Below are 41,442 nucleotides of genomic sequence, written 5' to 3'. Positions count from 1 at the left end.
CACGGGTTCGAATCCCGTACGGGGTACAAAAGAGAATGGTCATCATCTTCCATGTGAAGATGATGACCATTTTTCGTTCCCCATCTTCAAGGCTTTCCACGGCCCGCCTTTGCGGATACCCCGTGTGTTAGTCGGGGTTGGCTCGATTCCGGGGGTCGGTCCCAACGGGCGCAATGTATGCGTACCCAAGATTTTCCATGATCGGCACGACCTTGTCGGCATCCGGATAGTCCACGGTTAAGAGTGTGTGGATTTCGTGGGCCACGTCCGCCCGGGTGCGCTGGGGCCGGGCATGGGCCTGACGCTTTCCAGTCAGGGGTTCGTCCCGCACGGAGATCGAGTGGACTCCCTTCCAGAAGTATTCGTCGTCTTCCCTGCAGGTGTGGCCGGGCTTCGCGCCGATCGAGATGCGGGTGTGATCCAACAACTGTTAAGGTTTTTCGTCCATACAGGCCAATGCTTGGATTCTGGGAGTCGTGAAAACACAGCGATTGAGACGGTGTCCGGGCTGTGAATTGACGCTAGTCATAGCTATTTATAGTGAAAACTTGTGGGGGTCCATCCCGCCCTCTGCGAAGTGCCCGAGCTTGAAAGGCGAGAGCGCAAACTGACTTATCCAGGGCAGGGGAAACTCCCATACCTCATCCCAATTATTCTCCCCTTGTTCCGCTTCTTCCCGCGTCAAATAAGCCCTATAGGGGATGAAATCACTGAACTCCTCCGCCATGGGATCATCCTGTGCCATGGCCATTTCGCCAGGAACGAACACGGAATCCGGTGGCGACTGAGGATCTAGGGCGAACGCGAGAGGAACCTCAGCTGAGGAAATTAGATACCCTTCTGCGCGCGCTTTGTCCGCTAAGTTGCGCACCTCGTCTTCCGTCCACACGGAGCCGCAGACAACATCCCAGCCTCTCGGCAGCTCTGGACTGTTGTTCCACACCACAAACCTGGTCCGGTAGATAATAAACATGACGTTCATTGGCATCCATTAGGGGAGAGGGGGCGACAAGAGTGAATAGTTAGACGAGCAGCCTTCGGCGATGATTGCCGAGTACGCCCGAGCGTAACAATTGTTCCCGTCGATAGCGGCCCCTCAAGTTGCGTGCTCACTACTTGAAAGTGTGCGGGGGAATGGTGATGACCAATTCTTCAGCTCAGCCAAAGCATGAGTTCTTAACAGCAGCATTCCCGCGTTGACAGCGTGCGGGGTGCAAAAGGGAATGGTCCTCATCTTCCATGGGAAGGTGAGGGACATTTTTCATTCCCCGTCTTCAAGGCTTCCTGGAGGGGTATCTGTCCGTGTGGTGCTGGCGGACAATTAGTGGGTGCCGCGTGCGTCTAGGGCGGAGCTTGATGGGAAAGCGGCGCAGAATGATGGTCAGCTGAACCTGCTCGTCGATGGCTGGGGGAGTGAAGCGGGTGGCGATTTGGCCGAATCACAGCGTTGTGGTTATAGTATTCCTCGTTGAACAGCGCGGGGAACAAACTCTGATGCTCGTTTTTAATGGCCTATGGTGTAATTGGCAACACAGCGGTTTCTGGTACCGTCGTTCTAGGTTCGAGTCCTGGTAGGCCAGCTGCGAAGAAATTCGCTGCGCCCCGTTCGTCTAGCGGCCTAGGACACCGCCCTCTCACGGCGGCGGCACGGGTTCGAATCCCGTACGGGGTACAATTAAGAAAAGGTCACTTTCTTCTAACGGAAGAGGGTGGCCATTTTCTCGTTCCACTAAATATCACCCCCGACCTCGAAATAGTCAAGGCTGGTTTTCCTTGGCTTTCAGGGTTTTGGGGGTGTTTTGCGGTGACATGTTAGTGACCAATTCCGTTCACCCTCTTTAAATCTAGATGGCGTGCTCATATGCTTCAGGTAACGGAGAAATCCACAGCAAGAACTCCACCGGTACCGTGGAGTTTGGTCGAATAGCTAACGGCCACTTGGACGCCTCCGGAGACATTGGAATCGACGGATTGGAGAGCGAATGACGGTAAGTGCAATCAACACAACTTCCGGACACCTCGAGGGCGTCCACCCGGCAGCGGGCAACGCCATAATCCAGACTTCCAAGCGCTAGAGATGCGTGAAGCAGGAGCTAACCGAGTATATGACGTATCGAGAGTGTCACCCGAACCCCACTATCCCGACCTTCGATAACCCACACCCGGCACATTATTCCCTTTAAGGGTTGCAGCGGACGAGATGACGAGAAGACTTCAATACCTCGCATCCCATGAGACTTCCGCACACGACGTCGGAAAGTTGTGGTAGCAGGTCGTAGGACCCGAGATAGTCTAAGGTTCGGTCACCGAGGAACCCATCCCCATCCTTCCCAGGGGGTGGGTTTCCTCCATGGCTGCCGCCGGTGAGAAATGCTGCTGAGCCCTGGCCATTCTCCCGATTGACCTGCTGATTTGTTGAACCGTGGCGTTATCGCTTAATCTTTCTCCAGACCATAAGCGAGCAATCGCTGAAGTCTGGCTGCGCCCCGTTCGTCTAGCGGCCTAGGACACCGCCCTCTCACGGCGGCGGCACGGGTTCGAATCCCGTACGGGGTACAAAAATAAAGAGCTTCACCGGGATTTTCTTTCCGGTGAAGCTCTTTTTTCTGCCTTGGCGGCCAACTCTAGGGGACGCCGCCAGCTCAATCCTTCCGCTGGAGGTAGCCGGCGAGATTATCCAGGGAAGATGCCAGGCCGGCCTGATGTTCTGCGGCGGAGATCCCGGCGGGGACATTGCGGGCGCTGATGGTGAGGAGACTGCCGCCAGCCACCGGCGAGATTTCCCAGATCATTGTCATGGTTCCGGCGAAGGCTGGATCCTCGGAGCGAAAATTGATGTCCTGCACCACTTTCTGGCCCGGGATGAGTTGGATGAAACGAGCGTCCACGACATCCGAGTCTGCGGTGGTTTTCGCCGGTGCGGCTTTAAACATCCTCATAGATAAGTACCATCCGGTAGCCACCGCCTTCACTGAGCTCGAAGTGCTCGAATTCTCCACGCATCCCTTCCGGCGGGAGCCAGGAGGCCAGCGCCACCGGATCGACCAGGGCGGCGTAGACCCGTTCAGGTGAGGCGTTGAGGTGTCGGGCGGCGATGTCGGTTCGGGGCATACCTCGATGCTAGGCGCTGGACCGAGAGGCGATCAACAGCTCAGCTATAGGGCGGCGCTGAGCTTCTGTGCGGCGTGCATCAGATCCTTGGACCAGGCTGCGCCTGGTTCCGGGCCGAGTCGCTCGGCTGGTCCAGAAATGGAGATCACGGCGAGGAAGAGCCCAGCGGAGTTGAAGACCGGCGCGGAGAGGCTGGCCAGTCCTGGTTCGCGCTCGCTGACGGATTCCGCCCAGCCCTGTTCCCTCACCAGGGTGAGTTCCCGGGCGGTGAAGGCGGCATCGGGTAGGAGGGCATCCCGCAGGTGGGGGGAGGAGTGTGCCAGGAAGATCTTGGCGGCGGAGCCGGCGGTCAGCCGCATCTGGGAGCCGACGGGCACGGTGTTCTGTAGCCCGACGGGCGGTTCCTGGGCGGCGACGCAGGTGCGGGTGGTGTCGGTGAGCTGGTAGAGCTGCACGGATTCCCCGGTGCGGTCCATCAGCGCGGCCATGACCGGGGTCGCGGCATCGATAAGCTGTGTTTTTGCGCCGGCCCCGAGGGTCGCCAGCGCCGAGCCGATGGACCAGCGGCCATCGGAGGTCCGGGCCAGGATGCGGTGGCACTCGAGTGCGGTGGCCAACCGGTGGACCGTGGCCCGGGGGAGTTCGGTGTCCTCGCAGAGTTCGGCGAGCGAGCGAGGATGGTCTGCTGCGGACATCATGATGGCGACCACACGGTCGAGAACCTTGATTCCGGAGGGGGTTGATGCGCTATACTGTCCCATACAACGATATTAACATCTCATACTGTGAGACTTCAGCCCGATTCTCCGGTGTGTAAGGAAATAGAGGTGACTCCCCATGACAGCGCCTGAGAAGAACCAGAAGCTGACCCTGGCCGAGAAGGTGTGGAATGACCACGTCGTCTCCAAGGGTGAGAACGGCGACCCCGATCTCATTTACATCGATCTGCAGCTGCTGCACGAGGTGACCTCGCCGCAGGCCTTCGACGGTCTGCGTGCCGCTGGCCGCCAGCTGCGCCGTCCGGACCTGCACCTGGCCACCGAGGACCACAACGTGCCCACCGAGGGCATCAAGACCGGCAGTTTGCTGGAGATCAACGACCAGATCTCACGCCTGCAGGTGTCCACCCTGCGTGACAACTGCAAGGAATTCGGCGTGCGCCTGCACCCGATGGGGGATGTCCGCCAGGGCATCGTCCACACCGTCGGCCCGCAGCTGGGTGCCAGCCAGCCGGGCATGACCATCGTCTGCGGTGACTCCCACACCTCCACCCACGGTGCCTTCGGTTCCATCGCCATGGGTATCGGCACCTCCGAGGTTGAGCACGTGATGGCCACCCAGACGCTCTCGCTCAAGCCCTTCAGGACCATGGCCATCGAGGTCGCTGGCGAGCTGGCTCCCGGCGTGACCTCCAAGGACCTGATCCTGGCGATCATCGCCCAGATCGGTACCGGCGGCGGCCAGGGCCACATCATCGAGTACCGCGGTGAAGCCATCCGCAAGCTGTCGATGGAAGCCCGCATGACCATCTGCAACATGTCCATTGAAGCTGGCGCCCGCGCCGGCATGATCGCCCCGGACGAGACCACCTTCGAGTATGTCAACGGTCGCGAGATGGCCCCGAAGGGTGCGGACTGGGATGCTGCGGTCGAGTACTGGAAGACCCTGGCCACCGATGAGGGGGCGGAATTCGATACCGTCGTTGAGATTGACGGCTCCGCACTGACCCCCTTCATCACCTGGGGCACCAACCCGGGGCAGGGCCTGCCGCTCTCGGCGAATGTCCCGGACCCGGAGTCCTTCACCAACGATAATGATAAGGCCGCCGCCGAAAAGGCGCTGACCTACATGGATCTGACGCCGGGCACCCCGCTGCGCGAGATCAAGATCGACACCGTCTTCCTGGGCTCCTGCACCAACGCCCGGATCGAAGACCTGGAGATCGCCGCCGAGATCCTCAAGGGCAACAAGGTTGCCGAGGGCGTGCGCATGATGGTGGTGCCCTCCTCCACCTGGGTGAAGCAGGAAGCGGAGAAGGCTGGTCTGGACCAGATCTTCCTCGATGCCGGCGCCGAGTGGCGTACCGCAGGCTGCTCCATGTGCCTGGGTATGAACCCGGATCAGCTCAAGCCCGGTGAGCGTTCCGCCTCGACCTCCAACCGTAACTTCGAGGGTCGTCAGGGCCCGGGCGGGCGTACCCACCTGGTCTCCCCGGCCGTGGCTGCCGCCACCGCCATCCGCGGCACGCTGTCTTCCCCGGCAGACCTGTCCGACACCGATTCCGCAGCCAAGTAAGGAGCCTCACCGTGGAAAAATTCACCACCCACACCGGCGTCGGCGTGCCGCTGACTCGCTCGAACGTTGACACCGACCAGATCATCCCGGCGGTCTACCTCAAGCGGGTTACCCGCACCGGCTTCGAGGACGCCCTGTTTGCCCAGTGGCGCAAGAACGATCCGGACTTCATCCTCAACCAGGACACCTACGCCAACGGCTCAGTGCTGGTCGCCGGCCCCGACTTCGGCACCGGCTCCTCCCGTGAGCATGCCGTCTGGGCCCTGATGGACTACGGCTTCAGGGTGGTCTTCGCCTCCCGCTTCGCCGATATCTTCCGCGGCAACTCCGGCAAATCCGGGCTGCTGGCCGCCCAGATGGAACAGGCTGACATCGATCTGCTGTGGAAGCAGATGGAGCAGGAACCCGGCCTCGAGCTGACCGTGGACCTGGAGTCCCGCACCGTCACCGCCGGTACCAACACCTATACCTTCGACGTGGATGACTACACCCGCTGGCGTCTGATGGAGGGCCTCGATGACATCGGGCTGACCCTCCGGCACGAGGAAGAGATCACCGCCTTCGAGGCCTCACGTCCGGCATTCAAGCCTGAAGTGCACGCCCTGGAGGGCTAACACCTCCAGCTGCCGAGAGGCAGTCAGGAACATGTTTTGAGGGGTCCCACCTGCAGGTGGGACCCCTCAAGCAATTACCGGTAGCTCACACTCAGACTAACTTCGGCGCCTGTCCCGCGCGCCTGTCCGGTGTTTGCCCGGGGTGATCAGAAGTGGGCGGGCGGGTCGCTGGCGGGGAAGGATTCTTCGCCCCACTCATCGACGAGTTCATCATCATGCTGGCGGGAGATCTCATCCGTGCCCGGACGCTCCGACTCACTGCTGCTCGAGTCCTGGGGCCGGGGTTTCGGGTCGGATTCGGTGGGGTTCGCCTCTACCGGGTGTTCTTCCTCGGGGAGGTCAGGTCTGGTGTCATTAATGTTGTTGGAGGTCATTATTTCTCCTTCGCTGATTCTTCCGGTTTATCCGTAGCGGTGGTGGGGGCACTGGTGTCCCGATCGCTGCGGAAGGCCTGATTCCGAGCGTACGCGTGTACTTCCGCCAGCATAACCAGCTGTTCCTCGGCATTGGCCGCCAGTTCGGCGAAGGTACTCGGGTCCACACCCAAGGTCACGGCGTGTTCCCCGAGGGTCTGCCAGCCACCGATCTTCTCAGTGATGGCACCAGACATCACCTCGATCTCCCGGAGCCGCATCATCGGGGAGTCGCCGGTGAGCGGCTCTGGTCGGGTGAATCGGTGGCGCTGCTCCTCAATCCAGGAGGCCGCCCGCTGGTAGGAGGGGAGAGGGGATCCTGGGTCATCGACCAGCTGGTTCAGCAACTGGTGTTCGGAACTGAGTGCCTCCGATATCTCTGAAAGCTGGACGTATACCGGAGTGCCGAGGAAAGCTTCGGAGATCCGGTGGATCCTGACCTCCCCGGTGGCGAGGGCACGGCGGTGATCGGTCAGATAGCGGCTCAGTGATTCGGGAAGCTCCCCGGCGCGGTGTGGCGGGAGGGTCCCGCCGCTGATCTTCGGCTCGCTGGGAGTTGGCTTTCGAGGCCGCAGGGGTGCCGAAGCGCCACCGGATCCCTCGGCCAGGCCCGCCAAGAGTTCAGCCAATGCCTGGGCGGCGGTGAAGCGGGGCTGCCAGCCCAGTTCCGACTTGGCCCGGGAGTTGTCCATCAGCGGTGCCTGCAAGGCCATGTCGAGCCACCCGGGGTCGGCTGCGATGGTTCCGCTCTTGTATGCCGCGGCCACGGCAGCGCGTACCAGCGGGGGCGGAAGTTCCAGGAAGTGGCCGTGGTCGAGCAGATCCGCCAGTTCCTGGGGGCCGAGGATATCGTCAGCGCAGATATTGAAGGCACCGGGGACCTTCTTCACCACGGCGGTGGCATAGGCGCGCCCGATATCGGTGGCATGGGCCGCCTGTACATTCACCCCCTTAGGTAGTGGCAGCAGGGGTAGCCTGCCGGCTTTCAGGACCTGGACCGGAATGAGCTTGCCCAGGAAATAGCGGTGAATCTCAGAGGCGGCCGCCGCCTGGAAGGTGAGTCCGGGCCGCAGCCGGGTCACCATGACCTCGGGGTGCTCCTGGCTGAACTCGTCGAGCACCTTTTCCTGCGCGGATTTATCCACGCTGTAGTGGGAGGAGGGGATACCGCCGGTGGGCCAGGACTCGTCCCGGGGCTGTCCGCTCTGGTCAGGGGAGTAAGCCCCGACCGAGGAAGCGACCACGAGGTGGCTCACCCCGGCGGCGGCTGCCGCCTGGGCCACTCGGCGGGTGCCCTCGACATTGACCTGGCGCAGCAGCTCCCGCTGGGAGTTGGGCTGGACGAGCCAGGCCAGGTGGATGACGGCATCCGCCCCGGCGAAGGCCCCGCGCAATTTTTCCACGGTCGGTTCCGGGGAACTACCGGCGCCGATATCGATGGAGGTCCACTCGCACCCGGCATAGGGTGCGGTGTTCTGATCGGGCATTCTCCGGGCGATTCCGAGAATGCCGGTTATCTCCGGGGTGTCATGGAGGGCGGTGAGGACTGCGGTCCCCACATTTCCGGTGGCTCCGACAACGGCAACTCGCACGCGCTTTCCCCTCAGGTTGATGTGGGTGTTCGTCGAACCGTAACTGCCAACCTAGCAGGGAAAGCACTCCGGTGCCGCCAAAAATGTGATGGGGGACACGTGGTCCGGGTGTGGCTCCCGAAAAGGTTCCCAGAAGGAGGCGAGTAATCCTGCTGGGATGCTACTGCTCGGACCAGGCCGCGAAATAGGCGATGGCGACGCCCACTGTCCTGGGGGCCGGGAACTCATCATCCGGAGATCCCATCGCCCCCATCTTCAGGGTCCACTTCGGGCCGGACATGTCGACCCCGTTGGGGGAGTGGTCACCGGGCATGACCAGACCGAGCTCATTGGTGTCGCCCCCGGTGCAGCTGTAGGTGCCGATGCCGCCGTCGGCGCGGGAACCCCAGGCCCCGCCCTGCCTGGCGGTGCAGAGACGACCGTCGTCAAGCTCAAGGCCCCAGGGGTAGGGCTGGCTCTCAACCGTGGCTTCCTTCAGGTCGCCCATGACCTGAATCGGCCGGTATTCCCTGGAGAAGGGGCCGTTGGGGCAGTAGCCGAGGAGGTTGGAGGCCGGGGAGATATAGCAGGCGTTCATCGAGGCGGCGCTGGGGCCACAGGTGTAGATGTCGGGATCAAGGGCAACCGGGGAGGGGTAGCAGTCTCCCTCGACTCCGGTGGTGTTGGCGGAGGGTGACCAACCGTCCTGGATATCAAAGTTTCGGTTCACCGGGGAGACGGTGCGGATCTCCGTCTGGCCGGCGGCAACGGAATCTTCCGCTGGATTCACCGCCGGGGTATCGGACAGGATGCTCCCCGGTACGGTGCTCAGCTCCGGCGAGGGGGAGGTGGGCTCCACCCCAGTCTCCACCGGCTGGGTTTCGGTGATCGTGACCACCGGGGGTTGGCTCTGGATTCCGGCGTCACCGCTGCGGACCTGCACCACCACTATGGCACCGACCAGGAGGATGAGTATCGCCGCCAGGGACACGATTATTCCGATCAGGACTCCGTGTCGGCCAGTCGAGCTTCCACTCATTTCCTACCCCGCTGCTCCTGAATAAGTATGAACAGCATATTCTAGGGCAAATCTCAGGGTGGTGGCGGGTGGATCGCCGTATCAGCTGGCTTCCCGGTCCGCCGCGGCGTCGAAAAGCGCCTTCTGCCAGCTACTTCACCGGCAGGGGGCTGGCGAGGTAGTCCGCGCCGGTCAGCTCACCATCGGTGAAGCTGAGCACCCAGACGCTGGCCTTCTTGGCCTTGATTTCATTGACCGGCAGTCGGCCCTGGCTGGAGAGCCAGGCGATCAGGTCGGGGATGACGATGCCCTGGCTGACAATCACCGAGATGCCACCTTCCTCGACGATCTCGGTGAAGCGGCGCTGCACCTGGGTCATCTGGCTCAGCCAGGAGTCGTCATCGAAGAGCGGCTCAACCTTGACCTCGAGGGAGAGCTCATCCGCCAACGGGGCGGCGGTGAGCTGGCACCGGTCCGGCAACGCAGAGTAGATCGCGGTGGGTTTATAGGGCAGCAGCATCGGTACCAGCATCTCCGCCTGGCGGCGGCCCTTCTTGTCCAACGGGCGACGGTTATCATTGCCCTCCCAGTTGCGGCGCTCATAGGCACGGCCGTGGCGGACGAAGAGGATGCGGGTGGTGGCGGGTAAGGAGAAACGCTTGTTCGCCTTATCCAGGACCTGGCGGTCAACGTCATAACTGAGCAGCTCACGGGCCTGATCAACGGGAAGCCAGCGAATCTCATCGACTTCCTCATTGGCGGTGAACTCACCGCCCAGCACCTCGCCGGTCCAGTAGTAGACCACTTTGGTCCGGCCCATCACGGGGTAGTGGACCTTCCCCAGCAGCTTGCCCAGCCGGATCTCATAGCCGGTTTCCTCGAAGATTTCCCGGGCGGCGGTGGTGGGGAGGGACTCGCCTGGATCAACCTTGCCCTTGGCCAGGGACCAGTCGTCATAGTGCGGGCGGTGGATGACGGCTACTTCGACGGTGGAGAGGTTCTTGAGGTCACCGCGCCAGAGCACCGCCCCGGCTGCCAGCGTGGACTTCTTGAACTCGGCGGCTGGATCTACGGGGATGACCTGATGGCGTCCGGTCACCGCGCATTCCCCATCCTGGTCCTTATCCGTTTCATGGGTTGCCTTGGTCATGTCCCACCTCAATGTCAGATGCCCTGACTAAGCTCTCGCCGCCGGGCACAACTCGGAAATGTCTTCACATCAGTTGGGTACCATCATCGCTCAGAATCGGGCCCTGCGCATCGCACGACACCTGACGGCAGCAGATGGGACATTTCGCGGGTGTGGCACCTGGGGGAAATCCCGCTCGCGGTGCCCCCATCCAGTGAGCCGGAGCACTGCGTTCCGTAGAATCCCTAAGGCACGTCAAGATGGAGCATCGGTGGAGGGCAGGGTTAGTGGTCAACGTTTCGGTGATGGGTTCGGGCTCCTGGGGAACGACGCTGGCTAAGGTGTTCGCGGACGCCGGCAACCAGGTCACGCTCTGGGCACGACGCGAGGAATTGGCCAACGCCATCCGGCAGACCCGGGAAAACCCCGACTACCTGCCCGGCATCACCCTTCCGGAGGGGCTGAAGACCATTACGGATGCCACCGCCGCCCTGGCGGAGGCGGACATCGTGGTTTTCGCGGTGCCCTCACAGACCATGCGGGAAAACCTCAGCGCCTGGCGGGAGGACCTGCCCTCCGACGCCACCCTGGTGAGCATCTCCAAGGGGGTGGAGCGTGAGACACATCTGCGCATGAGTGAAGTTATCGCGGAGCTGACGGGGGTGGACCCGCAGCGCATCGTGGTGCTCTCCGGACCGAACCTGGCCAGGGAGATCGCCGAGGAGCAGCCCGCCGCCACCGTCATCGCCGGGCTGGATGAAAACCGCGCGAAACTGGTCCAGGCGGCCGTGTCCACCCACTACCTGCGGCCCTACACCAACACCGATGTCATCGGCGCGGAGATCGGTGGGGCCTGCAAGAACGTCATCGCCCTGGCCTGTGGCATGGCCGCCGGCCGGGGGCTGGGCGATAACACCCTGGCCACCGTGATCACGCGCGGCCTAGCCGAGATCACCCGCCTGGGCGTGGCCCTCGGTGCCGAGGAACGCACCTTCGCCGGCCTGGCCGGGCTGGGCGATCTGGTGGCCACCTGCACCTCCCCGCTGTCCCGTAACCGCAGCTTCGGCGTCCGCCTGGGCGAGGGCGGCACCCTGGAAGAGGCCCGGAAGGCCACCCACGGCCAGGTCGCCGAGGGGGTCATCTCCTCCAGCTCGATCTGGCAGCTGGCCAAGGAACATCAAGTGGACATGCCGATCACCCAGGCGGTTTATGCCGTCTGCCACGAGGGTATGACGGTCGGTGACATGATCGTGGCCCTGATGGGCCGATCCAAGAAAGCCGAATAATCCCTGCGAATCGCGGGGTTGCTGCCCACCGGTGTCCGGGGTCACCGCTAAGCTGCCACCTTGTGAGCAACACCGATCAGCAGCGAATCCGCGTGGCCGTCATCTACGGCGGCCGCAGTCCCGAGCACTCCGTCTCCTGCGTCTCCGCAGGCGCCGTGATGAGCCATCTCGACCCGGAAAAATACGAGATCATCCCCGTCGGCATCACCCAGGAAGGAAGGTGGACGGTCGGGGAGTCCGATTACTCCCGGTTGGAGACCAAAGACCGCGTCTTGCCCACCGTCGAGCCGCGGGCGGAACTCAAGCTCTCCCTCAACCCCGCCAGCCGCGGCCAGTTCCACACCACCGATGGCGCGCTTTACGCCACCGCGGACGTCATCTTCCCGGTGCTGCACGGCCCCTTCGGCGAGGACGGCACCATCCAGGGCCTCTTCGATCTCTCCGGAGTGCCTTATGTGGGCAATGGCGTACTCTCCTCGGCCGCGGGCATGGACAAGGAATTCACCAAGAAACTGATGTCCGCGGTCGGCCTGCCGATCACCCCGGAGTGCGTGCTGCGCGCCGGGGAGTCCCTGCGCCCCGAGGAGCAGGAGCGCCTGGGTCTGCCGGTCTTCGTCAAGCCGGCCCGCGGCGGTTCCTCCATCGGCATCTCCAAGGTCAGCCAGTGGTCGGAGCTGGAGGCCGCGGTCGCCCTGGCCCGCGAGCATGATGAGAAGGTGATCATCGAGGCCGAGATTGTCGGTGATGAGGTGGAGGTCGGCGTGCTGCAGTACGCCGATGGCCGCATCCTCGCCTCGGTGCCGGCGAAGTTGGAGCACACCTCGGAGTCCGCGGAAGGTTTCTACGGCTTCGACACCAAGTACCTCGATAACGTGGTCACCGCCGCCATCCCGGCGCCCTACGGCGCAGCGGACACCACCGCGCTGCAGGAACTGGCGGTGCGTGCCTTCACCGCGCTGAACTGTGAGGGACTGGCCCGCGTGGACTTCTTCCTCACCACAGCCGGCCCCGTTCTCAACGAGATCAACACCATGCCGGGGTTCACCCCGATCTCGATGTACCCGCAGATCTTCGCCGCCACCGGCGTCAGCTACCGGGAACTTCTCGACGCCCTGATCCAGCGCGCCCTGCGCTAGTTTCGCCGCTGCCCAAAAACCAAAGAGCTTCTCGACGCCGCGTGCAGCGCGGCGTCGAGAAGCTCTTTTCAGGTGTGGGGAGGCTACTGCTGCCCGGTGTGGGCGGCGATCGCCTCGCCGAGGGTGACCACCGCTGAGTTGCCGGTGGCCTGGGGAACATTGAGCGCGATATCGATATCGCGGCCCAGGGCGAACCAGGTCGAGGAGGTGGTGCCATTGGCCAGGGTGGTGTCCTCGAACCAGGGGATCTCATTGATCTGGTTGAGGGTTTCCCCGGCCTGGTAGTTCACCGGCGGAGTCACCCCACAGTGCAGCACCACCGGTTCCTGGCCCGGCGCGGTCCACGCGGCGGCGGTGTCCGTATTCAGGCCGGTGTCCGCGATATCGGCGAGGGTGTAGGTGAGTTCGTTGCCGAAGCTCGCCGGCAGGTTGTTCAGCAGATCTTCACAGCGCTGCGCGGCCTCGGGGATCTCCGGCATCTCGGCCAGCGGCACCGGGAAGGGATCCTGTGCCTGCTCCGGGATGGTGGATACTGCGGCAGCGAGATCAGCGGCCAAGAGGGAGGTGTCCAGGTCGGCGGTGGCCTCGGACACCCGGTAGAGGGTCAGTGCGACACTGGGTTCCCGGTCCACTGAGTACCAGGTTTCCAGGGCGTCACCGGCGGTCGGGTCAATCACCTGCAGCCACCTGGTGCCCTCGAATTCCTGGATCTCGGAGAGTGCGGAGTACTGGAAGGGCAGGTTCACCCCGCAGCGCAGGGTCAACTCATCCTCCTGGCCACTGATCCAGGCGGCGGAACCTGCCGGGATCGGCTCGGCCAGCTCAGCACGTTGCAGGCCCGCGACCTCATCGGGAAGTTCCTCGAGCAGGGCAGCGCATTCCGGGTGGTCAGAGTTGGTGCCCGGCAGTTCAGAGATCAGCACCGGCTGGCGTCCGGCCTGCTCAGAGACAAATCGGGCACCGAAGAGAACCCCGAGGACCAGGAGTATCGCCAGCCCAAGGGCGATGAGAACTGGGGTGCGGCTAAATTGGTGGGAGTTGTCGGCGCTCATGACCTCCAAGCCTAACTGTGGAGGGTAGGAAGGTAGGAATCTGTGTCCAGTTCTGCGGGACCGACCATCGGGGAGGTCGGGGAGCATGCGGCGATCGCGGCGATCATCGCGGCTGCCCCATCCACCCGAAACGGCGATGATGCGGCGGTGCTCAACCATGCCAGCCCGAACTCCCGGACGGTGGCCACCGTGGACATGCTGATTGAGGGCCGCCACTTCAACTTGGAGTGGTCCTCGCCGGAGGAGATCGGCCATAAGGCTATCGTGCAGAACTTCGCCGATATCCAGGCCATGGGGGCCCGCCCGGTGGCGGCGCTGTTGGCGATCTCCGCGCCGCCGAGCACCCCACTGTCCTTCCTCCAGGGCCTGGCCACCGGGGTAGCTGCGCGGGTCAGCCAGTTCTCCGCTGAGCTGGTCGGTGGTGATCTCACCGCCGGGGACAACTTGGTGGTCTCGGTGACCGCCATCGGCTCGCTGGGTGGTTCCCTGCCGGAACTCACCCTTGATCGGGCGCGGGCCGGCCAACGGATCGTGGCCTCCGGGCGGATCGGGGATTCGGCAGCCGGGCTGGCACTCTTGCAGCGTTATGGGCGGGATTACCCGCCGCACTTCACCGAGTTGGTGGCCGCCCACTGCTCCCCGCATCTGGCACCGGGGCGCGGGATGATCGCCCGGGCCACCGGGGCGACCGCCATGACCGATAACTCCGATGGCCTGATCGTCGATCTGTGGACCATGGCCAAACGTTCCGGGGTCAACCTTGACCTGAACCGCCAGTCCATCGCCCCGCATAAGCTGATGGTCGAGGCCGGGGAGTTGTTGGGTATCGATCCTTGGGAGTGGGTGCTCACCGGGGGAGAAGACCACACCATGCTGGCTACCACTGCCAGGGACGCCCCCTCCGGGTTCCGGTTGATCGGACAGGTCAACCGAGGGGAAGACGTGACCATCAACGGGGCGGAACCGGAGTACGGCACCGGCTGGGTCAGCTTCTAGGGTCGCTATGGCGAAAGTCGCAGGGGGAGCTCGGGAGAGTCAGGAGGTACCCCGTTAATCCAACTCGCGTTTTAATGATTCCGGACTCTCTCATCAGCGGTCGGTGATCTTAAAAACCTCGGCTTGACCTTCTGTTTTTAGGCAGAAAATCAAGCCAATGAGGGTTCAAATAATCTAAAGGAACAGGGTTTCTCTCAGTGAGAGAGAAGTCAGAGACCAGCTATGCTCTTCACCTATTTCCGGCCCGAAATGCGTTGACAATGGCAGCGAGAAACCACAGTGCACCAAGTAGTCTTGGAACAAGTGCTGGATGAAAGAAAACTGGCCCGTCTCCCATAGCCCTCAACCAGAGCACAGAGATACCAATGAGAACGATTCCGATAAGTGCAAAGATCCCGACATTCACCCAAGAGGCGTCTTGGAGAGCGACTGCAACGTTGTAGAGAACCAGCGAGCTGACCAGGGCTAAACTCCCCAGTCCGAAAGATGACCAGGTGAGAGGCGATCCGGCGTCCGCTTTGGGCCCCATCTGAAACGCGGCAAAAACAACCAACACTACGCCAAGGCCGAGAAACCCAATGGCGAGCCGGGATAGCTTATCGAAGTGATCTTTAATGATCATTCCCTCTTGCTCTATTTAGTCTTGAGGCACATTTTCCTGTGAAAGAGTGGTCCGCGTGAGCTGCAGCTACCACCCAATAATATGGCCACGCCACCGAATTGCCTTCTTGCCGAAGGCTAGTCTCCGATCACGGGAAAAATGCGTTTCTGCATAGGGACAAGGTGTTTTGGCGAAACCGGTTGTCACATCACATCCTGTTGCCGCTACCGCTTCTGGGAACCAGATTTGTAGCAGATGTCAGGAATCGAGCATGGCCCTCGAAAGTTGATGGCAACCGCCTTGTCATATCCGCTCGCGATTGGAATAAATTCTGGGATTCCGGCGCTCAGTGGTCCTTCTGGGTGGTCTGCGGGGTGTCGGTGCGGTCCATAATTCCGTGTGAAGCGTCGCCGAGGGTGTCCCGCAGGGTAGTGGCGGTACCGACGAGCTTGGCGATCAGACTGTTGAAGTCCTCGCCGTCACCCAGGAAGGTGAGCTTGCCGTTGGACAGTGCGCCGGACAGTGAGTCCATGATGGCCGGCAGGTTGTCGAGCATTTCCTTCTCCAGGAGGATTCCACGCTCGGAAGCAATGGAGGCAGCCAGCTTTCGCTGGGCTTCGGCATCTGCTTCGGCGGTGATGATACGTTCGCGGGCGGCGGCTTCAGCAGGCTTAATTACTTCGGTCTCCAATTCGGCTTCGCGGCGGTTGGCTTGGGCCGCGGCCAGCAGGCTCAGCTTCTCCTCAACCTCGATGCGTGCCTCAGCTTCAGCTTTAGGCCCGGACTGTTCAGCTTCAGCACGCGCCTTGGCGGTCTCCTTGGTGTTCTCGGAAACCTGCAGGTCGGTGTCGCGACGATACTGTGAGGTCAGACGCTCAGCTTCCTGCTCCTTTTCAATGACGCGGGCGTTGGCTTCGGCCTGGGCGATCGCGGCGGCCTGCTCGACACGGGCCAGCTCCGGCTTGGAGAGGTTGGCGATGTGGTTGTTGTCGTCGGTGATGGAGGAGATCTGGAAGCTGTCGACCTTCCAGCCCATGCTCAGCAGCTTGGGGGTGATGTTGGTGATGACTTCACTGGCCAGGGCCATGCGGTCGGTGATGATGTGCTCGACGGACATCTGACCGATCAGGCTTCGGGTCTCACCGTCGAACTCCTTGCGGATGATGTCTTCGATCTCATCCTCGGACTTTTCGATGTAGCGTGCCGCGGAGACGATGCCCTCCTCGGAGGGGTCAACGCGGAAGATGGCATTGGCCGCGACATTGATGTCGATTTTCTGGGCGGTCTGCGCGGTGATGCGGACATCCACGCTGTAGGTCCCCAGGTTGAGTTTTTTGACCTGCTGGAAGACGGGAATCCAGAAGACGCCGCGACCTGCGACGATTTTAAAAGGTTTCTCTGGAGTGCGCTTGGTCAACCCACCAGTGACAATGAGGGCTTCGGTTGCGGAGGGGGAAGTGTAGAGCATTGTGGGTGTGGGTTCCTTCAGGGTTTGGGGTGGTTGGTCCAGAGGTTCGGCCTCGGGTGATCCATCGGCCGACCATCACCAGTGTCCGTCACCACAGTAGGAGGTTGGTCAATATTATTCCCAGCGTGCCCAACCGTTGGGGAGGATGGACGGTGCTGTTGAAAGCTGGGGTGCCGATGTCGTAGGGGTGGAAGGATCACGGTCATGCTGCGACAAGAGGCCTGCCGCACAACTTTGTCACCGCACCAAAGATCGTGTCGGCACGGTGGGGGATCTGCTTTCCGATACCCCAGCGAGGCTGGCGAATCTCCGACTTCGGGCGCAGCTGATGCCCCGGGATCAACGACCAGCTAGCTAAGGTCGGTTGGCCTCAAAAAATTACTGCGGAGAAGCTTGATCTCACTCAACCCAGGGTTTCTGATCTGTGTACTGAGACGATCAGCAAGTTCTCGTTGGATGCCCTGGTCAATATCAGGATCAAACTGGGGATTCACTTGAGGGTGGAAAACACTGAAAACAGGGAAGCCCTGAGAACAGACCGCAGCGTTGAGCCGCTCTCCTTTGATCCTCGGGTATACCGAATAGTCTGGGGTGCCTTCTCGAACACCCGGATGTAGGAGGACTGTCTCGGCGGCCGAGTCCTCGAACGTGCGGGCCGGGGAGACTGCGGAGCGGAGTGACAGCGGCGCAGGGCGTTGTCGTCCACCATCTTCGGTAATGCTTGCTGATCTGATGGAAGGCCTGGAGGGGTGGGTCGAAGTGGACGATCTCCGGGAGAACACCTAGTTTTTGTGCCCGCAATTATACTTGCCTCATGCGTATCCGAGGAGGGCCTGCAGCCCGGCGGCGTAATAGAAGATTCAGAAGGTTGGCGCTGTCTGCCGCACTCGTCCTCGTGGCCCTGGTGGTGGGGATGTCGACCTGGGTGCTCCTTCCTTCCCAGGGCACTCCGGTTCCCAGCGATGCGGTCATGGTGATCGCTGGTTCCACGGATGGCCGACACCAGGCGGGTGCGCAATTGATAGAGGAAGGAATAGCGCAGAATTTTGTGGTGTCCAACCCATCGGGCACGAGGGACAAGGTGGGATCAGCACATTGCCGTGGGGAAGATCGGCCGGAGGCAGCTCTCCGGAATTGGTGTCTTCGACCTGAGCCAGTCACCACGACCGGTGAGGCGTTGACGATGGGAGAACTGGCAGCGGAAGAGGAATGGTCATCGGCCACGGTGCTGACCAGCAGAATCCACGCTCGCCGGGTGCAAGCCATGTTCAGGGAGTGCACCAATTTGGAGGTGACGGTGGTTTTCATGGACTATATCTGGATACAGAGCGTGCTCGACGAAGTACTCCATGAGGTGGGCGGCCACATCAAGTTATGGCTGACCGACCCCTGCCAAACCCGCTCCTGATCCGGCGCCGGCACCCGCGCACCCTCTTCGCGCCCTAAGTTGCTTGACCTCCCTCCTCTGCTCTTTCCACCGCGATAGCGGCCGGCTCTCACGCTGGGGATCGAAGCGCGGCAGGCACCATCCCGACCGCAATGCGGGGACTTTCCGCGATCCCGTGCGCCTGAACCTCTAGAATCAGGGTTCATGACTGAGCACTACCCTGAAGTTGACCAAGACCTACCGGTGCATCCGAGCTGGGTACCGGCCCTGGCGCCGGTGGCCGGGCAGATCCATGCGATGGGGGACTTCCTCCGCGCTGAGACCGCCGCCGGACGGGGTTACCTGCCCGGAGGACCAGATGTGCTGCGTGCCTTCAGCTATCCCTTTGATGAAGTCAAGGTGCTCATCATCGGCCAGGATCCCTACCCCACCCCGGGGCATGCGATGGGTCTGAGCTTCTCCACGCAGCCGGGGGTGCGTCCGCTACCCCGGAGCCTGGGAAATATCTTCAAGGAGCTCAGCTCAGACCTGGATATCCCCGCCCCGGTCGATGGGGACCTGACCCCCTGGTCACGGCAGGGCGTGGCACTGTTTAACCGGGTGCTCTCGGTACAGCCCGCTAACGCCGGCTCACACCGTCGCAAAGGCTGGGAAGAGATCACCGAGGCCGCTATCCGCGCCCTCGCGCGCCGGGAACAACCCTTGGTGGCTATTCTCTGGGGTCGGGACGCCCAGCGCACCCAGCAATTCCTCGGCGACACCCCCTGCGTGATGTCCCCTCATCCCTCACCGCTTTCCGCCTCCCGGGGCTTCTTCGGCTCCCGCCCCTTCTCCCGGGCAAATGAGCTCTTGAGTGCCCAAGGCGCTGTAGCGGTCGACTGGCGGCTGTAGACTCCACTGACATGTCCTATCCCACCGAGCTCGACGGATCCCGGATGCGCAATTGGGCGGTCCGGGCCGTCTCGGAACTCTCGGCACGGCGCGCTGAGATCAACGCCCTCAATGTCTTCCCGGTGCCGGATGCTGATACCGGCTCCAATATGACGCACACCATGGAGGCGGCACTGGTAGCAGTGGAGAAGCTCGGTGCCCAGGCGGATGCGATCCGCGTCGCGGAGGCCCTGGCGGTCGGTTCCGTCCGCGGTGCCCGCGGCAACTCCGGGGTGGTGCTCAGCCAGGTGCTGCGCGCCGTGGCGCAGGCCGCGGTCGACGGCCGGGTCGACGGGGCGTCGATAAGCGATTCCCTGGCCATCGCGGTACAGCTTGTCGACGCCGCGATCTCCGAACCCGTGGAGGGCACCGTGATCACGGTGCTGCGCGCGGCGGCCATCGCCGCCGGAGAGACCGAGGGGGACCTGCACGCCGTGGTCCGCGCCGCTGTGCAGGCCGCGCGGATCGCCCTGGCCAAGACCCCCTCCCAACTTGATGTGCTGCGCGAGGCCGGGGTGGTGGACGCCGGCGGCCAGGGATTCGTGGTGATCATGGAGGCCCTGCTGGCCGAGATCGAGGGGGAAAACGCCCCGGAACTGCGTATCGGAGTCGAAAGCCACGGCCGGATCATCCCCCTGGAGGTGATGTTCTACTACTGCGGCGACCTGGAGGCACTCACCGGGGTGCTGGCCCCGATGGGGGACAGCCTGCTCATCGCCCGCGAATCCACCACCGCCGGCACCGTGCACATCCATTCCGCCGAACCCGGCGCGGTCATCGAGGCCGCCTATGCCAGTGGGGTGGTCAGCGACCTACGCTTGGAGGTGCTGCCCGAGGCCCCGCAGGTTTCCCCACCCGCCCGCGTCGTGATCGCCATGACCCCGCGCGGTTCCATCGCCGAGCTCTACCGCGCGGCCGGTGCACTGGTGGTCAGCCCCGGTGGTGACGTGGTCTCCGAGATCATCGCCCAGATCCGCCGCAGTGGGGCGCAGGAGGCCATTCTCCTGCCCAATGGCCTGCTGAACCGCCGTGAACTGGTGTCCGTGGAAAAAGCCAGCCACGCCTTCGAACAAACGATCACGCTCCTGCCCACCGGCCGCCTGGTCAGCGGGATCGCCGCGCTCTCCGTCCATGACCCGGAAGAACCCCTCGGGGTGGCGGCCTATGCCATGGCCGAGGCCGCTGGCGCCATGCGCACCGCGATCCTGCACCTCGCCCGCAAAGCCGCCCTGACCCAGGTCGGCGCCTGCTCCAAGGGCGATATCATCGCCACCACCTACCTGGGCGAAATCATCCTGGTCGCCGAAGACCTTATCGACGCCCTCGTGGGCACCTGTCGTCGCCTGCTCGAGGCAGGCGGCGAACAGATCACCCTGCTCGTCGCCCCCACCGTGGCCAAGCAACTGAGCGGGGAAGACCTGAGCCAGAAACTGGGACGCGCCGGAGCCGGTGTCGAGATCATGATCTATCCTGCAGAGGGAATGGAACATCTGATCGAAATCGGCGTGGAATAACCTTAAGGAGCAGCACATGCTGGGCTGGAGCGATGCGCGGAAGCTGGCCGAAATCCTCCCGGCCAAGGAAGCCACGGCCATAAAAAAGGCCTTCGGCTACACCACCGCCGCGGAACTGCTGGACCACTACGCCCGCGGCTACTCCCGCCACGGCTCCGGGGTCAACGTCGAAGACGCCGCCGAAGGCGATATCGTCACCTGCGTCGGTGAGGTCACCTGGGCACACACCTCCTACACCTCCACCGGCAAACTGATGCACCGGATCGTGATCTCCGACGGGCGCAACACCCTCACCGCCAGCTTCTTCCAGGCCAAATTCCCCGCCAAACAGCTGGTGGTGGGCGTCCGGGCAATGTTCTCCGGAAAACTCGGCTACTACCGCGGAACCCCACAGATCTCCCACCCGGACTACCTGCTGCTCCCCACCGCCGGCTCCACCCGCAAGCAGATCAGCACCGGGGGGCTGCGCAACCTCTCCGCCTATGGCGACGCCGCAGACGTTGATGCCCTCCTCGCCGAGCGGGACTACATCGCCGTCTACCCGGCGAAGAAGGGCATGACCTCCTGGCGACTGATGGGAGCGGTCCACCAGGTGCTGGCCACCTTGCCACCCGTCGAAGAACCCCTCGGATTCACCCCGGCAGGACTGGTCAGCTTCGATGATGCCATCCGGGGCATCCACGAACCCGGCCCCGAAGGCCCGGAGATTCACCGCCGGCGCATGAAGTACAACGAGGCGCTGAGCCTCGCCATCGTCATGGCACTACGCCGCGCCGATACCGAACACCGCAAAGCCCCGGCCTGTACCCCGGTTTCCGGGGGACAACAGGAGCAACTGCGCGCCGGGTTACCCTTCCCGCTGACCAAGGGCCAGCAGGTGGTGATCGGGGAGATCACCACAGATCTGCAGGCAAACACGCCGATGAGCCGGCTGCTCCAGGGAGAGGTCGGCTCCGGTAAAACCGTGGTGGCACTGCTCGGTATGCTCCAGGTCGTCGACGCCGAGCGACAGTGCGCCATGTTGGCCCCCACCGAGGTGTTGGCCATCCAGCACGGTCGCTCGCTGACGGCCCTGCTCAGCGCTGCCGGGGTGGCGGCTTCGGTGGTCGTGCTCACCGGATCCATGCCGGTGGCCCAGAAACGAAAAGCACTACTCGACATCGTCTCCGGGCAGGCCGATATCGTGGTGGGAACCCACGCCCTGATCCAGGACACCGTGGAGTTCTTCGACCTGGGCATGGTGGTGGTCGATGAGCAGCACCGCTTCGGGGTGGAACAACGCGACCGGCTGCGTGGCAAAGGCCGCGATGAGATGACCCCGCACCTGCTGGTGATGACCGCCACCCCCATCCCGCGCACCATCGCGATGACGGTCTTCGGCGACCTCACGGTCTCCACGCTGCGGGAGTTACCCGGTGGGCGTAAACCTATCCAGTCCACCGTGGTGCCGGAGCTGCTCCGGCCGAAGTGGATGGCCCGGGCGTTGGACCGCATCCGGGAGGAGGTGGCCAACGGACACCAGGCCTATGTGGTCTGCCCCCGCATCGAGAACGAGGGGGGAGTGCTCGCGGTCTATGAGTCGCTCTCCAAATATTCCTTCCAAGACTTGACCGTCGGGGTGCTCCACGGTCGGATGAGCGGTGAGGACAAGGACCGCGTGATGGCTGATTTCGCCGCCGGCGGGATCGACGTGCTGGTCGCCACCACCGTCATCGAGGTCGGCGTGGACGTTCCCAACGCCACCGTCATGCTGATCCGTGAAGCGGAGAACTTCGGGGTCTCCCAGCTGCACCAGCTCCGGGGCCGGGTCGGCCGGGGCGGGCACGCCTCACTCTGTCTCTTCCACACCCTGATTGAGGATGAACTGCACCCCACCCTGGGCCGGCTGCAGGCTATCGCCCAGACCTCCGATGGCTTCCGCCTGGCCGAGATCGACCTGCTCTCGCGCCAGGAGGGTGATGTCCTGGGGACCAGTCAGTCCGGGCGGGAACGAAAAGTCAAGCTCCTATCCTTTATCGAGGACCTGGAATTGATCGAACAGGCCAACCGCGATGCCGCCGGGCTGGTGGCTCAGGATCGGGAACTGGCGCAGCGGCTGGTCACCGATATCGCCGTAGATAACCAGGAGTACCTGGAGAAGAGCTAACAAAGCACTACGAGGTGGTGCCGGCAGGCCATCTCCTGTCGGGTGGACGAGACCTACATCCGGGTCGGCGGAGGTGATTGCCGTGAAGCGTTTTCTGGCGAAGAGGCTGCGGGTGAACACGTGGGCTGGGTAGCTCCGGGTGATCATCACAGATAGCGTCCCCGCCCTGGCGAAAGCGATTTCCGGCTTCAAGGAGGAAGGTTGTGCCCACAGACGTGGAGGCGATGCACGCCTGAGCGAAAGGGCAGGGAACGATGTTCGCCCACCCGCCACCCAAATCCGGCTGCGGTGATCGTTATCCGGGTCCTTGAAAACGCTTAAGCGGCTCGAGCTGGGGGTCGAGGCTCTAGTCCGGGTTCCCCGGTTTTTCACCCAACTTTGCAAGAGCACTCCACAAGCCATGCAAAGAGCCCGACCTCTAGCCGTTTATTTCGACCAAAACTGCTGAGGAGATCCGTGCATCTATCGCCCGATACTTAGAATAAATTAACGGTGCAGGACACATTAAATTCAGCGGTGGAGGTCGACGGACCGGCCTGGTGGTACGCGAGGTGCCCTGAGTGGCTTGGGAATGGCGATTTTTGACCATCAGACGATGCTGGTGGTCGGATAGCGGGCCGGGGTCCGGAATCCTGCCAGGGGCCGCCAAGAAAGGAAACGTCTTATTGGAGCTTAAAGGAAATTAACAATCAAGTAAGCGATTCGCTGCGATAGGCCGAGGGAAGATGTATCTTCATATGAAGCCCCGTTTCTGCTGCGCTAGACGGTTTACTCCATGGACTAAGAACATTATGGGATGGGGAGAAGATCCTAATCTCATGCGCTAAGGAATGGTGACATTGCCCCTACGCTGTGACGAAGATGAGTGCCTACGGTGACATATAATATCCTAACTATTTTCGGCTTTTTTGCAGCGGTTGCTCTGTGTGCATTGTTAATCAAAAAGCTAGGTGGCCGAGCTAAAGCGATCATCGCGCATATCCTGGCGGTGGCCGTGGCAGGATTCTACGGGTTCCGTGACCCCAGCGTCGGTGCGGACACCAGGGAATATATAGCGAGATTCCTCGATGGGACTCTCACGGACGACTATCTCTTCTCCTACGCAACCATCCTGCTTGGGGGAGTCGGGATAAATAGTTCGCAGTACTTGTTTATTCTCGCACTGGCGACCAGTCTCTTTCTCCTGCATGCCATAAAGAACTTCACCAATGATTACACCACGGCAGTGCTTTTTCTGGTGCTGGCCGCAATCCTGCCCTACGGGATAATGCAGTACATAAATATCTCTCGCCAGGGGATTGCCGTAGCCATGATCCTCTACGGTCTTTCTCTCATGCAACAGCGGACCAATGTACGGGGTCTCCTGTTTACGTTGCCGACGATACTGATACACAAGACTGCAGCAATCGTCTATGTAATTGCACACCTACTGAAGAATCTGCTGGCCAGCAGATACGGACCCATCATAATTTTCGCCGGCATGACCGTTGTGTTCACCGTGTCATCCAATATGTATCAGCTGATTTCGGTTTTCGATCAGGACCTGGCTCAGAAGTATCTGGAATATTCCTTCATGGATACGTCTGAATCCCCTTACCTGGTTTATGTGAAACTTGCTTGGGCGACGTTCCATTTGATCATCGTGTACAACCTGAACAAGATTAAAGAGATCCCTCCGGCGCTCTACTACTATTATGTGGTCGTTGTCCTATTATCAGTTGCGCTCTTTCCGAATGCGCTGGTAGCCACCAGGCTCCTCGCCTGCATTGATTTTATTCTGCCGGTAATTTATGCGATATCGACAAAGCCGGAGGGCAAGGCGCTGCGGATAATCGGTATCTGGAGCTTGGTTCTCTATGCTCTGGTGTCTCCTTTTGTCTTCAGCATGTATCCCCTCAACTTCAACTGGTAAGACAGGCCCCGGCCTTCCCGAGGTGCTGCACCAAGTGGCGTAGGGAACTTCCAGGCTCAGCAACCATCCCCGCAGGGGCCGCAGACCACCCGGCGGCGGGTCACCACATTTGCCGCAGATAACCGGGTAGGACCTGGAGAAGAGTTAACGGCCGGTGCTGCGTTAAGCTGGACAACATGAAAATCTGTGCACCTTTCGCGGGCATCGTCCACTACCGGGTTGCCCAAGGCACCCGAGTGAACACCGGTGATGAACTGGCCACCGTTGAGGCCGTGAAGCTTGAAGCCCCGGTGCTCGCACCCGGGCCCGGGATCGTCGGTACGCTCAAGCTGGCGGACTTCGCCGATGTCATCGGTGGCGAAGAACTGCTTGAACTGAAGGAGGCCTAGACCATGGGAAAGACCCGTATCATCGCCGGTCAGGCTCGTGGCCGTAAGCTCGACATCCCCCCGGCGGGGACTCGTCCCACCAGTGACCGCGCCCGGGAAGGACTATTCTCTTCCCTCCAGGTCCGCTTCGGCTTCGAGGGCGCCAGCGTCCTTGATCTCTTCGCCGGTTCCGGCGCGCTGGGTCTGGAGGCCGCCTCCCGGGGAGCCGATGAAGTGGTCCTCGTGGAAAGCGACCCGAAGGCCGCGGCGATCATCCGGGCGAATATGACGGTGGTGGGGCATCCGAACATCAGCGTCGCCGAGATGAAGTGCTCGACCTACCTCGCCTCCGCTCCGCAGGAGCATTTCGACATGGTCCTGGCCGACCCACCCTATGAGTTGGCTGATGATGCTGTCCGGGCGATGCTCGAGGCGCTGCGCCCGGCGCTGATCGATGGTGCCGCGATCATCGTGGAGCGCCACGTAGACTCGCCGGAGACGGCGTGGCCGGCAGATTTCGTGCCGACCACCCAGAAACTAAAGAAGCGTACCTACGGTATCGCCCGCATGGACATGGCGGTCTTCCACCGGGATGGCGCCGAGGATGACCGTGACCATGAAGACCATGACAATGAAGACCTGGAAGGTTAATCGATGAAGGCAGTGTGCCCGGGTAGTTTTGACCCGGTGACCGTTGGACACCTGGACATCTTCACCCGGGCCGCCGCCCATTTCGAGGAGATCGTGGTGCTGGTGACCGGAAATCCGGCAAAGAAGTCGGGACTGTTCACCATTGAAGAGCGGATGGACCTGATCCGTGAGGTCACCGCCGACCTGCCCAATATTCGGGTGGACAACTGGGCCGGCCTGCTGGTCGACTACACCACCGCGAATGGAATCGGTGCCCTGGTCAAGGGGCTGCGAAGTTCCCTGGACTACGAGTATGAGCTACCGATGGCACAGATGAACCGCCGACTCAGCGGGGTGGACACCTTCTTCCTGCTCACCGATGAGAAATACGGTTATGTCTCCTCAAGTCTGCTCAAAGAGGTGGCGAAGTACGGCGGCGATGTCTCCGGGCTGTTGCCGGAAGCGGTGGCTGAAGCTGCGAAGAAGAGGTACCGGCAGCTCGAGGATTGAACACCGGTGATCCTCGACCGCTGAAGACAGACGACAGGTAGGGGAGACGGAAGAATAGATGTCTACCCTGCTCCTGGTCTTCGGGATCATCCTCATCGGCTCTTGTCTGCAACGGGTCGCCGGGATGGGGATGGGGATGGTCGCTGGTCCTGTGCTCAGCCTCGCCATGGGGCCGGTGGCTGGCATCATGGTGGTCAACGTGCTGGCGGTGATCAACGCACTGCTGATCATGAGCACCGTCTGGCGCGACATCAACTGGCGCAGGGGTGCGATGATGTGCTCGGTGCTGATCCTGGGCACCATCCCCGGGGCGATCCTGGTACAGCAGGCTCCCGTGGACGTGCTCCAGGTTATCGTCGGCTCGCTCCTGCTGCTCGGCCTGGGCATGACGATCTTCGGGGCGCGGCTGATTCCTGAGGTCAGCGGCCGGGCACCGGTCTACGCCGCCGGTATCGCCGGCGGATTCATGAACACGGTGGCGGGGCTGGCAGGCTCGGCGATCACCGTCTATGCCCAGGCCGCCCGCTGGGAGCAGCGGGAATATGCCGCTACCCTGCAGCCGATCTTTGCCCTGGCGGCACTGCTCTCGGTGGTGATCAAGACCGCCATCGGGGCAGGTAACCCCGCTGATTCCGACCCCTGGATCTGGGTGGTCGGAATGGGCGCGATCCTCCTGGGAATCGCGGCCGGCAGCCTGTTGAGCGAGCGGGTATCCAGGACCACCGCCCGCCGGATTGCTCTGATGGCGGCAACCGCTGGCGGGGTCTCAGTGCTGCTGCGTGGGACCGTGGGAATGTTGGGGGCTTGAAGCTACCTCGCCCCCGGTCTGAGCCGGCTTCGGGATGCCGACCGGATATCGACTTTCCGGGCAGCTCATTTAACCAAGGAGAATGATCATGGAGTCAGATTTAGCGGGCATGGTGATGCTCTTGTTCTCGGTGGTGCTCGTTGCCGTGGTCTGTATCGCTGTCACCCGGATGGCTGCGGACGGGCGGATGAAAAGACATGGTTCTGCCGGGATTAGAACCCGTCACACCCAGCGATCTGATGCTGCCTGGCAGGCGGGTCACGCTGCTGCGCTACCGATGGTGTACCGCATCGGGTGGCTAGCTGCGGTCACCATCGTTGGTGCAGTGTCAACCCACTTTTTCCTCGGTGGGAATTGGGGCGTGTTCGTGGGGCTGGGCGGGATGCTGGCTGAGATCATCGTGTTGCTTGCTGCTTCTGGTGCGGCCAATAAGGCCGCGCAAGCCGCCCCATGATGAGGGGATTCAACCACGCAGGTTTGAGAGAGGAACACCGCGGTCCGCAGCGATGCTGCGTGCGGTAGTGCCACCCGCTCAGGGACCCTGCAAGAGAGGGAGCCGCCGATTCCCGGAGCCTCGATTCTGGTGCCCGGCCCTGATCTCGGGCCGGGCACTTAAACCTAATGCAGGTTCGAGAGGAAGGCCCGGGTGCGCTCCTGCTGCGGGTCACCCAGCACCTGTTCCGGGGTGCCGGCCTCCACGACGACACCATCGGCCATGAAGATGACCTGGTCGGCGACTTCGCGGGCGAAGTTCATCTCATGGGTGACCACGAGCATGGTCATGCCCTGCCTGGCCAGGTCCTTCATCACGCGCAGCACCTCACCGACCAGTTCGGGGTCCAGGGCGGAGGTCGGCTCGTCGAAAAGCATCAGTTTCGGTTCCATCGCGACCGCGCGGGCGATGGCCACCCGCTGCTGCTGACCGCCGGAGAGCTGGGCGGGGTAGGCAGTGGCCTTGTGCGCCAGACCGACCTGCTCGAGCAGCTCCATGGCCCGTTCCCGGGCTTCCTTGGCGGGGATCCCCTTGACGTGGATGGGGGCCTCGATGATGTTCTCCAGGGCGGTGCGGTGGGGGAAGAGGTTGAAACTCTGGAAGACCATACCGATATCGGCGCGCTGGCGGGAGGCGTCCTTCTCCGAGATCTCGTAGAGAGTGCCGTCCTTCTCCCGGTAACCGATCAGCTCACCGTCGACGTAGAGCCGGCCGGCGGTGACCTTCTCCAGGTGGTTCACGCAGCGCAGCAGCGTCGACTTGCCGGAGCCGGAGGGGCCGATCAGGCAGGTAACCTCTCCGGGTTTCACGGTCAGGTCGATGCCCTTGAGCACCGTCAGCTGGCCGAAACTCTTGTGGACCTGCTGGGCCTGGATCATGGGGGTGCTCATGATTTACTGCCCCTTCCGGTTGGTGGGCTCGTTGATGATGGTGATATTGCCGGGCAGCGCGCCCTCGGCATCGGCCAGGGCGGCGAGCTGCCGGCCGGTCAGCTCGCGGGTGGCGCCGCGCTCGAAGTACTTCTCCAGGTAGAACTGGCCCACCATGAGGACCGAGGTGATCACCAGGTACCAGGTGGCGGCGACCAGCAGCATCGGCACCGGATCGAAGAGCGCATTGGCGATGTCCATGGAACGGCCGTAGAGCTCCAGGGAGTAGGGGATGGCCACCACCAGCGAGGTGGTCTTGAGCATGGAGATCAGCTCATTGCCGGTCGGCGGGATGATGATCCGCATCGCCTGCGGCATGACGGTGCGGCGCATGGTCATCCACCAGCCCATGCCCAGTGCCTTGGAAGCCTCGAGCTGTCCCTCGGGGACGGACTGGATTCCGGAGCGCACGATCTCGGCCATGTAGGCGGCCTCATTCAGCCCCAGACCGATGACGGCCAGCAGGAACATATTCGAGAGCAGCCCCTGCAGGTCCAGCTCGGCGAAGCCGACATTGATGGTCTGGTACAGCGAACCAAGCAGACCCCAGAACACCAGCTGGACGTAGACCGGGGTGCCGCGGAAGACCCAGAGGAATACCCAGGACACACCCTGAAGAACCGGGTTGGGGGACATCCGCATAATCGCCATGAAGGCACCGAGGACCACACCGATGATCATCGAGAGCACCGTCAGCGCGATGGTGTGCAACGCGGCGGTGGCGATGCGGGTGTCAAAGAGATAGGAACGGTAGGTGTCCCAGCCGTAGGCCTCATTAGTCACGGCACCGATGAGGAACCAGGCGAAGAGGGCGACGATGATCGCGGCGGCGATCCACCGCCCAGGGTGACGCAGGGGGACGGCCTTGATGGGGGCAGCCGTGCCCGCAGTGGAAGTATGTGTCATGGCAGGAGTCTTTCTAGGAAGTTTCAGAGGCTGCGGTCGCTCAGCGCTCAGAGTGGAGATGCTCTCAGGGGTTCAGATAGTCCTCGACGGGCGGAATCGGCTGCTCATTGATCAGGGCTTCCTCGAGCAGTCCCTCCTCGATATTCCACTGGGCCAGCACCTCGGCATAGTCACCGGATTCGATCAGGTACTGCAGCGCCCGGGAAAAAGCGAAGGCGAGTTCGGAGTTCTTGTTGAAGGCATAACCGTAGGGGGCTGCCTGGAACATTTCACCGGTCAGTTCCATCCGCTCCTCGGAGCGTTCGACGGCCCAGGCGGTGATGGGGGAGTCCGCGGAGAAGGCGTCGGCTCGTCCCAGGACCAGTGCGGTGGCGGCGTTGTCCGAGGAGTCATAGGCCAGCACCTCGATCGGGTCCTTGCCCTGGGCCACGCACTCCTCGGACTTGGGGCGGACATCCTCAGTCTCGGAGACGGTGGTGCGCTGCACCGCCACAGTCAACCCGCAGGCATTGTCCGGGTCGATGTTATCGCCCGGCTGCTGAGCCCACTGGACCCCGGCGTAGAGGAAATTAACGAAGTCGTAGTTCTCACGGCGTTCCGGGTTATCGGTGAAGCCGGAGCCACCGAAATCCAAGGTACCGGCGGACACCGCAGGCAGGATCATGGCGAAGTCCTGCTCGGTCGGGCGAAGCTGCAGGCCCAGGACGGATGCTGCGGCACGTGCCAGGTCGACTTCCATACCGATGATCCCGCCCTCTGGGTCCTTGAATTCGAAAGGCGCAAAGGGTGGGTTGGTACCCATTGACAGCTCACCCCGGGCGGAAATCTCCTCAGGTACCAGCGCGGCGATCTCGGGAACCTCAGCCGGGAGGATGGGTTCCCAGCCCTCCGGATTGCCCTGCTCGACGTTGGTCACGCAGGCACTCAGCACCAGGGCGGAGGTGAGGATGGCCCCCGCCGGAAAAATCCGGCGCCGTAGTAGTGAAAGTGGTTGATCCATGGGCAAAATTGTAGCCGCACCCTGTACTCCGGCTGGAACCGGACTAACAGGTTGCGGCTGATACCACTGGAGAAGCTTAAGCCGGGTCCTGCGCCTCGAGGACGACGGCCTCCTTCGGGCCGAACTTCTCGATGGCCATGACCGCCAGCACCACCACCCCACCGAGGACGACCATGCCGACCACAGTCCAGATCTCGGAGCTGGTGCCATAGGGGGACAGCAGGGTGGCATCGGCGTCCTGCCAGGGCCAGAGCGCGCGCAGGGAGCCGAGCATCAGACCCGACATGATCACCAGGGTCATGGTGCGGTAATTATCCAGAATCCAGGTCAGTCCCTTGATAAAGCTGATAATCCCGATGAGTGCGCCCAGGATGAACACCCCGATGACATCCCATTCACGATTGGACAGCGAAGACATCACCGGGCCGTAGAGGCCGACCGCCAGCAGGAAGAAGGAGCCGGAGATCCCCGGCAACACCAGTGCGCAGACCGCGACTGCGGCAGCGAAGAAGATGATGATCAGGTGCGGGTTCTCCTGCGGGGCCGAGGTGAAACCGGTACCGATGAAGGTGACGACTGCGGCAATGATGAAGGCGGGGATGGCCAGCGGCAATTTCTTGCGCAGGTCCGCGGGGTCGACCATGCCGAGGGGGACGATGATGGACATGGCGACCATGCCCAGGAACAGTGCCCGGGAGATCTCGGGGTGGCCGTCCACGAATCCGGAGAGGATGGAAGACATGGTGAAGACCATAACCACCATGCCGACGCCGACCGCGCCGAGAAAGAGCCAGTCCACCCGGGCCATGGCAGCGCCCAGCTTGGTGCGGTCCTTGAGCGCAACCTTCACGAGGTCGATCAGCGCGTTGCCGGTGCCCAGGGCCCGCTCGTAGATTCCGACCACCAGGGCCACGGTGCCACCGGAGATGCCCGGGACGAGTTCGGCCATACCGATGAGGGCACCGCGGAGCAGGTTGAAGATGATGCTGAGGGGGGTGTTTCGTGCACGTCTCGGATATACGTGTTGGGGTATCGGCGTCATAGCGTCGTCAAGGTCCCGTTCTGTTCATACGTGGGTGGAGGATCGAACGGATAGTGTAGGCCACCACGCTCCGCCGCGGGCAATATCTGGGCGGCACCGGGGAGGGGAGGGGCTTATCGACGCCGCGGAGCAGCCCACCTCGGCGGCAGTTGCGGCTTAGCTCAGCACGCCGGCGAGCAGGTTCATCAGTCCACCCAGGATAGTGATCAGAGCGGCGCCGATCAGCCAGTCCTTGCCCAGGTCGAGGCTGCCGTTGACGGTCTCATCCTGGGTATTATCGCCTTCGCTCAGATCCTCGGCGGCGCTGGACCCGATCTTGAGCTCGGCGGGGAGTTCCTCGAGCTGCTGCTCCAGCTGCTGGGAGCTGCCCAGACCCTCGGCGGCGGTGGCGGCCGGGAGGGCTCCGAAGGTCAGGGTGAGTGCGGTGGCCAAGGCGATGAGGGAACGGCGCATGGGAGAAACTCCTTAGATGATCAGGGACTACTAACCGGATAAGGGTATCCTGTTGGCGCACTGAGTGCGCTTTTATGTCCGACCTCACCCTGACCTGCCCCGGAAACAGGAAACCCCGGGATCACCAGTACTGATGATCCCGGGGAAACGCCAGCGTTTCCGCTGTCTATGGTGCCCCAGGTGGGACTCGAACCCACACTGGACGGATTTTGAATCCGTTGCCTCTGCCGATTGGGCTACTAGGGCTGATTTCCAGGTTGTGTAAGGAGAGTTTAGACCAATTCAAAGTTCCGGCGCCAATCACCCTCCCCTGAAGCCTCAATCCGGCGTGGAAACCGACGCTACACTGGGCGGCAGCGCCGCCCAACGGCACTTAATTCAGAGGTATTTGAGGAAGTCGAGGGAGAACTAGCATGCGCACGATCCTCATCACCGGAGCCAGCGATGGAATTGGTGCGGCAGCAGCCACCCAACTGGCACATCAAGGTGACAAGCTGGTGTTGGTGGGAAGGTCCCCGGAGCGCACCCGGGCCATCGCTGTGCGACTCGGCGCTGAGTACCACCTCGTCGACTACACCGAACTGGATCAGGTCCGGGAATTGGCGGCGACCCTCAACCAGCGATATGAGCGCATTGATGTGTTGGCGAATAACGCCGGTGGGCTATTTTCCGGGCCAGTCCGCACCGTGGACGGCTTCGAGCGGACCTTCCAGGTCAATCACCTCGCGCCATTCCTGTTGACGCAGCTACTCTTCGACACACTGATCGCGAGTAATGCGTGTGTGATCAACACCGCTAGCGTCGCGGCCAGGTTCTTCGGTCACCTGGACCTCAATGATCTGAACACCTGGCGGAACTTTCGCTCGAACCTGGCTTATGGCAATGCGAAACTGGCCAACATTATTTTTGCCCAGCAGTTGCACGAGCGATTCCATGATCGGGGGCTGTCTGCGGTCTCTTTCCATCCGGGGCTCATCGCCACCAGCTTCGGTGCCGAATCCGAGGGTGTGATGCAACGGATCTACCACGGGATCGGCTCCCGGTTCCTGGCCTCGCCGGAGAAGGGCGGGGAGACCTTGGCACACTTCATCAACGGCTCACCCGGAGTGGACTGGCAGTCCGGGAAGTTCTACGGCGCCAACCGGAAGCCGGCCCGAACTAACACTCAGGCCGGCAACCCGCGACTCGCTGAACGGACCTGGGAGCTGAGCTCCCAGATGCTCGCCATCCGCTGGTGATCCCCGGCTAGACCTGAGGCTTCGCCCGTCGTGTCCACCGGGTCACCTAGACTCGGCAGGGTGAGTGAGAATACCGATCAGAACACGACCGACAGCGCGCAAGAGCGGCCGCGACTCCTGCTCATCGATGGCCATTCGATGGCCTTCCGGGCATTCTTCGCCCTGCCGGCCGAGAATTTTTCGACGACCGGTGGCCAGCACACCAATGCTGTCTACGGCTTCCTCTCGATGCTGGCCAATATCCTCAAGGAGGAGGAGCCGAGCCATGTGGGCATCGCCTTTGACGTCGGCCGCAAAACTTTCCGTACCGATATGTTCCCGGCCTATAAGGCGCAACGGGAGGCCACCCCGGAGGAATTCAAGGGGCAGGTCGGGCTGATCAAGGAGGTGCTGCACTCCCTGGGCATCACGACCCTGGAGCAGGAGAACTACGAGGCCGATGACATCCTCGGGACCCTGGCCACTGAGGCCCGTCCGCTGAACTATGAAACCGTCATCGTCACCGGTGACCGCGACTATCTTCAGCTCGTTGATGAGCACACCACCGTGCTCTACCCGATGCGTGGTGTGTCTGTCCTGCACCGCTTCACCCCGGCAGCGGTAGCGGAGAAGTACGGCCTGACTCCGCAGCAGTACCCGGACTTCGCCGCCCTGCGCGGAGACCCCTCCGATAACCTTCCCAATATTCCCGGCGTCGGCGAGAAAACCGCGACCAAGTGGATCGTCCAATACGGTTCCCTGGATAATCTCCTGGCCAATGCCGATCAGATCAAGGGCAAGGTGGGCGAGAACTTCCGGGAGCGACTCGACCAGGTCAAACTCAACCGCAAGCTCACTGCCATGGTCATCGACATGGACCTGCCGGTCGGGCCCGATGATCTGGTCCCACAGGCGGCTAATGTCGCCGATATCGCCGAGCGTTTTGATGAGCTGCAGTTCGGCACCAATCTCCGTGAGCGCATCCTTTCGGCCGTCAAAGCTGATGCGGGGACCACTTCCGAGGAGTCTGAGGCCGCAGTGGATGCAGTCGTCGACACCGGCTCGCTCAGCGACTGGCTCTCAGCCCGAGCGGGACAGCCGTTGGCCATGGCGGTGTCCGGTATCGGCACACCCGCTACCGGCGATGCGGACTCCCTGGCGCTTATCGACGCCGATCACCGCGCCTTCGCCGTCGATCTCGCGGAAATCTCGGTGGCAGAGGAAAAGGCGCTGGCCCAGTGGCTGGCCTCGGACTCCCCGAAAATTCTGCACGAGTCCAAGTCGGTCTTCCATATGCTCGCTGGCCGAGGCTTTGATCTCAATGGCATCAGCCATGACACCGCCATTGCCGGATACTTGCTGCGTCCCGGCCAGCGCACCTATGAACTCAAGGATGTCTACCAGCGTCACCTGCAACGACAGCTCGCCGCCCCGGAGGAGGCCGCCACCGGCCAGCTCAGTCTGCTCGACAGTGGGGAAGACTCTCGTGCGCTGGTGGATCAGGCCGCGGCGATCATCGAGCTCGCGGCAGAACTGACCACCCTGTTGCAGGAGATCGACAGCTTCGAGCTCTATGCCGATCTGGAACTTCCCCTCGTGCCCATCCTTGCCCGCATGGAAGCTGCTGGCATCAAGGTGGATGTGGCAACCCTGGAGGAGCAGCTGGATTCCTTCATTGAATCCGTCACCGAGGAGGAGGGCGCGGCCCGTGAGCTGGCCGAGGATCCCACCCTCAACCTCTCCAGCCCGAAACAGCTGCAGGTGGTGCTTTTCGAGACTCTCGGCCTACCCAAGACCAAGAAGACCAAGACCGGTTACTCCACCGCAGCCAAGGAGATCGAGGCGCTTGCGGTCAAACACCCGCACCCCTTCCTCGATCATCTGCTCGCACACCGCGAGTACCAGAAGATGAAGACCACCCTGGAGGGGTTGATCAAGGCCGTCAACGGTGACGGTCGGATTCACACCACCTTCAATCAGACGGTGGCCTCCACGGGACGGCTTTCCTCGACTGATCCGAACCTGCAGAATATCCCGGTCCGTACCCCAGCCGGCCGCAAGATCCGCTCCGCCTTTATCGTCGGCGAGGGCTATGAAACCCTGTTGACCGCTGACTACTCCCAGATTGAGATGCGTGTGATGGCGCATCTGTCCGGCGACCCCGGACTGATCGAGGCGTATCAGGCTGGCGAGGATCTGCACAACTACGTCGGCTCCAAGGTCTTCGACGTGCCCATCGACGGGGTGACCCCGGATCTACGTCGCCGCGTCAAGGCCATGTCCTATGGCCTGGTCTACGGACTTTCCGCCTTCGGTCTTTCCCAACAGCTCAATATCTCTCCGGCAGAAGCTAAAGAAACCATGGAGAGCTACTTCGAGCGCTTCGGCGGAGTCAAGCGCTACCTCTCTGAAATTGTCGACCAGGCTCGCCAGGCCGGTTATACCTCGACGCTGTTCGGGCGTCGACGCTATCTACCGGAGCTGACCTCCGATAACCGGGTCGCCCGCGAGAATGCGGAGCGTGCCGCGCTCAATGCACCCATCCAGGGCACCGCGGCCGACATCATCAAGGTCGCCATGATCCGGGTTGACCGTCAGCTTCGCCAGGCCGGGGTCAAGTCCCGGGTCCTGCTGCAGGTTCACGATGAACTTGTCGTCGAGATCGCAGCCGGAGAACTCGAACAGGTCCGCAGCATAGTGGAGCAGGAAATGGATGGCGCGATTACCTTGGCCGTGCCGCTCGAGGTCTCGGCCGGGGACGGCGGCGACTGGGATACTGCGGCACACTGATGCCTAACCGTCCACTCGCCCGCGCCAGGCTGCTCGCCCAGGGGTTGGTCACTCGTCCTTACGTCAGCCCGCTGGCGGCGGTCCGTGCCTTCGGCTTGATGCAGGGGCAGGAACCCACCGTGTTTTCTTCGGTCGCCCTGCGTACCGCAGACGTCTCGATGGAAGCTCTCCACGCCAGCCTCGACGCGGGGGAGCTGGTACGAGCCTATCCGATGCGCGGTACGGTCTTCCTCGCAACGGCTGAGGACATGGCCTGGCTCAGTGAGCTCTGCGCCGGCCCCTCCTACAACCGGACCAAGGAACGGTGCCGGAAGGTGGGGGCGGATGAGGCCTCGATCGAGCGGGTCACCACAGCGTTTATCGATGCCCCGACCGGGCTGACCCAGGAACAGTTCCGGGAACTGGTGGCCCGGGAGATCCCGGGCGCCACCTCTGGGACCTTCTACATGCTGAGATATCTGCTCATGATCAGCGGGGTGGCGGTCTACGCCGGATCCGGACAGCTGATCACACCGGCGGCCGGGTTACTCGGTCCGGGACTGGAACAGCGGTTCAACGGTGACCGCGATGCGGGCGTCCTGGAGTTGGCCACCCGCTACCTGCGCACTCACGGACCAGCCGACATGGAGGACTTCGCCTGGTGGTCCAAGCTTCCCAAAGCTGAGATCCGGCGGGCCTTCGCCGCGTTGCCCCCGGATCTGGAGGTAGATGAACACGGTCGCTGGGCCCGGATCGGTCTCCAGGATGAGGTTTGCGGGCAGGGGAGCACCCTCAGGCAGCCTCATCTGCTGCCGCCCTTCGACGAATATATCCTCGGCTACCGGGACCGCATGTTCGCCATGTCTGAGGACTCCCACGCCCGGTTGGTTCCCCGGAACATGGGCATCTTCCGCAAGGCGGTGGTGGTCGACGGGGTGGTCCGCGGATCCTGGCAGCAGATCAACGGAAAACTCCAGCTCGAGGATTACGCCGGAATCCCCGCCTACGCCGAGCCCGGGATCAGACGGAGATTCCGAGAGTTCCCCGGACACCGGATCTGAACACCTCGAACGCAGGGTCGCTGGGCTCGGCGTCGATAAGTTCAGCGTCCGGAGGACACAGGGTGCTCCGCCAGCGTCTTGCCCCACACGGTCTCAGGTTAGTCAGGGAGCCGGGAACTGAAGATCGCGGTGCCGGGGAAGATCCGGCCGCGTTCCGGTGACCACTGCCCCCAATTCTGGGTTAGTTGTTCGGGCCATTCCGGTTCCATCATGTCCTGGAGAATGAATCCCGCACCGGCCAGTGCCCGGATGTGGTCGCCGACCTTGTGTTGAAATTCGGCATAGGTGGGGGTGCCATCTTCATCGAATTCGGTGTAACCCTCCTCGAAGTAGCTGGCGTAGACCTGTAGAGAATCCGGGTCATCGACGAAGATCCACCGCATCGGGTGATTGACCGAGTAGACGAATCGGCCGCCTGGTTTGAGAACCCGGGCGACCTCTTTGAAAAGAACCCCGAGATCGGCGATAAAGGGAATTGCCCCGAAGGCCGAAAATACCACGTCAAAGGAGTCATCCCGGTAGGGCAGGGAGGTGGCATCGGCCTGAACCAGTGCGACCCCGTGATCCGTGCCGGCCTTGGCGAGCATGCCAGCCGAGAGGTCGAAAGCCGAGATGAAACCGACCCCGTCCGCAGCCAGCCAGCGCGCGCAGGGGGCGGAACCGCAGCCGATCTCCAGAACATGGGCGTGACTGACATCGCCGAGTAGTCGGGCTTCGCCTTCGGAAAGCATCTCAGGACACCAGTTGAAGCCCGCGAGGTACTCCGGATGTGACTCATGATAGTGGTCTGCGTCTGCATCCCAATGGGTCCGATTCGCCTCGGAGATCTGTGGTGCGGAAGGTGATGGTGGGAAAGAGTTAGGCATGGTGTGAATTCTATTTGCTCATGCTGGGGAAACCCACTAGTCTGGGGGGGCCGTATCTACGCGCTGGTGTGCGTCCGGTCTCTATAGGAGGGCCTGAAACGCAGCGGAGTGAGATCTGAATCCCTGATCGGTCAGGGAGTAGGAGAGATGCGTTCCTGTCCATATTCTATTTCCTATCCATTTCGGAGCAAATTACATATGCCCACCAACAACGCCCCTCAGGTTGCCATCAACGATATTGGCACCGCTGAGGACTTCCTCGCCGCGATCGACGCGACCATCAAGTACTTCAACGATGGTGACATCGTCGAAGGCACCGTCGTCAAGGTGGACCGCGACGAGGTCCTGCTCGACATCGGATACAAGACCGAGGGTGTCATCCCCTCTCGCGAGCTCTCCATCAAGCACGATGTCGATCCCGATGAGGTCGTCAAGGTTGGCGACGAGATCGACGCACTTGTTCTCACCAAGGAGGACAAGGAAGGTCGTCTGATCCTCTCCAAGAAGCGCGCTCAGTACGAGCGTGCATGGGGTGCCATCGAGGAACTGCAGAAGAACGACGAGCCGGTCACCGGTACCGTCATCGAGGTCGTCAAGGGCGGCCTGATCCTCGACATCGGCCTGCGTGGCTTCCTGCCTGCTTCCCTCGTTGAGATGCGCCGCGTCCGCGACCTGGAGCCCTACATCGGCCAGGAGCTCGAAGCCAAGATCATCGAGCTGGACAAGCAGCGCAACAACGTTGTCCTGTCCCGCCGTGCACACCTCGAGCAGACCCAGTCCGCGGTCCGCTCCGAGTTCCTGCACCAGCTGCAGAAGGGCCAGGTCCGCAAGGGCGTCGTGTCCTCCATCGTCAACTTCGGCGCCTTCGTCGATCTCGGCGGCGTCGACGGCCTGGTTCACGTTTCCGAGCTGTCCTGGAAGCACATCGACCACCCATCTGAGGTTGTCACCGTCGGCGATGAGGTCACCGTGGAGGTGCTCGACGTCGATCTCGACCGCGAGCGCGTCTCCCTGTCGCTGAAGGCTACCCAGGAAGATCCGTGGCGTGTCTTCGCCCGCACCCACGCTGTGGGTCAGATCGTCCCGGGCAAGGTCACCAAGCTGGTTCCCTTCGGTGCGTTCGTTCGCGTCGAAGAGGGGATCGAGGGCCTGGTCCACATCTCCGAGCTGGCTCAGCGCCACGTCGAGGTTCCGGACCAGGTTGTCACCGTCGGCGAAGAGGCCATGGTCAAGGTCATCGACATCGATCTCGATCGTCGTCGTATCTCCCTGTCCCTCAAGCAGGCTGACGAGGACTACACCGAGGAGTTCGACCCGTCCAAGTACGGCATGGCCGACTCCTACGACGATCAGGGTAACTACATCTTCCCTGAGGGCTTCGACGCCGAGACCAACGAATGGCTCCCGGAGTTCGACGAGCAGCGTCAGGTATGGGAGGGGCGCTACGCAGAATCCGAGCGTCGCTTCCAGCTGCACACCGCTCAGATCGAGCGTCACCGTGTCGCAGCGGCTGAGGCTGCCGAGCAGTCCGCCACCAACTACTCCTCCGAGTCTGAGGAAGCTGCTCCGGCTTCCCAGGACGCAGAGGTTGAGACCACCGGTGGTTCCCTGGCTTCCGACGAGCAGCTCGCTGCTCTGCGCGAGAAGCTGGCCGGCAACTAAGATTAAGTAATTGGGGCCCGGGTTATCCCGGGCCCTTTTTGCATGCCTAAAATCCGCCGGGTGAGTTCCCCTCAGGTCGTGGGGTCAGGTTTCCCACGTAGACTCTGAACTTACACAGAGTTTCCGGGGTGAAATCTCAGGTTTATGGTGATTGCCCCTTGTTGAAGAGAGGCAGCCTTGACTCCGCACACCCCAACTCACCATCGCACCCCCGGGATCGCCGGCACGTTGATCCGGATCACCGGGCTTTTCGGGGTGCTCATCATCTGGAGCACCGTCGTGGCCATCGCCTACGCCTATGGTGGGAGTGCCGGGTGGATTGGCTGGCTCCGGCTACCCGAAGGCATTGAACCTTTCACCAGGCTCAATCTTGAGATGGCAGATGTGGTGGCTTATGCGGCCTTGTTTACGGCGATCCTGATTTCTTCGACGGTTCAGTTGAATTCGACGGTCAGCTCAGCGGATTCGCTAGCCTCTAAAGTCCCGCAGGATGAGCACGAAGCCCATGAGCTGGCGCGAAGTCTGCGGACCTACACCAACCAGGCTGAGATGGCGTTGCTGGCCAGTTTTGGTTCCGCGCTGGCCGTGATGGGGCTCTCCGTGTTGTTCACCCTCTCCGAGCTCGCCCTGAAGGCCGCCGATCCAGGAGCCGTTGATGAACGCGGGATCGGCTGGAGCATCTTCTTCGAGAATGCCCAGGGCATCCTCCATCCGCGAAACCTCTTCATGTTTGTGGTGTCCTATCTACTCCTCCTAGCCACCTTCGCCTCCATGCCGGAATGGAAGAAGACCGGGTTTTTCCGGCGGCAGGCAGAGGAGAATGCCCAAGAGTCGGCAGAGCGTCTTGAGCTTCTGCAGAGCCGCATGAAGCTGCAGACATTTCCGGTGCTCCACCTGACCCGTCGATCCACGGTATTCGGTCTCCTGGGGTATGTGATCTATGCCCTGCTGTTCTCTGTGGGACTGCAAACTTCGGTGGGGGCCTTCGCCACCGAAGCCGGTTATGGCGATGTGTTCCACAGTGGAAACCAGGTGTTCTGGTTCGTCCTCTTCGCCATCACCGCGACGCTGATCTCAGCGGGAGTCGGCTCAGTGGCCATGCGCCTGCTGCATCTGCAGATACATGGCGGCATCCTGATGCTGGGATCAGTCATATTGATGGCCATCGGTGCCTTCTACGTCTTCACCGGCGAGGGCTGGTGGCTGGCGATCTCCGTGGGGATCGTGGTCGCGATATTCCTGACGTGGTGGATCATCCTCTATGAGCGGGGGAGAGGAGTGCTGGTGGATGCCGACGTGCGCCCCTGGCGCTTCCTGATCAATCCTCCCCGCTATCTCATCGCCCGGCGCTACGAAAATATGCGGCACAGCGCGAACCTCGGTGGCGACCGCCCCATCTCGCGTTACTGAGGTGGTAGATCCGGAAGGTTAGCAGGCAGTCGGAATGAATTCTGCTGTCCCACTTGTAGCGCTGGTTGATCCACTAGAGTCAGGGGTATGTTGAGAATCGGACTCACGGGTGGCATCGGTAGCGGAAAATCCACCATCGCTGAACTATTCATCGAACGGGGTTTTCCCGTCATTGACGCTGATCAGGTTGCCCGCGATGTCGTCGAACCGGGAGAACCCGCACTTGAGCGGCTGGCGGAGGCCTTCGGCGAGGATATTCTCAATGAGAATGGCACCCTGAACCGGGGTGAGCTGGCTCGTCGGGCCTTTGTGGACCGGACCCGCACCGAGACCCTCAATGCGATCACCCACCCGGCGATCGAGGACATGGTCGGGGAGCGTTTCATCGCTTATGAGAAGGCTGGGGAACCTGCTGTCATCTATGACATGCCGCTCCTGGTGGACAAAAGCCTCCACCTGGAAATGGGCATGGTCATTGTCGTTGATGTGGACCTGGAAACCCGTGTGCAACGGCTCACCAGCACCCGGGGTCTGGACGCCGATGATGCCCGCCGCAGGATCGCCTCGCAAGTTGATGATGCCACCCGGTTGGCTGCAGCTGACATGGTCATTGACAACAATGGTGCCCGGGAAGAACTGATTCCTCAGGTGGATGCGGTGGTGGCAGAGATTAACCGGCGGGTGGCGGCTGAATCCTAGTCGTACTTCCTCGGGAGTTTCTCACTCGGGTGGTCCCCAG

Annotated in this window: 40 protein-coding genes and 4 tRNA genes; 25 read left to right on the top strand and 19 right to left on the bottom strand. The window is 62.1% G+C overall.

Annotated elements, in window-relative coordinates; translation table 11 throughout:
- Positions 1-127: 127 nt before the first annotated feature.
- Both ACTU46_RS12445 and ACTU46_RS12440 read right to left on the bottom strand, forming a co-directional pair.
- Positions 128-427 (bottom strand): hypothetical protein, encoded by a 300-nt coding sequence (locus ACTU46_RS12445; RefSeq protein WP_443382141.1) that lies wholly within the window; start codon positions 425-427, stop codon positions 128-130.
- A gap of 108 nt (positions 428-535) precedes the next feature.
- Positions 536-982 carry a hypothetical protein gene (locus ACTU46_RS12440; protein WP_443382139.1) on the bottom strand — a complete coding sequence of 149 codons (447 nt, stop codon included), beginning with the start codon at positions 980-982 and terminating at the stop codon, positions 536-538.
- A 526-nt stretch (positions 983-1,508) separates the two neighbouring features.
- Here ACTU46_RS12440 and ACTU46_RS12435 point away from each other — a divergent pair.
- The 3 genes from ACTU46_RS12435 (at position 1,509) to ACTU46_RS12425 (ending at position 2,556) form a co-directional block, all read left to right on the top strand.
- Positions 1,509-1,580 (top strand) — tRNA-Gln (locus ACTU46_RS12435).
- A gap of 19 nt (positions 1,581-1,599) precedes the next feature.
- Positions 1,600-1,672: transfer RNA gene (locus tag ACTU46_RS12430), tRNA-Glu, on the top strand.
- Positions 1,673-2,483: 811 nt separating this feature from the next.
- A tRNA-Glu gene (locus ACTU46_RS12425) sits at positions 2,484-2,556 on the top strand.
- 86 nt (positions 2,557-2,642) lie between these two features.
- On the opposite strand, the gene ACTU46_RS12420 is transcribed toward ACTU46_RS12425, so the two are convergent.
- The 3 genes from ACTU46_RS12420 to ACTU46_RS12410 are packed head-to-tail and all read right to left on the bottom strand — an operon-like array spanning position 2,643 to position 3,872.
- The gene (locus ACTU46_RS12420) at positions 2,643-2,939 is read right to left on the bottom strand and encodes an SRPBCC domain-containing protein (protein ID WP_443382137.1); all 297 of its coding nucleotides are present in this window, start codon (positions 2,937-2,939) and stop codon (positions 2,643-2,645) included.
- A complete protein-coding gene (locus ACTU46_RS12415; RefSeq protein WP_443382135.1) occupies positions 2,926-3,111 on the bottom strand; it encodes an SRPBCC domain-containing protein in 186 nt (61 codons plus the stop codon). Before ACTU46_RS12415 ends, ACTU46_RS12420 begins: the two co-directional genes overlap by 14 nt.
- A 44-nt stretch (positions 3,112-3,155) precedes the next feature.
- On the bottom strand, positions 3,156-3,872 hold the full coding sequence (locus ACTU46_RS12410) for an IclR family transcriptional regulator (RefSeq protein ID WP_443382133.1): 717 nt from the start codon (positions 3,870-3,872) through the stop codon (positions 3,156-3,158).
- A gap of 76 nt (positions 3,873-3,948) precedes the next feature.
- On the opposite strand from ACTU46_RS12410, the gene leuC reads away from it, so the two are divergent.
- On the top strand, positions 3,949-5,406 hold the full coding sequence (gene leuC, locus ACTU46_RS12405) for a 3-isopropylmalate dehydratase large subunit (RefSeq protein ID WP_443382131.1): 1,458 nt from the start codon (positions 3,949-3,951) through the stop codon (positions 5,404-5,406).
- Between the two features lie 11 nt (positions 5,407-5,417).
- Positions 5,418-6,020: a 3-isopropylmalate dehydratase small subunit gene (leuD, locus tag ACTU46_RS12400; protein WP_443382130.1), complete on the top strand. Its 603-nt coding sequence runs from the start codon at positions 5,418-5,420 to the stop codon at positions 6,018-6,020.
- A 146-nt stretch (positions 6,021-6,166) separates the two neighbouring features.
- Here the strand turns inward: leuD and ACTU46_RS12395 are convergent, their stop codons facing one another.
- From ACTU46_RS12395 to ACTU46_RS12380, 4 genes are all read right to left on the bottom strand, one after another.
- Positions 6,167-6,394 carry a hypothetical protein gene (locus ACTU46_RS12395; RefSeq protein ID WP_443382128.1) on the bottom strand — a complete coding sequence of 76 codons (228 nt, stop codon included), beginning with the start codon at positions 6,392-6,394 and terminating at the stop codon, positions 6,167-6,169.
- A complete protein-coding gene (locus ACTU46_RS12390; protein WP_443382126.1) occupies positions 6,394-8,025 on the bottom strand; it encodes an NAD-dependent epimerase/dehydratase family protein in 1,632 nt (543 codons plus the stop codon). Before ACTU46_RS12390 ends, ACTU46_RS12395 begins: the two co-directional genes overlap by 1 nt.
- Positions 8,026-8,185: 160 nt before the next feature.
- On the bottom strand, positions 8,186-9,043 hold the full coding sequence (locus ACTU46_RS12385) for a hypothetical protein (RefSeq protein ID WP_443382124.1): 858 nt from the start codon (positions 9,041-9,043) through the stop codon (positions 8,186-8,188).
- Positions 9,044-9,173: 130 nt separating this feature from the next.
- Entirely contained in the window at positions 9,174-10,172 is a 999-nt protein-coding gene (locus ACTU46_RS12380) for an NUDIX hydrolase (RefSeq protein WP_443382122.1), read from the bottom strand.
- Between the two features lie 266 nt (positions 10,173-10,438).
- Between ACTU46_RS12380 and ACTU46_RS12375 the strand changes: the two genes are divergently transcribed.
- Positions 10,439-11,437: an NAD(P)H-dependent glycerol-3-phosphate dehydrogenase gene (locus ACTU46_RS12375; protein ID WP_443382121.1), complete on the top strand. Its 999-nt coding sequence runs from the start codon at positions 10,439-10,441 to the stop codon at positions 11,435-11,437.
- A gap of 62 nt (positions 11,438-11,499) precedes the next feature.
- Positions 11,500-12,573, top strand: coding sequence for a D-alanine--D-alanine ligase family protein (locus ACTU46_RS12370; protein ID WP_443382119.1), 1,074 nt, complete (start codon positions 11,500-11,502; stop codon positions 12,571-12,573).
- Between the two features lie 83 nt (positions 12,574-12,656).
- On the opposite strand, the gene ACTU46_RS12365 is transcribed toward ACTU46_RS12370, so the two are convergent.
- Positions 12,657-13,625: a DUF3515 domain-containing protein gene (locus tag ACTU46_RS12365; protein WP_443382117.1), complete on the bottom strand. Its 969-nt coding sequence runs from the start codon at positions 13,623-13,625 to the stop codon at positions 12,657-12,659.
- Positions 13,626-13,667: 42 nt separating this feature from the next.
- Between ACTU46_RS12365 and ACTU46_RS12360 the strand changes: the two genes are divergently transcribed.
- Positions 13,668-14,621 carry a thiamine-phosphate kinase gene (locus ACTU46_RS12360; protein ID WP_443382115.1) on the top strand — a complete coding sequence of 318 codons (954 nt, stop codon included), beginning with the start codon at positions 13,668-13,670 and terminating at the stop codon, positions 14,619-14,621.
- A gap of 229 nt (positions 14,622-14,850) precedes the next feature.
- Here the strand turns inward: ACTU46_RS12360 and ACTU46_RS12355 are convergent, their stop codons facing one another.
- Positions 14,851-15,243: a hypothetical protein gene (locus ACTU46_RS12355; RefSeq protein ID WP_443382113.1), complete on the bottom strand. Its 393-nt coding sequence runs from the start codon at positions 15,241-15,243 to the stop codon at positions 14,851-14,853.
- A gap of 325 nt (positions 15,244-15,568) precedes the next feature.
- Positions 15,569-16,690, bottom strand: coding sequence for an SPFH domain-containing protein (locus ACTU46_RS12350; protein ID WP_443382111.1), 1,122 nt, complete (start codon positions 16,688-16,690; stop codon positions 15,569-15,571).
- A 338-nt stretch (positions 16,691-17,028) separates the two neighbouring features.
- Between ACTU46_RS12350 and ACTU46_RS12345 the strand changes: the two genes are divergently transcribed.
- The 11 genes from ACTU46_RS12345 to ACTU46_RS12295 all read left to right on the top strand — a co-directional run bounded on the left by ACTU46_RS12345 (position 17,029) and on the right by ACTU46_RS12295 (position 27,349).
- Entirely contained in the window at positions 17,029-17,307 is a 279-nt protein-coding gene (locus ACTU46_RS12345) for an XRE family transcriptional regulator (RefSeq protein ID WP_443382149.1), read from the top strand.
- 197 nt (positions 17,308-17,504) lie between these two features.
- Entirely contained in the window at positions 17,505-18,098 is a 594-nt protein-coding gene (locus ACTU46_RS12340) for a YdcF family protein (RefSeq protein ID WP_443382109.1), read from the top strand.
- A 183-nt stretch (positions 18,099-18,281) separates the two neighbouring features.
- The gene (locus ACTU46_RS12335; protein ID WP_443382107.1) at positions 18,282-18,968 is read left to right on the top strand and encodes a uracil-DNA glycosylase; all 687 of its coding nucleotides are present in this window, start codon (positions 18,282-18,284) and stop codon (positions 18,966-18,968) included.
- 11 nt (positions 18,969-18,979) lie between these two features.
- Positions 18,980-20,521, top strand: coding sequence for a DAK2 domain-containing protein (locus tag ACTU46_RS12330; protein WP_443382105.1), 1,542 nt, complete (start codon positions 18,980-18,982; stop codon positions 20,519-20,521).
- Positions 20,522-20,537: 16 nt separating this feature from the next.
- Complete coding sequence (locus ACTU46_RS12325) at positions 20,538-22,667, top strand: ATP-dependent DNA helicase RecG (protein ID WP_443382103.1); 2,130 nt, start codon at positions 20,538-20,540, stop codon at positions 22,665-22,667.
- An 874-nt stretch (positions 22,668-23,541) separates the two neighbouring features.
- On the top strand, positions 23,542-24,579 hold the full coding sequence (locus tag ACTU46_RS12320) for an EpsG family protein (protein ID WP_443382101.1): 1,038 nt from the start codon (positions 23,542-23,544) through the stop codon (positions 24,577-24,579).
- Between the two features lie 176 nt (positions 24,580-24,755).
- Positions 24,756-24,968, top strand: a complete 213-nt coding sequence (locus ACTU46_RS12315) for a biotin/lipoyl-containing protein (RefSeq protein ID WP_443382099.1) — start codon at positions 24,756-24,758, stop codon at positions 24,966-24,968.
- Positions 24,969-24,971: 3 nt separating this feature from the next.
- Entirely contained in the window at positions 24,972-25,598 is a 627-nt protein-coding gene (rsmD, locus tag ACTU46_RS12310; protein WP_443382097.1) for a 16S rRNA (guanine(966)-N(2))-methyltransferase RsmD, read from the top strand.
- Positions 25,599-25,601: 3 nt separating this feature from the next.
- Complete coding sequence (gene coaD / locus ACTU46_RS12305) at positions 25,602-26,087, top strand: pantetheine-phosphate adenylyltransferase (protein ID WP_443382095.1); 486 nt, start codon at positions 25,602-25,604, stop codon at positions 26,085-26,087.
- Between the two features lie 58 nt (positions 26,088-26,145).
- Positions 26,146-26,895, top strand: coding sequence for a TSUP family transporter (locus ACTU46_RS12300; RefSeq protein ID WP_443382093.1), 750 nt, complete (start codon positions 26,146-26,148; stop codon positions 26,893-26,895).
- Positions 26,896-26,983: 88 nt separating this feature from the next.
- Positions 26,984-27,349, top strand: coding sequence for an SdpI family protein (locus tag ACTU46_RS12295; RefSeq protein WP_443382091.1), 366 nt, complete (start codon positions 26,984-26,986; stop codon positions 27,347-27,349).
- A 164-nt stretch (positions 27,350-27,513) separates the two neighbouring features.
- On the opposite strand, the gene ACTU46_RS12290 is transcribed toward ACTU46_RS12295, so the two are convergent.
- The 6 genes from ACTU46_RS12290 to ACTU46_RS12265 form a co-directional block, all read right to left on the bottom strand.
- A complete protein-coding gene (locus tag ACTU46_RS12290) occupies positions 27,514-28,278 on the bottom strand; it encodes an amino acid ABC transporter ATP-binding protein (protein ID WP_443382089.1) in 765 nt (254 codons plus the stop codon).
- A gap of 3 nt (positions 28,279-28,281) precedes the next feature.
- Entirely contained in the window at positions 28,282-29,223 is a 942-nt protein-coding gene (locus tag ACTU46_RS12285) for an amino acid ABC transporter permease (protein WP_443382087.1), read from the bottom strand.
- Between the two features lie 64 nt (positions 29,224-29,287).
- Positions 29,288-30,223, bottom strand: a complete 936-nt coding sequence (locus tag ACTU46_RS12280; RefSeq protein WP_443382085.1) for an ABC transporter substrate-binding protein — start codon at positions 30,221-30,223, stop codon at positions 29,288-29,290.
- A 76-nt stretch (positions 30,224-30,299) separates the two neighbouring features.
- Positions 30,300-31,265, bottom strand: coding sequence for a DUF368 domain-containing protein (locus ACTU46_RS12275; RefSeq protein WP_443382083.1), 966 nt, complete (start codon positions 31,263-31,265; stop codon positions 30,300-30,302).
- A 156-nt stretch (positions 31,266-31,421) separates the two neighbouring features.
- Complete coding sequence (locus ACTU46_RS12270) at positions 31,422-31,718, bottom strand: hypothetical protein (RefSeq protein WP_443382081.1); 297 nt, start codon at positions 31,716-31,718, stop codon at positions 31,422-31,424.
- Between the two features lie 169 nt (positions 31,719-31,887).
- Positions 31,888-31,964: transfer RNA gene (locus tag ACTU46_RS12265), tRNA-Leu, on the bottom strand.
- Positions 31,965-32,131: 167 nt separating this feature from the next.
- Between ACTU46_RS12265 and ACTU46_RS12260 the strand changes: the two genes are divergently transcribed.
- The 3 genes from ACTU46_RS12260 to ACTU46_RS12250 all read left to right on the top strand — a co-directional run bounded on the left by ACTU46_RS12260 (position 32,132) and on the right by ACTU46_RS12250 (position 36,765).
- Positions 32,132-32,956 carry an SDR family NAD(P)-dependent oxidoreductase gene (locus tag ACTU46_RS12260; protein WP_443382079.1) on the top strand — a complete coding sequence of 275 codons (825 nt, stop codon included), beginning with the start codon at positions 32,132-32,134 and terminating at the stop codon, positions 32,954-32,956.
- Between the two features lie 117 nt (positions 32,957-33,073).
- Complete coding sequence (polA, locus tag ACTU46_RS12255) at positions 33,074-35,725, top strand: DNA polymerase I (protein ID WP_443382147.1); 2,652 nt, start codon at positions 33,074-33,076, stop codon at positions 35,723-35,725.
- The gene (locus ACTU46_RS12250; protein WP_443382077.1) at positions 35,725-36,765 is read left to right on the top strand and encodes a winged helix DNA-binding domain-containing protein; all 1,041 of its coding nucleotides are present in this window, start codon (positions 35,725-35,727) and stop codon (positions 36,763-36,765) included. Before polA ends, ACTU46_RS12250 begins: the two co-directional genes overlap by 1 nt.
- Before the next feature lie 98 nt (positions 36,766-36,863).
- Here the strand turns inward: ACTU46_RS12250 and ACTU46_RS12245 are convergent, their stop codons facing one another.
- A complete protein-coding gene (locus tag ACTU46_RS12245) occupies positions 36,864-37,631 on the bottom strand; it encodes a class I SAM-dependent methyltransferase (protein ID WP_443382075.1) in 768 nt (255 codons plus the stop codon).
- Between the two features lie 198 nt (positions 37,632-37,829).
- Between ACTU46_RS12245 and rpsA the strand changes: the two genes are divergently transcribed.
- The 3 genes from rpsA (at position 37,830) to coaE (ending at position 41,402) form a co-directional block, all read left to right on the top strand.
- The gene (rpsA, locus tag ACTU46_RS12240; protein WP_443382073.1) at positions 37,830-39,293 is read left to right on the top strand and encodes a 30S ribosomal protein S1; all 1,464 of its coding nucleotides are present in this window, start codon (positions 37,830-37,832) and stop codon (positions 39,291-39,293) included.
- A 177-nt stretch (positions 39,294-39,470) separates the two neighbouring features.
- The gene (locus ACTU46_RS12235) at positions 39,471-40,703 is read left to right on the top strand and encodes a hypothetical protein (RefSeq protein ID WP_443382071.1); all 1,233 of its coding nucleotides are present in this window, start codon (positions 39,471-39,473) and stop codon (positions 40,701-40,703) included.
- 87 nt (positions 40,704-40,790) lie between these two features.
- Entirely contained in the window at positions 40,791-41,402 is a 612-nt protein-coding gene (gene coaE, locus ACTU46_RS12230; RefSeq protein ID WP_443382069.1) for a dephospho-CoA kinase, read from the top strand.
- Positions 41,403-41,442: the final 40 nt, after the last annotated feature.

This window comes from Corynebacterium sp. A21 (assembly GCF_052266655.1).
In the GTDB taxonomy this organism is placed as follows: domain Bacteria; phylum Actinomycetota; class Actinomycetes; order Mycobacteriales; family Mycobacteriaceae; genus Corynebacterium.
This window is presented reverse-complemented; position numbering and strand designations above follow the sequence as displayed.

Coding starts and splice junctions, on each gene's coding strand:
- ACTU46_RS12285 (WP_443382087.1), bottom strand. CDS start 29,223: ATGACACATACTTCCACTGCGGGCACGGCTGCCCCCATCAAGGCCGTC.
- ACTU46_RS12395 (WP_443382128.1), bottom strand. CDS start 6,394: ATGACCTCCAACAACATTAATGACACCAGACCTGACCTCCCCGAGGAA.
- ACTU46_RS12350 (WP_443382111.1), bottom strand. CDS start 16,690: ATGCTCTACACTTCCCCCTCCGCAACCGAAGCCCTCATTGTCACTGGT.
- ACTU46_RS12260 (WP_443382079.1), top strand. CDS start 32,132: ATGCGCACGATCCTCATCACCGGAGCCAGCGATGGAATTGGTGCGGCA.
- ACTU46_RS12290 (WP_443382089.1), bottom strand. CDS start 28,278: ATGAGCACCCCCATGATCCAGGCCCAGCAGGTCCACAAGAGTTTCGGC.
- ACTU46_RS12335 (WP_443382107.1), top strand. CDS start 18,282: ATGACTGAGCACTACCCTGAAGTTGACCAAGACCTACCGGTGCATCCG.
- rsmD (WP_443382097.1), top strand. CDS start 24,972: ATGGGAAAGACCCGTATCATCGCCGGTCAGGCTCGTGGCCGTAAGCTC.
- ACTU46_RS12340 (WP_443382109.1), top strand. CDS start 17,505: ATGCGTATCCGAGGAGGGCCTGCAGCCCGGCGGCGTAATAGAAGATTC.
- coaE (WP_443382069.1), top strand. CDS start 40,791: ATGTTGAGAATCGGACTCACGGGTGGCATCGGTAGCGGAAAATCCACC.
- ACTU46_RS12315 (WP_443382099.1), top strand. CDS start 24,756: ATGAAAATCTGTGCACCTTTCGCGGGCATCGTCCACTACCGGGTTGCC.
- leuC (WP_443382131.1), top strand. CDS start 3,949: ATGACAGCGCCTGAGAAGAACCAGAAGCTGACCCTGGCCGAGAAGGTG.
- ACTU46_RS12245 (WP_443382075.1), bottom strand. CDS start 37,631: ATGCCTAACTCTTTCCCACCATCACCTTCCGCACCACAGATCTCCGAG.
- ACTU46_RS12420 (WP_443382137.1), bottom strand. CDS start 2,939: ATGAGGATGTTTAAAGCCGCACCGGCGAAAACCACCGCAGACTCGGAT.
- ACTU46_RS12440 (WP_443382139.1), bottom strand. CDS start 982: ATGAACGTCATGTTTATTATCTACCGGACCAGGTTTGTGGTGTGGAAC.
- rpsA (WP_443382073.1), top strand. CDS start 37,830: ATGCCCACCAACAACGCCCCTCAGGTTGCCATCAACGATATTGGCACC.
- ACTU46_RS12295 (WP_443382091.1), top strand. CDS start 26,984: ATGGAGTCAGATTTAGCGGGCATGGTGATGCTCTTGTTCTCGGTGGTG.
- ACTU46_RS12410 (WP_443382133.1), bottom strand. CDS start 3,872: ATGGGACAGTATAGCGCATCAACCCCCTCCGGAATCAAGGTTCTCGAC.
- ACTU46_RS12325 (WP_443382103.1), top strand. CDS start 20,538: ATGCTGGGCTGGAGCGATGCGCGGAAGCTGGCCGAAATCCTCCCGGCC.
- ACTU46_RS12250 (WP_443382077.1), top strand. CDS start 35,725: ATGCCTAACCGTCCACTCGCCCGCGCCAGGCTGCTCGCCCAGGGGTTG.
- coaD (WP_443382095.1), top strand. CDS start 25,602: ATGAAGGCAGTGTGCCCGGGTAGTTTTGACCCGGTGACCGTTGGACAC.
- ACTU46_RS12300 (WP_443382093.1), top strand. CDS start 26,146: ATGTCTACCCTGCTCCTGGTCTTCGGGATCATCCTCATCGGCTCTTGT.
- ACTU46_RS12355 (WP_443382113.1), bottom strand. CDS start 15,243: ATGATCATTAAAGATCACTTCGATAAGCTATCCCGGCTCGCCATTGGG.
- ACTU46_RS12280 (WP_443382085.1), bottom strand. CDS start 30,223: ATGGATCAACCACTTTCACTACTACGGCGCCGGATTTTTCCGGCGGGG.
- ACTU46_RS12270 (WP_443382081.1), bottom strand. CDS start 31,718: ATGCGCCGTTCCCTCATCGCCTTGGCCACCGCACTCACCCTGACCTTC.
- ACTU46_RS12365 (WP_443382117.1), bottom strand. CDS start 13,625: ATGAGCGCCGACAACTCCCACCAATTTAGCCGCACCCCAGTTCTCATC.
- ACTU46_RS12330 (WP_443382105.1), top strand. CDS start 18,980: ATGTCCTATCCCACCGAGCTCGACGGATCCCGGATGCGCAATTGGGCG.
- ACTU46_RS12380 (WP_443382122.1), bottom strand. CDS start 10,172: ATGACCAAGGCAACCCATGAAACGGATAAGGACCAGGATGGGGAATGC.
- ACTU46_RS12415 (WP_443382135.1), bottom strand. CDS start 3,111: ATGCCCCGAACCGACATCGCCGCCCGACACCTCAACGCCTCACCTGAA.
- ACTU46_RS12385 (WP_443382124.1), bottom strand. CDS start 9,043: ATGAGTGGAAGCTCGACTGGCCGACACGGAGTCCTGATCGGAATAATC.
- ACTU46_RS12275 (WP_443382083.1), bottom strand. CDS start 31,265: ATGACGCCGATACCCCAACACGTATATCCGAGACGTGCACGAAACACC.